Raw genomic sequence first — 57,671 nt, 5'->3', positions numbered from 1 at the left:
ACCACTGAGGTGCGTCACCATCAGCCCGATTCGCTCCGCGGATCGGGCTGATTTATTTTGGCAAGAACCGGGGATTGAAGCGCCTTAGTGTTGTGTGTACACTATGTTGGCCTGATTTGATTAACATTCGCTTCACATTGCTCATTGGCGATGGCCCCTGGCACCTGCGCTTGCGCCCGAAACACCGCATAAACATTAGGCTCCAGCCGAAATCAAACTTAACCTTTTGATAAACTCGGGGGCAATTCACCCACGGGGAATCCCCCCGACCTTTGCGGCATCTAGTGCAAACCCTCCTTTAAATCATATTGGAATATGCTCAACCGCATTTTACTCACTGCCATTACGTTGCTAATTGCGGCAACAACCTACGCCCAACAGGGTGCGGTTTCTGGCACCATCCTCGATAAAGACGGCGAAGTGCTTTACGGTGCTAACGTCGTAATCGAAGGGACCACCATTGGTGGACAGGCGGATTACATCGATGGAAAGTACCAGTTTAAAGCGGATCCTGGTGTCTACACCCTCATTGCCACCTTCATTGGTTACGCCGACCAAAAAGTAGAGGGCGTAGAAGTAAAGGCCAACGAGACGACTTTACTCGACATCGTTTTTGACCCCGATGCCGACGGTGGTATCGACCTGACCGAAGTCGTGGTAACCGAGAAGGCCCTCGAACGCGGTACCGCTGCGGTTATGCGCCTGCGTCGTAACGACGTTAACGCCAAGGACTTCATCAGTCAGCAGGAAATCTCCTCCCTCGGAGCGGGGACGGTCTCTGCGGCGCTGACGAAGGTGACCGGAACGACGGTCGTTGACGGAAAGTACGTGTACGTACGGGGCCTGGGTGACCGTTACTCGGCCACGACCATCAACGGCCTGCGGTTGCCGAGTATCGATCCCTACCGGAACAGTGCTCAGCTTGACCTGATTCCCACCAGCATCCTCGACAATATCTCCGCCTCCAAGACCTTTACCCCCGATCTGCCCGGTGACTTCACCGGAGGTAGTGTGGACGTGAAGATCAAAGCGCTGCCCGAGCGTTTTACCTGGGGCCTTTCCTTCGGAACTTCCGTCAATACCCAATCCAACTTTCAGGACGACTTCCTGACTTACGAGGGTAACGACGCCAATTCCTTTGGCTACCCCGACGAGCGCCTCTCCCTTCCCGTGGACCTTGATGCCGCTCGCTTTCAGGAGCTGGGTACCTTCTCCCGCGGTGCCGTGCGCCGGGGCCGCAGGGACGATGAGCTTGCTCAGTCACTGGAAGAAGTGACGGATGCTTTCGGTCCCGGATTCGGTATCCAGGAGGCCAACTCCCCCATGAACTACAGCTTCAGCGCCAATATCGGTAACCAGTTCAAGCTGGGTACGATGCCACTCGGTGTCTTCGCCACCGTGTCGGCCAGCAAGGATTACTTTGCCTACGACAACGGTATTACCGGTCAGTTCCTGACTCCCGGACTGGGCGCTACGGCCCTGCAGGAAGTCTTCGACCTGCGCCGTGACCTGAGCCAGGAAAGCTCCGACGTGGGCGGTATGGTGGGCCTGAACCTGCGGGTGAGCCCCTCCAGCAACATCTCCTTCTACACCCTCTACAGCCACCAGGGTACGGCCACCGTCAAAATCTCCCAGGGTAGTAACGAATCCAAGGGAGCCAGTGGCGAGCCGGACAACAACTTCGTTGGCCGGGAATCTGCCTTTCTGGAGCGGGAGCTTACCGACTATGTGCTCCAGGGTGAGCACACCGTGGTAGGGCTGAACAAACTGAAAATTAACTGGACGGCTAACTACGTGACCAGTAACCAGAACGAGCCGGACTTCCGCTACATGGAGTACATCGAGCAGGCCACCAGCTTCCTCAATGACCCCTCCCAGTTCCGCCAGCCGAGCCGTTTCTTCCGTGACCTGACGGACGAATCCTACGAAGGTAAACTGGATTTTACCCTGCCCTTCCTGACGGAAAAATCCAGCGCCAATCTTATCAAGTTCGGCGGACAGTACCGCACCAAGGAGCGGGACTTCAACGAGCGTCAGATCGAATACTACCAGCGCTCCGGCAACGGCCTGACCTTCAGCCAGCTCGACGGCGACTTTGACCTGTTCTTTGGCGACGATAACACCGGCATTATTGGCGGTGAGCCGGGGTCCAACGATATTGGTTTGTCCATCATCAACACGACCTCCGAAGGAAACAGCTACGTGGGCACCGACGAAGTGGCGGCGGGTTACCTGATGGCCACCTACGGCTTCGGAGAACGCCTCAAGATTACCGGTGGGGTCCGCGCCGAGCGGACCATGATCGACATCGCCAGCGATATCGCCGACATCGTTGATCCCAGCAACCGGGACCTGCAAGTAGCCAACATTGACACCACCAACTTCATGCCGGCCATCAACTTCGTCTATAACACGAAGCCGAACCACAACCTGCGGGGTTCTTACTCCCGCACCGTGGCCCGGCCCAACATGCGGGAACTGGCGCCCTTCGCTTCCTTCAACGGGGTGGACCCGGACGTGGTGGGTAACGTGAACCTGACGCTGTCAACCATCGACAACTTTGACCTGCGCTACGAGATTTTCCCCGAGCAGGGCAACGGTGAGATCGTCAGCTTTAGCGCGTTCTACAAGGAGTTCACCAACCCCATCGTAGTAACCTTCCTACCCGGTGGTGGTGGTAACCAGCAGTTTACCTGGACCAACACGGAATCGGCTAACCTTTACGGAATTGAATTTGAAATCCGTAAGTCCCTGGGCTTCCTGAGCCCCGCGCTGAGCAACTTTACGCTGAGCAATAACCTGGCGGTCATTCAGTCCAACCAGGACATTGCCGACCGGGAATGTGAGCAGGGACTCGCCCTGAACGAGAACTTCGTCTGTGAGCGCCCCTTCAACGGCCAGTCGGACTTCGTGATCAACACCAACCTGGCTTACCGTACCACGGGAGATAACCCTTGGGATGCCATCATTGCATACAACTACTTCAGTGATCGCCTGCAGTCCATCGGCCGCCCCGGTACGCCCGACATTTTTGAGCAGGGACGTAGTCAGCTGGACCTGTCCGTTTCCAAAGCATTCAACAACCTCAAGGTGAGCCTGCGGGCCCGGAACCTCATTGACCCCGACTTCCGCAGCTTCTCTACCTTCCTGGGCCAGGAGTACGACTTCACCCGTTACCAGCGGGGACGCACCTTCAGCGTCAGCCTGAGCTACGGTATCTAAGACTTTGCACTAGATTACTTCGTAATCGTTTGGCGCCTCCCAGTGATGGGGGGCGCTTTTTTGATGATGGAGGGATTGAAGGATGGAGGGATTGAAGGATTGAGGGATGGAATGACGGAGGGAGTGAAGGATTGAATGACGGAGACACTTCGCCCGGGGACTTTGGGGTTGTGGTAAAAATGACTTTAGCCGTTGAATCAGACTTTTCGCCGGATAAATCCGGCGCTACTGGAAAATTCAGGTGATGGATGGCCAATTGATTAACTAAAGGGGCAAGGGGCGCTAGCTTACCTAAAACTCAAACAACGTCCCCGCTGCTCCGGGAGGTGTGGCCCCGATGTGGTGGTAGGCTTTTTCTGTGGCCTGGCGGCCACGTGGGGTCCGCTGCAGGTAGCCCTCCATGATGAGGAAGGGCTCATGGACTTCTTCGATGGTGCCGGCGTCTTCGCCCACGGCCGTAGCGATGGTCGTGAGTCCGACCGGACCGCCCTTGAATTTATTGATGATGGCGTCCAGGATTTTGTTGTCCATCTCGTCGAGTCCGCCCTCGTCTACGTTCAGGGCCGCGAGGCCGAAGTCGGCGATTTTCTTATCGATGGTACCGCTGCCCTTTACCTGGGCGAAGTCGCGGATGCGCCGCAGCAGGGCGTTGGCGATCCGGGGGGTGCCCCGGCTGCGCCGGGCAATTTCCACGGCGCCGTCCTCGGTGATGGGGACGTCCATGATGGAGCAGCTGCGCTTGATGATCTTCACCAGGGTAGGGAGGTCGTAGTAATCGAGCAGGCAGTTGATGCCGAAGCGGGCCCGCATGGGGGCGGTCAGAAGTCCCATCCGGGTGGTGGCGCCCACGAGTGTAAAGGGCTCCAGGCTGATTTGCACCGAGCGGGCGTTGGGCCCGCTGTCGATCATGATGTCGATCCGGTAATCTTCCATGGCGGAATAGAGGTATTCCTCCACTACGTTGTTGAGCCGATGGATTTCGTCGATGAACAGGACGTCCCCTTCGCTGAGGTTGGTCAGTAGTCCGGCGAGGTCTCCGGGTTTTTCGAGCACGGGGCCGCTGGTGAGCTTGAGTTCGGCCCCCAGTTCGTTGGCGATGATGTGGCTCAGGGTGGTTTTCCCTAGCCCGGGAGGGCCATGGAGGAGCACGTGGTCGAGGCTGTCGCCGCGCATGAGGGCCGCCTGGATGAAGACCTTCAGGTTGTCGACGATCTTGGGTTGGCCGCTGAAGTCATCCAGGGAGTCCGGGCGCAGGGCCCGTTCCATGGCGGTGTCTTCCGCCCCTAAGCGATTGGCGTGGGGATCGAGATGCTCATTCATGTGCGGACAAGGTACGGCAAATGGTAGGAATTGTCGGAATGGGGGAACATTTTGTTGGTAAGTTTGTCGACGCCCCGAATTGCCCGGTGCCGACATTCTTGCCAAATGATCCGGTGGGGGCCGGAGGGTAGTGCCGATATTTAGGAATGCATCCTTTCAGGAAAAAAAATCCGCCATCGCGCAGCCTTTTGGAATTAGCTATGGTAAGGGGGAATACAGGATGCTCATAACCTAACGAATGTCCCAACTAACGGATCAACACTTACCGGGTATACTGGCCGGCTGTCGGAAGCAGCGACGGGAAAGCCAGCATGCGCTCTATAAGCTCTACTACGCTTACGGGATGAGTGTAGCGATTCGGTACGTTGAGGAGGAGCCGGCGGCCATTTCGGTCGTCAATGACGCCTTCCTCAAGGTGTTTAAAAACGTTCGGCGATTTGACGAGAGCCGTCCGTTCAAACCCTGGTTCCGGACCATCTTGGTCAATACCGCCATCAACCACATCAAGCAGCAGCATAAATACCGCAAGGAAACAGCTATGGAAAACGCAAAGGACATTGCTGCCCGGGAAGAAATTCTCAGCCAGATCAGCTATCAGGAACTCATAAAACTGGTACAGTCTTTAACAACTTCCTACCGTACGGTATTTAATATGTACGTTATCGATGGTTTCCGCCACGAAGAAATCGCCCGCACGCTGGGGATTTCGGAAAGCACGTCAAAATCTAACCTGGTGAGGGCCCGGAGGAAACTCCAGGATCTCCTGCAACAACAACTGGACATAAAGAATGCCTAATCTCGAGGACCATAATATGGACAAGATGTTCCAGGTCGGGGCGGAGCGGCATGACTTCAGCTACAACCCCGAAGCCTGGGAACAGATGACCATCTTGTTGGACGAAGACAAGAAGCGTCGCCGTCGTGCTCTGTGGTGGTGGCTCGGCCTAGGGATGCTGTTGCTGTTGGGGGGGCTTTCCTACCTCATGCTCCAGCAACCGGTCGCCGGGGCAAAACAAGCCGCAGACGCAACGGTCACCGAGCATTCTGACGAACGGGCGGGCTCCGAAATTCCTGCTCCGAAAGTGACGGAACCTGCCGGGCCTTCCGTTGAGCGGGACGAAATTCAGATGGAGACCCCTCAGCTTTCCCCGGTGGTAAGTCAGGAAAACAGCTCGTCCACACCGAACAGTCTGCCCACCCCCACCGGCAGCTTATCACAAAAGACCGACCGCAACCTAATCGCCGAAACTCCCCTCGGTGGCGCGGAAGAACCCGCGGGAGCTCCGGTACCCCCAACGGAAGCATTGAGGGCGGAGAGCATCGCCCAGGAGGAGATATCCCAGGCCCCTTTGGCAGCGATCGGTCCGCTGTCGCCAATGCCTACGGTCACCCTGATGGTTGAGACCACCATCCCCGAACGCTCCGTTCACCCGCAAACCTTACCGGACCCTGACGCGAAGGAAAAAGTAGCTTCCGGATTTGCGGCCGGAATCGGTGGCGGACTTGTTTTCGGGGCCGTAGCCGATGACGGATTTGCCATGGCCCAGCCGCGCTACGGCGGCAAGGTGGAATACCGGCTACACGATAAGTGGGCCTTCGGAACAGGAGCCTACCTCAACGACGTATGTTATCAGACGACTACGGAAAATTACACGGCCAAGGCCGGATTCTGGACGGACGGAATTCTGCCCAGCACCATCACCGGTCAGTGCCGGGTGCTGGAAGTGCCGCTGCTGGCTACCTACTATTTCCGGGGTAGCCGTGCTTCCGGTCCCTACGTATCCGGCGGCCTGACCACCTACTTTATGCTTCGGGAAGACTACGATTTCACCTACGATTTTGAATACCCCAACGTCATTAAGTCCTGGCGCGAAGAAAACGAATACCAGCACTTCCTGGGGATGGGGCAGTTCAGCATCGGATACCAGCAGGCCATGAAGCGGAAATCGGCCTTCCAGTTAGAGTCCTTCGTGCAACTGCCGCTGACCGGAATCGGCCACGGCGAGGTTCGACTCATGACCATCGGTGCATCCCTCAGTTATACCTTCGATTTCCGGAAGCGCTAGGACGGCCCGTCGCCAAAAATATCTGTGCATCATCAAACTATCACGAGCTGATCTCTTTGCGGAGGGGTCGGCTCTTAGTTTATTGGTCATCAAGGAAAAATAATTTTAAAAAATTATCAACTCACGCAGCCTTTTTACCTGGAGACCAGTAAGGGGAAGCGAAACATGGGAGAAAAAACGACGGGTTTCGCAGCCGTGAACCCCAGCGCCAGTTCTCTTTAATTATCATCCGGAAGGTTCGCTCTTCCACTGAACAATTTACGGGACAAAACCCATCCTGCACCTCGGTGCGGGGCGTCATCGTCATGTCCCGATAACACCAATTGATCTATGCAATTCCCAAAACTTTACCCACAAATTCGTCCCTACTGGAGGGCGAAAATTCAGCTTGGTCTCAGTCTGATAATTTTATTGCTCATCGGTTCCACGGCCCGAGCCCAGGTTGACTGCCCCACGGGCTTTTTGCCCGGCCCGGTCCTGAGTGAAGTGACCGTCAACGGAGAAATTGAAATTTATAACGGTGGTGGTTCGACGGTCAATCTGACGACCTACTGGCTATGCAATTTTCCGTCCTACCAGATGTTGGGCGACCTTACCCTGGAGTGCGGTAGCCTGATGCTGGCCCCCAACGAAACCGTGGTGGTGAGTGGCTTTAATGCGCTCAACGTCACGGACGGAGAACTCGGACTTTACCGCACCGGTTCCTTCGGCAGTTCGGATGCCATCGTCTCCTACCTGGAATGGGGAAGTTCGGCACACCGGCGGAGCAGCGTTGCCGTAGGCGCGGGCATCTGGACGGACGGATTCCGGGTGGATGCCCCTCTTGCCGGCGCTTCCGTGCAAACCATCTACGCCAATAATGCGATCGACTGGACCACCGGGACGGAAAACACCTGTGCCGCTGACGCGAGCCTGTTGACGGCGTTCGCCGAGGCTTCGCAGAGCGCGGACGCAGGTGCCATCGCCCTGGCGAGCGGCAGTGTGGATACGACCATCTGCGTCGACGGGGTAGCTGACCCCCTGGAGGTCGTAAGGGACGGGGACACCAGCGGTGAACAATTCACCTTCCTCATCACCGATGCGGCCACTAATGAGATCCTGGCGATCCCCGGCAAAAACGGTCCCTTTGATCTGGATGGCGCCGGCCCCGGCATCTGTCAGATTTGGTATCTGGCCTATTTCGACGGCCTGAACGGACTGGCGGTCGGTAACCTCCTTAGCGACCTCAATGGCTGCTTCGATATATCCAATCCCATCGACGTGGACCGGCAGGAAAATAACGGTGGCGGCATTACGCTGGAAGACGGCTCCACGGCGGCCACGATCTGCGTCGACGGCGTAGCCGACCCCCTGACGGTCATCCGTGACGGCAGCGCCACGGGCGCTAACCGCACCTTCCTCATCACCGATGCGGCCACCAACGAGATACTGGCGATCCCCGGCAACGACGGTCCCTTCGACCTGGACGGCGCCGGTGGCGGGGTCTGTGACATCTGGTACTTGGCCTACTCCGATGGTCTGGAAGGCCTGATGGTCGGCAACAACGTCAGCGATCTGAGTGGTTGCTTTGACCTGTCCAATCCCATTGCCGTTACGCGGGAAGCAAACGACGGCGGCGGCATCACCCTGGAAGACGGTTCCACGGCGGCCACGATCTGCGTCGACGGCGTAGCCGACCCCCTGACGGTCATCCGTGACGGCAGCGCCACGGGCGCTAATCGCACCTTCCTCATCACCGATGCGGCCACCAACGAAATCCTGGCGATCCCCGGCAACGATGGCCCCTTCGATCTGGACGGCGCCGGCGGCGGTGTCTGTGACATCTGGTACCTGGCTTACTCCGACGATCTGGAGGGGCTGATGGTCGGCAACAACGTCAGCGACCTGAGTGGTTGCTTTGACCTGTCCAACCCCATTGCCGTTACGCGGGAAGAAAACAATGGCGGTGGCATCACCCTGGAAGACGGTTCCACGGCGGCCACGATCTGCGTCGACGGCGTAGCCGACCCCCTGACGGTCATCCGCGACGGCAGCGCCACGGGCGCTAACCGCACCTTCCTCATCACCGATGCGGCCACCAACGAAATCCTGGCGATCCCCGGTAACGACGGTCCCTTTGACCTGGACGGCGCCGGTGGTGGGGTCTGTGACATCTGGTACCTGGCCTATTCCGATGGCCTGGAGGGGCTGATGGTCGGCAACAACGTCAGCGATCTGAGTGGTTGCTTTGACCTGTCCAACCCCATTGCCGTTACGCGGGAAGAAAACAATGGCGGCGGCATTACGCTGGCCGATGGGTCGACTAGTACGTCGATCTGCGTGGATGGTGTGGCGGATCCGCTGGAGGTCATCCGCGACGGCAGCGCCATGGGCGCTAACCGCACCTTCCTCATAACCGATGCGGCCACCAACGAAATCCTCGCCATTCCGGATAATAACGGTCCCTTTGACCTGGACGGTGCCGGTGACGGCATCTGTGACATCTGGTATCTGGCCTACTCCGATGGCCTGGAGGGGCTGATGGTCGGCAACAACGTCAGCGATCTGAGCGGTTGCTTTGACCTGTCCAATCCGATTTCCGTGAACCGGCAGTCGCCCGACGGCGGCATGGTCATGACTACGGAAGGCGCCACCATCCTGACCGCAACCGCCGGTGACGTCGTCGTAGAGGTGAGTCATACCACTACGGCCGATGCGCTGAGCTACTGGTACATCATCACCGACGATAATAACGGTATTCTTGCGTTCGCCAACAGTGCTCAGACCAGTGTGTTGGACCTCTCCGGTGCACCGGCGGGTACCTGCCGGATTTGGGGTTGGAGCTACCGTGGCGAGGGGGACCCCGTCCTTGGTGAAGATATCTCTACGCTGGCCGATGGGGATTGTGAGGCCATCTCCAGTAACTTCATTACCGTTGTCCGTCAGGCAACGGACTGCATGGCAAGTGGCGGCGGCATCATGTTGGAAGACGGCTCCACGGCGGCCACGATCTGCGTGGACGGTGTAGCCGATCCACTGACCGTCATCCGTGATGGTAACGGCATGGGCGCTAATCGCACCTTCGTCATTACCGACGCGGCGACGAACGAAATTCTGGCGATCCCGGGAGATAATGGTCCCTTCGACCTGGACGGTGCCGGTGGCGGAGTCTGCGACATCTGGTACCTGGGCTACGAAGATGGCCTGACCGGCCTGGCGGTTGGCAATAGCCTGACCGACCTGGAGGGGTGCTTCGGCCTGTCCAACCCCATTGCGGTCACGCGGGAAGAAAACAACGGTGGTGGCATCACCCTGGCGGATGGTTCCACGGCAACGTCGATCTGCGTGGACGGCGTAGCCGACCCGCTGGAAGTCATCCGCGACGGTAACGCCATGGGCGCCAACCGTACCTTCCTCATCACCGATGCGGCCACCAACGAAATCCTCGCTATCCCGGGCAGCAATGGCCCCTTCGACCTGGACGGCGCCGGTGACGGTATCTGCGACATCTGGTACCTCGCCTACTCCGACGGACTGGAGGGCCTGATGGTCGGCAACAACGTCAGTGACCTGATGGGCTGCTTTGACCTGTCCAACCCGATTTCCGTGGACCGGCAGTCGCCCGACGGCGGCATGGTCATGACCGTCGGTGGAGAAACCACCGTAACGGCCACGGCCGGTGACGTCATCGTGGAGGTGAGCCACACCACCACGGCGGATGCCCTCAGTTACTGGTACATCATCACCGACGATAACGATGCCATCCTTGCCTTTGCGAACAGCGCCGAAACGAATACGCTGGACCTTTCCGGTGCGCCGGCCGGTACCTGTCGGATTTGGGGCTGGAGCTACCGCGGCGAAGGAGACCCCGTAGTTGGGGAGGACATCTCCACGCTGGCCGACGGCGATTGTGAGGCCATTTCCAGCAACTTCATCACGGTGATCCGGGAGGCGGCTGGATTCGATTTCACCGATGTCATCATCAATGAAGTGACGGCCACCGGCCAGGTGGAGCTGTTCAACGGAACGGACGCGGCGATCGACGTTTCCGATTACTGGCTGTGTAACCGTCCGACCTACCAACAGCTCAGCCAAATGACCGTGGAGTGTGGTAGCCTGATGATTCAACCCGGTGAATACCTCGTCGTATCCGGCTTCACTGGCTTCAATGCCGTGGATGCGGAACTGGGCCTGTATACCACCAACGAATTCAGCAACAGCGACGCCATCGTTTCCTACCTCGAGTGGGGATCGGCGGGACACGGTCGCTCGGCTACGGCCATTGCGGCCGGCATCTGGATGGCCGATTTCTTCGTTACGGCACCCACCGAAACGCAAAGCATCCAGACCTTCGTCAGTGACGACAACGAGCTGACCTGGTCGCTGGCCGACGAGACGGTGTGTGCGCCCAACGATAATTCTACCTCCACGAACGATCTGGACCTGACGGCGGATATCCGCCTGTTCCCCAATCCCACTTCGGGAGCCGTAACCCTCAACATCAGCGGATTGCCCCGTGACCGGGCCGACTTCCAGCTGTTCGATCAAACGGGACGGATGCTGCTGGAACAGCGGGTAGATTTTGGCAACGGCCGTCACCAGATTTCCCTCGACCAGTTTCCCGCTGGTACCTACTTCTTACGCATATTGAATGGCCCCTCGGCGGCCATTCGTCGGGTAACCAAGTTCTAAACAAGGGTTACCCAGGTTCTCTGAGCAGGTGGCTCTCCCGACTAAGGGGGAGCCACTTTTTTAGGTACTGGATTTCCGGTTGGCTCCCGTTCAGGAACGGGGAAAAAGATGAGGGAACTTGAGTTGAAGTGGGGGGCGGAAGTTTTTGTCGCACGCGCCGGTGCCGTGAATATTCCGGAGAAGCCAGGCACCTGCGCTCTTGCGCCCACGCATGCTACCGGCCCGATGCAGGACCCAATTAGCGTCCCCCATTGCGGGGCAGAAGAATCAATTCCATCACCCACCTAACAAGTTATTGTCGTACCTTTTCCAGCACATTCTAAAGGGTTCAAAAAATATGCTCACTCGTTTTTTTCTTGTGCTCCTGGTGCTGGGGCCAGTGTTTTGTTCCGCCCAGACGGAGCGCCTGTTTGTTTTCGGCCATAGTCTCATTGATCACCGACCACCCGCCATTGCCACCCCCAGTGACGAAACGACCGTCCCGCACTGGATGTACCTGCTGGCGCTGGCGTCCGGAAAGGACTTTTCGGCTGGCGGGCAGTATGGTTTTCTGACTACCCACCGCAACCTCCCCCCAACTTCCCAGTGGGGCTACGACCTGGTACCCGGTGTGTGGGAGTCGGATACGGAAGCCTTCAGCGAGGCGGACGTTACTTCCGTGCTCCTGACGGCAGCCAACTTCATCCAGAACGACATCCTGCCCGGCCAGGATTACGCCGGGCAGCCCGGCGTCAGTCCCGTATCCGCCACCGAGGAAATCTTTGACTGGGTGAGCCTGCAGGAACCCGGCACCCGACTCTACATTTACGAAAACTGGCCGGAGACCAACCTGGCCATTCCCAATCCTACTTACCCGCTCAACGATGCGGAATTCACGGCCTACAACCTGCATACCCTGGGGTCCTTTCACACCTGGTGGGTGGATTACCATGACCTGGTGCGGGCATCCCGTCCGAATCTGCAGGTAAAGATGATTCCCGTAGGCCCCATTCTGGCGGACCTTTTCGAGGGTAACCTGGGTAACCAGATTCCCTACACCGAACTGTACGAAGACCTGGACCCCCACGGTCGTGCCACCCTGTATTTCCTGGCCGCCATGGTCACCTACTCAGCTATTTTTCAGGAGCGCGTACCCCAGGGGTACGTGGTGCCCGACATCGTGCACGAAGAGGTGCGGAACAACTACGTGGCCATCTCGGACTTCATCTGGAATGAGCTGCGCAGCTTCAATACTCCGGACGGACAGAGCAGGGTGTTCTTCGGGGCGCTACCGGTAGAACTCGTTGCCTTCCGCGGAACGACGGACGGCAAAACGGTACAATTGGACTGGGGTACGTCCGCAGAAATTGGTACGGACCGGTTCATCGTGGAGCGGAGAGGCCCTGCGGGGGGGAGCTTTAGCCCCCTCGGCGCCGTGGCGGCCGAGGGCCGCCCGGCGGACTACCGGTTCCGGGACCCCCAACCCCAGGCCGGCAACAACACCTACCGCCTGCGGATCGAGGACGCCGACGGCAGCATGGAATACAGTCCGCTGGTAGCGGTATTCGTGCCGGAGGGCGCCGAAGAACTACGGGTTGTCCGCCATAGTGACCTGGAATATCGGGTGTATGGCCTGGCGGAAGGCAGCCGGATTCAGCTGTTGGACGTCAACGGCAAAGTATTGCTGGAGCGGAAGGAACTGTTCAACGGAAATCTGCTGCAACTCCCCCAAAGATTAGCGGCCGGAATGTATTTCTTACGGGCCAGTACCCGACCGGGTACCGTGCAGACTGCCCGGGTGCTCGTGCCCCGGTAAGCCCGTTATTGTTCCCGCAAGTGATCGGACGCCGTTATCCTCGGCAAAGCCTTCGGAAAACAGGCTTCCGACCACGGATCTTGCTTGGGCAAAGACTGGTAGCTGCTGAAAGCAAACGGGTGGAGCTATCTGCTACCGGCGAGCTCCTTCGGTGAAGAGGCCTTTGACTTGGAGCCATTTGCTACTCCGCAAGTGATCGGACGCCGTTATCCTCGGCAAAGCCTTCGGAAAACAGGCTTCCGACCACGGATCTTGCTTGGGCAAAGACCGGTAGCTGCTGAAAGCAAACGGGTGGAGCTATCTGCTACCGGCGAGCTCCTTCGGTGAAGAGGCTTTCCTTCAGCCCGGGAATGATTCGGAGGGCGTTCTTGTAGTAGAGTTTTTCGAGGATGTGGTCCGGTAGGTCGAGGCCATACATCCGCCAGAAGGCGTGGTATTTTTTGTAGTAGGGGAAGTATTCGTCGTCGGTTTCCAGTACCCGGAAGTAAGTAGCGTATTCTCCGGGATTATAGGCATCCTTACCGAACAGCACCCGGTCCTGATACTTTTCGAAAAAGCGATTGGCGGCGCGGGGCTGCCGCCCCAGTTCGGCGATGACGGCGCCAATTTCCACCATGACGTTGGGATTTTCGTCGAGAAATTTGCCCAGTTTGGTGAGGTCATTGGCGTACCAGGCCATGTGGGCGGCAATGAAGGTCGTCTTGGGGTGTTGCTTGAAGAGGTCGTGGGCCTCGGCGGCGATTGTTTCCCAGGAGGCGGGATTGTCGGGACCGCGTTTGCGGTTGGGGCGCAGCTTGAGTTCCAGCCACCGTTCGTTTTTCTCGTCGTGGGGCTCCCAGAAGGGTTTGGGGTCGGCGTAGTGAATGAGCACCGGCATGCCCAACTCACCGACTTTGTCGAAGATGGGTGCCAGCCGCGGGTCATTGATCCTGATGCGGTTACCGGCCTGATCGGTATTGGTCATGCCCTGGGATTTGTAGATTTTCAGTCCGCGGGCACCGATACTGTGGTCGAATTCAAGCTGGGCGAGGGTGGATTCCAGATAGTCTGGGTCATCGATGCTCCGGATGTTGATGTTGGTGAAGCAAACGATGCGGTCCTGGTATCCCTTCTCGTTAACGTTGTCGAGCATGGCCTTGAGCGCTTCACCCCCACGACCACTCAGGTTCACGACGACCTTCATGTTCAGCTCGTCCATTTCCCGGATGAGCTTATCCAGGTCCTGGGTGGCCATCCGCCAGTGATGGCTGTGGACGTCCACGAAGGGAATGGAAGCGCTGGTGGGGTGATGCTCGGGAACCACCAGAGTAGAGACGGGATCGTATTTTTCAAAATCCATCACCAGCGTGGAATCGATTTGTCGACGTTGCTGGGCGTTTAGCGTCAGGCAGGCGGAGAGGAAAATGAGGAGGATTAGTGAGCGCATATCAATTATTTGGGGCCCCTCAAGGTCGGAAATAATGTGCAAAGGGTTGAGGCCACCCGCCTTTTGGTCGGTGAGCGACTTTAGGGAACCGACATCCGGCCCCAGGAAGTGGGTAAGTGAATGGGGTGGGGTAGGGAAAAACCGGGGTTGGCGGTTGTAGAGATAGCCCTTACCCGATTTAAACCTTCTTACCTTGACCGGGTCAGATGATGCAATAGCTCACCACTTGATGTAATTACCCATGTTGAAAAGACTCCCTCTGTTTTTATGCGTTTCGTTTATTTCTATTGCATCCTTCGCCCAGGAACAGACGCCCAACGTACTACTGATTATTGCCGATGACCTTGGCGTCGACGTCATGGAGGGCTTTGGCGTCGATGGGGATAAACCCGTCACCCCAACGCTTGACTCGCTGCGCGCCAGCGGTATTGCGTTCACCAACTGCTGGGCCACGCCCCAGTGTACCCCAACGCGTGCCGCCATCATGAGTGGTAAGTATGGGATAAAGACCGGGGTCATGCGGCCCCCGGGTTTACTGGAACCGGAGTTGCATACCTCGATCTTCAATCAAATCCGTAACCAAAGCCAGCTGGACTATAGCATGGCGGCCATCGGCAAATGGCATATTGCCGGGAATAACGGCGATCTCGATCATCCCGCGGAAACGGGAGTAGATCACTACGAAGGCGTCTTTAATTCGGGGGTCGATGATTACTACGACTGGACGAAGGTCATTAACGGCGCTACGGAACAAGTGGAGGAGTACGCCACGACCCACTTCACGGATGCGGCCATCGACTGGGTGGCGGAGCAAGATAAGCCCTGGTTCCTCTGGTTGGCGCACATTGCCCCTCACGGTCCGTTTCACGAACCTCCCGCAGAGCTGTACACCTCGACGCCGGTGAATGATAACCGTAGTCGGTATTTTGCCATGATTGAGGCCATGGACCACGAAATCGGTCGGCTGCTCCGTAGCATGGATGCTGCCACCCGTCAAAACACCCTGATCGTGTTCGTTGGCGATAACGGTACGCCAGGAGGAGTGAATGAATTCTACCCTCCGGGGCATTCCAAAGGAACAATTTATGAGGGAGGCTTACGGGTTCCCCTAATCATTACGGGGAAGGACGTTGGCCGGGTAGGCGAAGTAGAACCAAGTCTGGTGCAGGCCACCGACCTATACGCTACCCTAATGGAGGTACTCGACCTCCAATTACCTGGCGGAATTAATAACAGCCTTAGCCTTACGCCACTGCTTTCCTGTGGTGACCGTGAACTCAGGGAGATCAATTATAGTGATTACGACGACGACGGTACCCTGGTATGGGCTACCCGAACGGGACGCTATAAATTGATCGAGGATGAGTTTGGTAATCAGGAGTTTTACGACGTCGTCGAAGATATACTGGAAGAAAATAATCTTATTGATGATTTGAGTCCCGAGGAAGAAGTCGTCCGTGACCGCCTGGCGGCCGAGGCCGCCATCATCCGTAGCGGTTGGTCCTGTAATGATGGCATCCGCAATGGAGACGAATTGGTCATTGACGATTGTGATAACGATTGTGCGGAAGTTGATATCCTCAGTACCGAGAACATCGGTTGTTGTGAGGTGCCCGAAGAGCCCAGTGTGCTGTATGAATTCGTGGAAGATGGGGCGCGGAAAATCTACAGCAATAACTATCCCAACCACGATTTCTGCCATGCGGCGACCTTCCCCGAGCCACGGTATCGCCTGTATGAGCTGGATCTTAACCCCCAGTTCAGTGGTGAAACCACACCACTGGTGCAGGATAATGGACGTCCTGCCCGCTTCTTTGGGGTAGCCATGAACGGCGTGATTTTGATGCCAGCTCCTGGTTTACCTTTTGTTTTTGAAAATCCGAATACGGGAGAGTACAACTGGGACTGGGTCTTTGAGGCCTCCAATAACCAGGGAGACGGCATGGGGCGGGTAGGGCTCGATTGCGCTTCGGCCCACGCCAATAACCAGGGGTATCATTATCATGGCAATATGTTCGAGTACCTCGAAACCATTGAGCCCGGGAGTTCGACCACGCGGGAAATTCCCGAGGAACCGATACACATTGGTTGGGGGGCTGACGGATTCCCGATTCTCTACCGGTTTGGTCCGGATGAGGACGGGAACATGAAGGAAATGCTACCGAGTTTCCAGTTACGGAGCGGACTACGTCCGGGCGACGGAATCGAGGAGCCCTGCGGCCCCTACACCGGTAAGTACACCCGGGATTACGAATACATCTGCGGCAAGGGTGACCTGAACGAGTGTAATGGCATCGAAGCTACGGTGACGTTGCCGACCAGTCAGGGAGAGGAAACCTTCGAGTACTACTACGTGATTACCTCCACTTTTCCCCAAATCCCCCGCTGCCTGCTCGGGAACGTAAGTGAAGATTTCGACAATAGTGCCCCAACCCTGACGGGACTGGACCGGGACGGTGATGGTTTTCTGAGTGACTTTGATTGTGACGATACGGACCCGAATGTCAATCCGCTGGCTCCGGAAATAGAGGGCAATGATATCGACGAAAACTGTGACGGACAGCTCACCAGCGTGTACGATCTTACGGTTGCCGGGATCACCATCGGCCCCAACCCTAATGCGGGAACCTTCTGGATCAAAACACCCAGGGACCAAACCTTCGACCTGCGGTTAACCACGGTGAACGGGCAAGTGATCAAGGAACGGAGCGGTAATGGTTTGCTGTCCTTTCACGGAGCACCCCGGGGTGTTCATATTCTGACCGTTTGGTCTGCGGGAAAGCTCGTGGGCACCCGTAAAATTGTGGTGCAATGAAATTGATGATCCTCCTTATCCTGACGTTATTTGCTTTTGAGAGCACCGAAATGCACGACGTGGCCATGGCCACCTTCCGGGTGTCGCAAACCGAAAACGGTCTGGCCCTTGAGCTCACCTTTGATCAGCATGATTATTTAAAGGTGCTTGACTTGACTCCTAAGGACGTCACCCCTCAGCAAGTGCAGGACTATTTAGACCTAAGCACGACCTGGGTTATCAACGGCGAAGAACGAGAACTATTGATCGATAAGCTTACCACTCAGGACCATCATATTGTTGCCTACGGAAAATTTGACCAAAGCAAGGAGAATATTTGCGATTTTCTGGTAAGAAACGAATTCCTGCTTGAGGTAGAAGATCAAACTAACGTGCTGGTTTTGGCCCTGCCAGAGAAAACCCGGGGCTTTCGGATGCACGAAGGGCGGCGGGAGATTGCGGTGTCTTATTAGGGGGCAGCAGGCTGTACGCTAAGAAGGCCCTGAAAGGGACTTCCTCCCGTGAGCGTGGTCTGCGGTCAGTTCGCGGATCTGGCCAGGGCCACGCGGGGTAGGATAGCACCAACCCCTTTTGTCAATAAAGATTATCGTTTAGATGACCTGGATGAGCTGTCGCTGATCCAGATTGGGGGGGAGGCCTCAAGTTCAGAAAGGCCACCCCTGGGGGGTGGCCTTTTTGCGTTGGTCGGGATGACAGGAAGAGCTCCCGATTGCTCAGGGGTTAGGTAGACCCCAAGTTCAGCATGAAGGCCCTGAAAGGGACTTCCTCCCACGAGCGTGGTCTGCGGTCAGTTCGCAGAACTGGCCAGGGCCACGCGGGGTAGGATCGCACCAACCCTTTTTGTCAATAAAGATTATCGTTTAGATGACCTGGATGAGCTGCCGCTGATCCAGATTGGGGGAGGCCTCAAGTTCAGAAAGGCCACCCCTGCGGGGTTTGGCCTTTTTGCGTTGGTCGGGATGACAGGAAGAGCTCCCGATTGCTCAGGGGTTAGGTAGACCCCAAGTTCAGCAATAAGGCCCTGAAAGGGACTTCCTCCCGCGAGCGTGGTCTGCGGTCAGTTCGCAGAACTGGCCAGGGCCACGCGGGGTAGGATAGCACCCACCCTTTTTGTCAATAAAGATTATCGTTTAGATGACCTGAATGAGCTGTCGCTGATCCAGATTGGGGGAGGCCTCAAGTTCAGAAAGGCCACCCCTGCGGGGTTTGGCCTTTTTGCGTTGATCCCTTACGAAAGGTCGCTTTGCTCCCTTCCGACGGTACCAACGCAAAAAGGCCAACTCGCAAGCGAGTTGACCTTTCTGAACTTGGTCGGGATGGCTGGATTACTCCCTTTGGTCGTGTGCTGCGCGCTCGAACCGACACGGCCCTGGTAAAAGAAGAATGGCCACTCTGCAGAGCAGAGCGGCCATTAACTTGGTCGGGATGACTGGATTACTCCCTTTGGTCGTGTGCTGCGCGCTCGAACCGATACGGCCCTGGTAAAAGAAGAATGGCCACTCTGCAGAGCAGAGCGGCCATTAACTTGGTCGGGATGACTGGATTACTCCCTTTGGTCGTGTGCTACGCGCTCGAACCGATACGGCCCTGGTAAAAGAAGAATGGCCACTCTGCAGAGCAGAGCGGCCATTAACTTGGTCGGGATGACTGGATTCGAACCAGCGGCCCCACGCCCCCCAGGCGTGTGCGCTACCGGGCTGCGCTACATCCCGAGTGATGTTGGTTGCCGGCCAGCGGCCGGCGAATAAGGGGGTGATGGTGGTCGATACTGGGCTCGAACCAGTGACCTCTGCAATGTCAATGCAACGCTCTAAACCAACTGAGCTAATCGACCATCCTGCTGCCAGGTTGCTGCTCAAAACAACGTCATCCATCGATGAGAAGTTGCCGTGAGGAACTGCCTCCGGGGGAGGTAGTGACCTAAGCGGCTGCAAATATACAACGGTCGGGAAAATCCCAAAGCGTTCCGGCAGAAATTTCTTTGCTTTTCTTAGGGGAACTTTGCACCCTGCGCGCCGTCGCACGCTAACCGCACCAATGATCCCCACGAGGGACCGATCAATGGGCTCCTCCGAAGAAAGCTAAGCAAAACGCTGACGAATCAGGCCTGGGCCGTGGGCGTAAAGCTCATCGGCGGGAACTGCGGCCCGGAATTCCCCTGGTTATTGTCCCCGATGGGGCCAAACTGCTTTTCGTACTTCTGGACGTTATCGGCCAGGGCGGACAGCAGTCGCTTCGCGTGCTGGGGCGTCAGGATCACACGGCTCTTGACCTTAGCCTTCGGGGCATTTGGGACGATGCGTACAAAATCCACCACGAACTCGCTGTTGCTGTGGGCAATGATGGCCAGGTTGCTGTACACACCTTCGGCAATTTCTTCGGGAAGCTCAATGTTGAGCTTATTCTGGGGTTGCTTTTTTTCTTCTGCCATGGAATGGTTCTTTGGACTGTTAGTCAGTTGGACTTTAGTCTTTTCGTCTGTTGGGCCGTTAGCTCCTCCACTTGGACAAAGGGTCTGAATTTCCAAATGACCAACAGACTAACAGACTAACAGACTAACTTACTAAAACACCAACCGACTAATTATTTTTTCTTCCGCTTGGTCGCGGCTTTTTTCTTGGTTTTAAAGGCGCCGGGAATTTCCAACTCAATGTACTTTTTAACCTGGTCCAGGCTAAGTTCGGCGGCTTCTTCGCGGGTGATCCGTTCTCCCTTGTCGTTTTTGGGAATCTTGACGGATTTCTTCTTGAACCGAATGAAGGGCCCCCAGCGTCCCTGTTCCACGTCGATCTTTTCGTCGGGGAAGCGCTGAATGTAGCGGTTGGCTTCTTTTTCCTCCTTGGCCTGAATGAGCTCAGTCATTTCGTCCTTGGTGAGGTTTTCCGGGTCGTACCGCTTCGGGATGTTGATGAACATGCCGTTCCACTTCAGGAAGGGGCCAAAGCGGCCCTTGCCGCGGGTCACGTCCAGTCCCTTGTAGGTCATCACGGGCGCATCCGCCTTTTTCTTTGCGGCGATGAGTTCTTTTGCCCGCTCCATGGTGACGGAGTGGGGGTCTTCCCCCTTGTCGAGGCTGACGAAGGTCTCTCCCCAGCGTACGTAGGGGCCAAAGCGGCCGATCCCCACGGCGGTTTCCCGGCCCTCCACTTCACCCAGTACTTTCGGGAGCGCGAAGAGGGGCAGAGCCGTTTCCAGATCCACGGCCTCCATACTCATTCCCTGTGGCAGGTTGGCGTATTTGGGTTTCTCGTCGGGGAGAAGCTCATCGGGAGCGCCGAGTTGCAGCACCGGACCGTTGCGGCTCAGCCGCACCAGGATGGTCCGTCCCGTTTCCGGATCGTTACCCAAAATGCGCTCAGCCGAAACCCGGCCCGCATTTTCCGTGGTGTCCTCCACCTGTTCGTGGAAGGGATGGTAGAAGTCCTCCAACATCTGGGTCCAGGTGATCTGCCCTTCGGCGATGTTGTCAAACAGGTCTTCAATATCCGCCGTAAAGCGGTAGTTCATCACGTCCTCGAAGTGTTCGTCGAGGAAGTCAGATACCGCCATGCCGATATCGCTGGCGAAAAGGCGGTTTTTGACCGCGCCGGTAATTTCGGTTTTGGTCTCCGTGGTGATGTCCCCGCCCTTCAGGGTTAGTACATCATACTGTCGTTCTTCGCCTTCGCGGGTTTCGCTGGTCACGTAGCCCCGTTTGGGGTCCATGATCTTGGATACGGTCGGTGCGTAAGTAGAGGGACGCCCGATGCCGAGTTCCTCCAGCTTTTTTACCAGACTGGCCTGGGTGTAGCGACTTGGCGGACGGGTAAACCGCTGGGTGGCGGTCATCTCGGCCAGCGGAAGGATTTGCCCCTTGGTCAGGGGAGGCAGGATGCCCTCTTCCGGTTCGTCACTATCGTCGTCGTCCTTTCCTTCGAGATACACTTTGAGGAACCCGTCAAATTTCAAGACTTCTCCCTGGGCCCGCAGGCGGGCATCGGGAACGGTGGATACTCCAATGTTGACGGTAGTCTTCTCCAGCTGGGCGTCCGCCATCTGACTGGCGATCGTCCGTTTCCAGATCAACTCATAGAGGCGCTGTTCGTCCCGGTCGCCAATGTTGATGGTGTGGCGATCAATGTAGGAGGGGCGGATGGCCTCGTGGGCCTCCTGGGCATCTTTTTTCTTGCTCTTGTAGCGCCGGACCTGACTGTACTGATCGCCAAAGGCCGACTTCACCTCCTTCTCGATGGCCGCCAGGGCGGTTTCGGAAAGGTTGACGCTGTCGGTACGCATATAGGTAATCAAACCCGCTTCGTACAGGCGCTGGGCCACCCGCATGGTCCGCTCTACGTTCATGTAGAGCTTCCGGCTGGCCTCCTGCTGCAGGGTGGAGGTCGTAAAGGGGGGAGCGGGGCGACGCTTGGTGGGCTTTACTTCGATGTCCGTGATGCTGAACTCCGCTCCGATGCACTTCTTCAGGAAGGCTTCGGCTCCGGCCTTGTCGTCGAAGCGGTCCGGACTTTCCGCCTTCAGCAGCACGGTCCTTCCCTGTTCGTTCCGGACGGAGAAGATGGCGTTTACCCGGAAAAAGGGCTTAGCCTCAAAGTTCATGATTTCCCGCTCGCGTTCTACGACGAGCTTTACCGTAACGGACTGCACCCGCCCGGCGCTCAAGCCGAACTTGACCTTTTTCCAGAGGACGTTGGAGAGTTCGTAGCCGACCAGTCGGTCCAGTACCCGGCGGGCCTGCTGGGCGTTGACCAGATTGACGTCCACGCGACGGGGGTTGTTGATGGCCGCCTTGATGGCCGGCGGGGTGATTTCCCGGAAAACGATTCGCTTGGTGGAGTCGACGGGGAGCTTGAGGACTTCGCAAAGGTGCCAGCTGATGGCCTCTCCTTCGCGGTCTTCGTCCGTGGCCAGCCAAACCTCGTCGGCCTTACTCATGGCGGCCTTCAGCTCCTTGACCACTTTACGTTTTTCGGGAGAGACGACGTATTTGGGCTTGAAATTTTTCTCAACGTCCACGGCACCGTCTCCCTTGTCAAGGTCACGAACGTGCCCAAAGGAGGATTTTACGGTGTAATCCTTCCCCAGTATTTTTTCAATTGTTTTGGCCTTTGCGGGAGACTCAACGATAAGTAAATTCTTAGACATGGAGGGGGATTATGACAAGGTGCTATGCAGAAATATCGGTGGCGATGAGTTGATTGGCGTGTTTATCCAGAACCGAAATGGTGTCAGCGTCCACCAATCTGTCCTGATCGTCCAGAAGTTGTTCAACGCTGCTCAGGGGCAGTTTGTTGGGCAGCACCCAACCACCCATGTGGGCAATGGTGTCGCCCAGGTGATCCATCCCGCGAAGATTTCCGGCTCTGCCGGAAGCAACTCCAATCAGGGCTACTGCCTTGTTTTTAAAGTTCTTGGGGTATTCATTTACGGAGATTCCGTCAATGAATAACTTCAGGACACCGGGATAACTTCCATTGTATTCGGGCACGAATATAGCTAGTTTTTGTGCACCGAGAACGTAGCGCTCCTGAATAGACTTCAATTCGGGGGCGATGAATTTGCTGCTGTACATCTCCGGAATGAAGTCGCCCAGGGGCAGTTTGGTGAGGTCCAGCAACTGACTCTCCACGCCCTTACTGATCAACAACTCGTGAAAGTAATTGGCGAAAAGGAGCGTACGACTGCCGGATCGGTTGGTGCCGGAAATGACGGTAATCATAAATCTGATTCAGGATTGCGGGTGGCAAACCTACGACAAAGCCGGAAAGTTGAGCCCTCCTCCTCCTTTTTTGGTAAAGAGTCTTTTGCGGTAGAAGATTTGGGCGAGGGGCCGCAGGTGCCGGGGGAGTGGGTAGAGGCGCAATGCGCTTGGTAGTGCGCGCTTCGCGCTTGGTAGCAAATGGTAGGATTGGTTAGGGAATGGATTCTGCCATACCGCGACGCCTCGGAGCAGCTCGTTGCACTCGACGGCTACGAGGAGCGCTCGGCGTACGGGTTTACTGCGCAGTCCTTCGAGCACGTCGAACAATCGGAAAAAAATAAGGAGTAGCCGCTTTTCCGTGATATCTACCCACTACCCACTACCCATTACCCATTACCCTAACTCCGCTTATCCAAAATCCTGATTTCCACCCGTCGGTTGGCGCGCTTTTCCTGGGGGGAGTTCGGCCGGGGGAACACCATTTCGTAATTCGAGTAGCCGCGGTACCGGAGGCGATCGGGGGAAATGCCCCGCTTGATGAGGTAATCGTGGATGAGTTTGGCGCGATTTTCGGCCAGGGTAAATTGCCAACTGCCGGGACCCTTCCGGCTCCCGGGGCTGTTGACGTGCCCGGCAAGCTCGATGGACAGCTCCGGACTGGTTCGCATAAACTGCAACAGACGGGGCAGGGTAGGGAAGGAGGCTTCCAGTAGATCCGTGCGATTACTGACGAAATAGAGGTCGGGAACGTCCATGCTGCTGCCGGGGGCAGCGGCGGCCAGCCGGGTGACCAGGGGCTCCGGTGTTGAGGCCTCCTTTAACGTCAGTTCGTGGCTCTTGAAGAAGTGATTTTCGGCGTAGACGTCCAGTCGGACCGCCTCGTCCACGGGCAGCCAGATCTCGTAGCTGCCGTCGTTGCCGGCGCGGACGGTATCCTCCAGATACCTGCCGTGGGCAACGACCCCGCCCGGGAGGGGCAGGCCCCGCTCGTCGGCGACCAGACCCCGGAAGCGGGCGTAGCGTCGGGGGAGCCCCGACCGAAGGAGAACCCGGCGGTTGCGCCACTCCCGTTCGTTGGTCCGGATGACCGGTCGCCGCTCTCCGAAGTGACGAATTTCCACCGACCCGGCCGGCCATCCTTCCTGGAGGGCGGCGGAGAGGGTGTTCTGGCTCCGGGCCATGGCCAGTTTGTCGTTGGCGCCGTAGGAGCCCACGGCATCGGTATGACCTTCCAGGTAGAGCTCGAGGGTATCGGGGCGATCCTGGACCAACTGCCGTACTACGCTGAGGGCTGCGGGCGATATTTCAGCACTCCCAAACGCAAAGTAGATGGTGTCAATCCGGTGAACTTCCACACTGTCCTTATAGCCCATGATCTGAGCCAACAGGCTCAGGCCGGGAAGCAGGAGCAGGAAGAATATGGAGAAGAAACGTTTGATCGGGTTCAGCTTTTACCCAATATAAAGGTTTTGGTGGGGGCTACGGGTGCCCAAAGCCCGGATTTTAACGTACTCCCTGGTCACGGCCCCCCGGGAAATAAAGTTGGCATCCTGCACTTGTTGCCCAAAAATTGATTTTCGTAAAGGAGGCCACAAAACGCAAGCACCCCACCTCCGCGAACGGAAGTGGGGTGCGTTGAACCGATAGAATCGATTAGGCCGGATTAGTATCCGGGGTTCTGTACGAGCTGGTCGTTGGCGTCGATTTCCCGCTGGGGGATGGGGAACACCAGTACGTCAGCGTCCCAGGAAACGCCACGAACGTCGCGCTGCAGGCGGCGCAAATCGTGAATGCGGTTGCCCTCGAAGGCCAGCTCTACGCGGCGCTCGAGGATGATGGCCTCGATCAGTTCGTCGGCGTCAGCAAAATCATCGGCTTCGTAAGAAACGATGTCGCTGGCGTCACCCTGTACACCATCAGCGTCAACCCGGCGGATTGCCCGGTTGCGGATGGTGTTCAGCAGATCGATGCTTTCCTGGTTAATGCCGTCGGTACGGGCCAGTGCTTCGGCCCGCATCAGGTAGTAAGTAGCCAGACGCACCAGGACGTTATCGTCCGCGTTATTGGTGAAGTCTTCATACTTCTCTACGTTGAAGATGCCGTTGGACGTCAGCAGGGCCGCCCGCAGGTCGATGAGCGTATCACCGGCTGCTTCGGCTTCCATCATCTGTTCGTCGGTGATGATGGCCAGGTACCCGTTGTTTCGCAGGTCTTCGGAAACGACCACGTCACCACCACGACCGTTGATGTGGTGGAAGGTGGCCAGAGAGCCATTCACGCCGGGGTTGTCCTGAGCCGTATTGATGATGGCGAAGATTTCCTCGGAAGTTCCCTCGCTGAAGAACGGTTCTTCGGGAGAAGCCGTCAGGGTGTATCCGGCATCAATTACCTGCTGTGCCAGGGTGGCGGCACGGGGGTAGTCACGTTGCTGGAAGGCAATTTCGGCCAGGTAGGCAGTAGCGGCGGTGCTGTTAGCCCGGCCAGCGTCGTTGGTGGCGGGCAGCAGGTTAGCCGCTTCGGTGAAGTCCGCAATCACCTGGTTGTACACCTCCTCTACCGTGTTACGGGCGGGGAAGGTAATGTCCGGCGTATTGGCCACGGGCGTCAGCATGATGGGGACCCCCAGGTCGCTGGCACTGCTGCTGCTCCAGGGCTTGCCGAAGTAGCGTACGAGTTCGAAGTGCGCCAGTGCGCGGAGGAAGAGGGCCTCGCCGCGCAGTTGGTTAGCGACATCAGCCGTCAGGGCGGGGTCATCGATGGTGGCAACACCGTTCAGCACCAGGTTGGTGTGGTTGATGGACAGGTAGGCGTTAGACCACATGCCACCGGCTTCGCCGTTGAAGGCCGTCATTTCCCGGTTGAACATGTCGATGTAGCTCGGGAAAGATCCCCGCCACTCGGCGTTATCGGAAAGTACGTTGGCGTTGATGGACGTGCCCGTGGCACCGTAGTCAGACCGCTGAACGGCTTCGTAGGCACCGATCAGGGCAGTTTGCAGACCGGCTACGTCAGAGAAGGCAGCGGAAGAAGGTAGAGATTGTGCCGGTTGGGGCGTCTCCAGGTAATCCGTACAGGCGGAGGCGAGGCAAATTACCAGGCCGGCCAGTAGGTATAATTTCAGTTTTTGCATGGTTGCAAATCTTTTTTCAATTAAAGGTTGAGGTTGAATCCGAAGGAAAGGATGCGGGTTTGCGGACGGCTGAAGAAAATTTCACCCTGGCGGAAACCATTTACGTCCTGGCCGCTGGCTTCGGGGTCAAGACCGGCAAAGTCGGTGAAGGTGAGCAGGTTAGCACCGCTCACGTACAGGCGCAGGTTGGTGTTGCCCTGACCGATGTTCCGGAAAGTGTACCCCAACTGAACGTTACGCAGACGCAGGTAGTCGGCGTCGGAGAGGTAACGCGTAGAGTGCTGGCCACCGTTGTTACGACGACGAGCCTCGGGCACGTTGGTGTTAGTGTTGTCGGGCGTCCAGGCGTTCAACTGGGTCGTACGCTGGTTCCAGGTCGCACCGAGGTTGTTCTCCACGAAGCGGCCTTCGCTCAGGTAGAGCTGGTGACCAACGGCACCCTGGAACTGGAAGCTGAAGTCCAGATCCTTGAAGCGCAGGTTACTGCCGAATCCGTAAGTCAGGTCGGGCAGCGGGTTGCCGGCAACGATGCGAGAGTCACCTCCGGGGAAAACATTGGTGGTATTGCCTTCCGCGTCAATGAACAGGGCGTCACCGTTGGCGGGGTCGACACCAGCGTACTGGGTCAGGAAGAAAGAGCCAATGGCCTCTCCTTCACGTACCAGGGCACGACCTTCCGTAATGTCGTCGGCTTCGCCATCACCGTTGTTGTCAATCAGGCGGAGCACTTCGTTGTCCAGGGTAGCACCATTAACGTTGAAAGTCCACTGGAAGTCCGGGCGGTCAACCAGGTTAAAGTCCAGCAGGAATTCAAGACCCTGGTTGCGAATTTCGCCGGCGTTCACCGTCAGGGAAGAAATACCGTTCGTTTGGGGCTGGGGTACGTCAAGCAGCAGGTCCGTGCTGGTCTTGATGAAGTAACCAATGCTACCGCTGAGGAAACCGTTGGTGGTCTCGAAGTCCACCGCAGCGTCTACCGTACGGGCCGTTTCCCAGGTCAGTTCGGTGTTTTCCAGCTGAGAAAGGAGGAAGCCGGGAATGAAGTTGTAGTCGTTGCCGAAGGACACCAGACCACGGGAGTCGAAGTTGCCGATACCGGCGTTACCCGTTACCCCGTAGCTACCACGAATCTTCAACTGCTTGAAGGGACCACCGTCCATATCACGGGCCAGGTCATAGGCCGCAGACACGGCGGGGAATACCCCGTAGTAGTTGTCGGAACCGAAGCGAGAGCTACCGTCCAGACGTACGCTGGCGTTCACGAAGAACTTATCGTTGAGCGAGTACACACCGCGCAGGAAGTAGCCCACGAAGCGGAACTGGGTGTTGAAGCCACCACCACCGGTGATTTCGGCGGCACTGTTCAGCGTCAGCAGGCGGTCGTCGGCGAAGGTGTTACCGTTTACGCCCAGGGTGTTGGTCTCCTCGTTCTGCACGGAAAAACCAGCGGTAAGGTCAAGCTCAGAGTTGCCAAATGCGAACAGATAAGATGCCGTGTTGTCCCAGGTGTAGTTCAGTACTTCCTGGAAGTTGGCCGAACCCGTACCTCCGGAACCGAATCCGTCAGTGGTCAGGGAGCTGGACTTCTGGTTGTCGCGGAGCGTCAGGTACTGCGTACCAAAAGAAGAGTTCAGTTTCAGGCCGGGGATGGGCTCAAAACCAACGAAAGCTTTGGCGATCACCTGGTTAGACGTCAGCGAGATGTCCTGTCCTTCGATGTTGATTAGTGGAGAACCGGCAAACTGGGCGCGTCCCGTGCTCGTGCGGAGGATACCACCGCGAGTATTACCGTTCTCGTCAAAGGGGTCGAGGTTGGGGAAAGCCAGCGCAGCGTAGGTCTGCGGAGAAGCTACGTTGTTGTCCTCATTCTGGCGGGTGTTGACCGTACGGGAGGGGTTGATGTTCAGGCCAACGCGCCATTTATCACCCAACTTCTGCTCGAGGTTGATGCGGATGTTGTAGCGCTCCAGACCAGTACCTTCTACCCAGCCCTCTTCGTTGCGGTAAGTACCGCCGATGAAGTAAGCCAGGTCGTTAGTACCTCCGGAAACGTTAGCACTGGTCTCGTTCAGCAGACCGGTACGGGTCACGCGGTCCAACCACTGGGCGTCGGGCTCAGAAGCGGGGTCAGCGTAGAGGTCAGAGGAGTTAGGGTCGCCACCGCCAGCGAGGAAAGCGCGGTTCCAGAGCTCAGCGTACTGAGGGCCGGAAAGCAGTTCGTACTGGTTGGTAGGGTCGGTGAAACCCGTCTGGTGGTTTACGGACACCTGGGCGGGACGGTTGAAGTTACCGGACTTGGTGGTAATGATCACTACACCGTTAGAGCCACGCGAACCGTAGATGGCCGCAGAGGCGGCATCCTTCAGTACGTCGATGCTCTGGATGTCGGCGGGGTTAATGTTTACCAGGGGGTTGGTACCCGGGCCACCCAACTGGGAACCCTCGATGTTGGAGTTGATGATTACCCCGTCCACTACGTACAGCGGCTGGTTGTCACTGTTGATGGAGCCGACACCGCGCACGCGTACGGAGGTCTGGGCACCCAGCGTACCGGAGTTGGAGTTGATCGTTACCCCGGGGAGTCGACCCTGCAGGGCATTCTCAAAGTTGGTGATGGGTACGTTCTCAAAGGCTTCCGTCCCCACCGAGGCGATGGAGGTCGTCAGGCGGCGGCGCGTCTGCGTACCGTAACCCGTGACTACCACCTGCTCGAGGGTGGTGGAGCTTTCGGCCAGCACAATATCGTAGGAAGTGGCGCCGGTGAGCATAACCTCCTTGGTGTCAAAACCAGTGTAGGTCACAATCAGTTGCTCGGCGTTCGCGGGAAGATTGAGCGTGAAGTTACCGTCAAGGTCACTGACGGTACCCGTGGTGGTACCAGCAACCAGTACGGAAGCACCAATCAATCCTTCCCCGGATTCATCGGTGATGGTACCGGTAATGGTTTGGGCGTGCAGCGTGGCAATACCACAAAGCAACAGCACCCAACTAAGGAGTTTAATTCGTCGCATATAATTATGGATTTAAGAAATAAAGGTGTGCAACAGCGGAGAATCCGCCATGCCCCCAAAGACCATGCGGGTCAAATGTTGCCCCGGCAAATGTTGTCTCAAAATGGTTTTATGTGGGCACTCGGAAGAACGTAGCACCAATGAAAGAAGCTGCTTGGTGGTTGCGGGATTTTGGCGTCAACTGTCGCTCGGAAAACAGACTTATCCAATTTGAGATTTAAATGACGGAGGCCAATGAACAGAAAAGCATTGTTGTACGTTTTACGGCTTTTTTAATACTGTCGATACAGTTGCAATTAATTCTGGTGTAGAGAATTTTGCATCGAATTCGCATATCCTGCTCCGCTCCATGAAGGGGAAGATGGATTATTGCTTTGTCTATTTGGGGGTGTTTGATTGTCAGGGAATTAGGTCATAATTCTTGTTCCTCCCCCAACATCTCTATTGCTTAATTACCCTAATGGGGGAGCATCGCTCGTATTCCAGCAGGCCGCTTTCGTCAGTCCCCCCTTCCGGGCGGCCAACACGCCAAACCGGATATCATCAATTCCGCCCATAGCGTGGGCGTCGGGATTGATACTGATGGGTACCCCCCGTTCCATGGCGTAGGGAATCCAGGTCCAGTCCAGGTCCAGCCGATAGGGGTTGGCGTTCAGTTCAATCACCACCCCGTGTTCGGCACAGGCATCAATAATCCGGGTATGATCAATGGGGTATCCGGCGCGGCTGAGCAGGAGTCTTCCGGTAGGGTGGCCCAAAATGGTCGTGTGGGGATTCGCAATTGCCCTCAGTAGTCGCTCGGTGGCCGATTCTTCCGTCATGTTCAGGTTACTGTGAACCGAAGCGATGACCACTTCAAAGCCCGCAAGCACCTCGTCGGGGTAATCCAGGCTACCGTCGGCCAGGATGTCACTCTCAATGCCTTTATAAATTCTGAAGGGAGCAAGCTCTTCGTTCAGTTGGTCCACTTCCGCCCACTGTTCGCGTACCCGGCCTTCGTCAAGTCCGTTGGCGTAAAATGCGGCTTTGGAATGGTCCGTGATGACCAGGTAGGCGTACCCCCGATCACGGGCCGCCTCCGCCATTTCCCGCAGCGAATGAATGCCGTCGCTCCAGGTGGAATGACTGTGGACCACTCCGCGGATGTCCGTGACTTCCAGGAGCTCCGGAACGCGATCGGTGGTGGACAGATTCAGCCCCCAGTCCGATTCCCGGAGTTCGGGGGGGAGATAGGTGGCGCCGACCTTGTCGAAAACCGCCCGCTCTTCGGTTAGTCCCGTAAAGTCGGTTTCCGGAAAGGCCGCAATGAAGGCCCGCAGGAACTCCCCGGAGCCGGTGAACCGAAACTGCTTTGAGCCGAAGTTCTCGGCCGCACAGTGATGGATGGTCACGGGATAGTCCTGATAGGATCCCCGGGTGAGGTGCTCTTCTTGCCCCGAAACGACAAGATTGTCCAGTTGGGCGATCGCCGCGGGTGCCGCGGTGGTCAGTACGGCCAGGTGGGTCAGGGTGGGGCAGGCCCTCCGCAGGGCACCGGTCAGTTCGTGACGGGCGTCGGGAAAAGCTTCCTTTAGGGCAGCGAGAAGTTCGCGGGCGGGCTTTTCCAGGGTGCGGTAGTGGTACTGTCCCTGACTACGCTGATGAAATTCCAGTTTCTCCTTCAGGGAGGCCTGAGTTTTGGCCCCGAAACCCTTCAGTTCGACCAGCCGGTTTTCGTTGATGGCGTAGAGTAATTGCCCGATGGAAGTCACGCCCAGTCCGTCCCAGACGGCCTTGACCTTCTTGGGACCGAAACCGGAGATGTTCAGCATTTCCCGGACGCCCTCCGGCGTTTGCTCGCGCCACTTCTCCAGCGTTGCCATGGCACCCGTAGTGGCCAGCTCGTGAATCTTTCCGGCGATGGCCTTCCCCACGCCGTCCAGTTGCTGAAGCTCCTCCTCGGTCATGCTGGCCAGCGGCCGGTCGTCTTTACGCAGTTTATTGTAGGCATTGTTGTAGGACCGGATCTTGAACGGATTATCCTGATGTAATTCCATCAGGCGGGCAAGTTCACGGAAGTGGCGGGCAATGTCAACGTTGGTCATGCGGCGAAGATAGGTGTTCTGGCTAAGGCTGAGGAGAAGGCTAAAGCTAAGAAGGAGGCCCCCGGAAAAGGCTTGCTCCGCAAGCCGGTCGCAAAACTGAGGAGAAGGCTAAGGCTAAGACTAAGAAGGAGTCCCCCGGAAAAGGCTTGCTCCGCAAGCCGGTCGTAAAACTGAGGAGAAGGCTAAGACTAAGAAGGAGCCCCCCGGAAAAGACTTGCTCCGCAAGCCGGTCGTAATGGTTTTGCTTTCCAGTTCTCCGTTCCCCGCGTCAACTGCCGGGTACCCCGGCTGCTCAAGCGAACTACCCTGCACCTGCGCTCCGTCGCCCGCTAATGGCATCGACGCCCCCGAAAGCCGAGGAACTCTGAATGGACGCCCAAAATGTTGTACCCGCCTCCATGATCTCTCGCCGCTCCGGCCAAGTGAGGGGACTTCCGTAGCTTTGGAGCCTACCCGTCGATACCAAAATGAATGATCCAAGATTTCTTGCTCTACTGCTGGTGCTACTCTTTTCCGCCTGTAGTGGAAATGCCCCCGAAGACGAAGCCATGGATACCTTAATTACGGACAACGTCTTGCGCGAACCCGACAAGCTGGAAAAGATTGCGGTGTATCAGGTATTCACCCGTCTGTTCGGAAACCAGAATACGTCGAACGTTGTCTACGGAACGGCGGAACAAAATGGCGTCGGCAAATTTGCGGACTTTACCCCACGGGCCCTGGAGGCCCTGCGCGATATGGGCTACACTCACGTGTGGTATACCGGCGTACTGGAGCACGCCGTCGTTCGCGATTACCGGGAATACGGTATCCGATTGGATGACGCCGACGTCGTCAAGGGGCGGGCGGGCTCTCCCTACGCCATCAAGGATTACTACGACGTCAATCCCGATCTGGCCGTTGACGTGGACCGCCGGCTAGAAGAGTTTGACGAACTGGTGGAGCGGACCCACGCGGCGGATATGAAGGTGATCATCGACTTTGTCCCCAACCACGTTGCCCGCGACTATTATTCGGACAAGAAGCCGGCGGGAGTGGTGGATCTGGGGGCAGAAGACGACACCTCCGTGCGGTTCTCCCCCAACAATAACTTCTACTATCTGCCCGGGGAGTCCTTCCGGGTTCCCGAAGGGTACGTCCCCCTCGGCGACTATTCCTTCCCGACCAAGGACGGAAGCTTCGCGGAAAATCCGGCCAAGGTTTCTGGCAACAACGCCATGACCCCGCAGCCTAGCGTAAACGACTGGTTTGAGACCGTCAAGCTGAATTATGGCCTGGACCTGGATAATGACGAGGCCAAGCACTTTGAGCCCATTCCCCGAACCTGGCACCAAATGTTGGAAATCCTCACCTACTGGGCCGAACGCGGGGTGGATGGGTTTCGCTGTGACTTTGTGCAGTTTACGCCTTACGAATTTTGGGGCTGGGCCATCCCTCAGGTAAAGGCCGTCAATCCGGACATCATTTTTCTGGCGGAGATCTACGTGCCGGAATGGTACGATGATTACCTCACGCAGGGAAAATTTGATTACCTGTACGATAAGGTGCAGCTATACGATACGCTGCGCCACCTGATGACGGGCTCGGGCAGTACGGATAACCTTCCCGGAGTGTGGAAGGCCCTCGAGGGGCAGAACAAGCACCTGCTCCGATTCCTGGAGAACCACGACGAACAACGCATCGCCTCCCGCTTCTTTTCCGGAGACCCGCGCTACGCCATCCCGGCCATGGCCGTCAGCGCGCTTTGGTATACCGGTCCGGTCATGGTCTACTTTGGCCAGGAAGACGGGGAGCCCGCCCTCGGGGCGAGTGGCTTCGGCGGGGATGACGGCCGAACGACGATGTTCGACTACTGGAGCGTGCCCGAACACCTCAAGTGGGTAAACGGTGGTGCTTTCGACGGAGGTGGCCTGAGTGAAGAGCAGCGGCAACTCCGTGCCTTCTACCGGACGCTCCTGCGTCTGTCCACGGAACTGCCCTCCGTGGCCCGGGGAGACTTTCTGGATTTACATCCCTACAACCGGGCGGTGAACAGTGCGGGATATACCGATAAGCAGTATGCTTTTCTCCGGTACACCGAGGGAGAGGTCGTCCTGGTGGTGACCAACTTTGCCGACGATGCTCCTCAGTCGCTGGAGCTGGCCGTACCGCCCAGTGCCCTGGAGGTCGTGGGATTGGATCCGGCCAAACCATATACGTTTACGGATTTACTGGGGGACGCTGCCGACGCCAATTTAGTGGAGGGAACGGTTTCCCTGACGCTTGCTCCGCTTTCCGCCCACGTCTTTCGTTTTACTCCCTAAAGGGTATCCCGCCAACCGTTATGTCGATAACTGGAATTCTTCCTCCACTACTTTTCTGCCTTTTATTTGCCATACCTACCTGGTGGTTGTGGCGCATCGGCCGACGGCCATGGGCCTTCGTTCCCGGAGCGATCGGTTTACTGCTGGTGTTTTTCACCCTTACGGTGTTTTTCCAGGACCGCCTTCGGGTGCAACAGGACCGGGCAATTGTCCAGCTTTTGGAGGAACTGAACCGGGAGGACCTCTTTGAGCTCAACGACTTAGCGGAAGTGGAGGACCGCCTGTTCCTGGCCAGTTCCGCGAGCCAGGCCCTGTACCGTGCCCGCACCCAACTCCCCGAGCGGGCGCCGGCCATTGACAGCACCCTGGGGGTGCTGGCTTCCTGGGTAGCCGACCGGGACAACCTCCGACAGTGGGGCCGGGGCGTCAACCGTGACCGGGAGGTGTTTTTCCTGGCTCACGCCGGCATCACCCTGGGCCATTATCAATTGGCTACCGGGAACGACTCCTACGGTGAGTCCTTCCGCCTCGTCGGGGAACACATCGGTAAACGACTACAGCGGGGGCGGTACAAGCATCTGGGGAGCCGGGCCGGTGAGGACTTTTTCCGCCCCGCCGACAACGCCGCGGCCACCTACGCCCTCCGCCTGTACGACCAATACGCCGGCACCGACTACTCCCGGGCCACCCTGGCCGACTGGACTTCCTACATTCGCGATGAACTGCATTACCAGGAATCCCGCTTGCCCTGTGCGGCCTTCAGTTCTACCAACCGATGTCGCCTGGAACCCACGGCTACGGCTACGGGACTGTACATCTGCTACCGGGCCGCGGCTATCCCCGAAGAAACCCAGACCGACATTCCCTGGCAAGAGTGGAAGCACTACTTCAAACAGGGTAGTGGCAGCCCCTTCTCGGTGGGGGTGAGGCCCAATATGCGCGACGGTGAAACGGCCCGCTTCTGCGACCTGGGCGCCATGCCCCTGGCCTGTAACCAGTACGAAAATGAAATCGGACTCTGGGCCGCCGCCGAATACGGAGGCTGGTATACCTACTTCCGGATGTTTTCCGTCCGGGTACTACAGGACTGGTTCGGCCGGGAGGCCGACCTGGGCACCCTGCGGCCCGTCCGGAGGATACCCTATCTCACCGAACTTAGTCTGAGCGCCCTGGGGATGGGTCATCCCTAGTATTTTCCCTCGGGTAGATTCCGCAAATCGTTGGGGGGCAATTTTTTCTTGCCTGGTGACCTTCCCACCCTGCTTTAGCGTGGGCGTGGGGGTAAATCCCCGAATGAATAGGTAGAAATACCTGCTTAGCGGTGATGTATTTGGATTAAGGGGAGGGAAATCACTTGTTTGTGGTCAAATGCTACTTCACTCTGGGAAAGATGAAGCTTTCCTACGGATGAAGTAGTGTATGGGTCCAGAATTAATCACCTGAAAACAAGCATTTAAACCTCGAATGCGGTAGTTTGGCACCACCGTTACGGATTCAACACAAAAGGAATGAAGAAGAAAAAAAAGAAGGAGTTGTCGCTTGACTCCAATGACTTCAAGGGTTTCTCAAAACGCTGGCAGCGCTGTCGCTCGGAAGACTTGCCGGGCCTGTTCTACGCCTACGACCAAGCAGAGAACCAAACCGAACGTATCGTTAGCTTTTTCCTGGACCACAAGCAGGTTAAGGAACTCAAGCGCCGGACAAAATCTCTGAAGGGTACGCCCTACTACCTGGTATATCTGGGTCTGGAAAAGGGATACGACGGGGAGTTTGCTCCCGAAGATCCCCACTTCAAACCCATCTTACAGGTCCGGGACCAGGATTCCGATCAGTATACCAACGGCTTCTTACTCCAATGGGACGCTGACCCTTCCTTTCCCACCAATCCGAACGAGTCCATCGAGAGCGGGCCAGACGCCATCTCCGGAGCGGCGGCCTTCCTGTTTGCTCACCACTGGCTGGAAACGAGACACGAGGACCTGGGCGTACCGTTTGAGTCCAATGCCTACATGCTGGGGCGGCGGGTGAAGGCCTACCGGTTCTCCAACCAGGAGAGCCAGGAGATCACCAAGTCCATCGCGAATTTTGGGGACAACCCCGTCCGGGTCTACGTTCACCTGGGGCGCGGTATCAGCGTCAGCACCCACCCCTTCAGCTTCCGTCCGGTGCTGCAGGTAAAGCCTGACGTGGGGGATGATCCCCGCAAGAAACGCTTGGCGGACGAGGACGACGATACGAGTTACTACGACTTCAGCCAACCCATTCCTCCGCAAAACCCCTAACGCTTGTGCTCCCCGGGCACAAGTCAACCCTAGATGGCCAGCTTATGGAACCCTGGATGGACTGGTTTAGAAATGCTTCCTCTTACTCCGTCATTATCCCGTTCCTGCTGGGGTGGTTCACCTTCCGTCGGCACGACTGGAGTCAGCGCATGGTGTTTTATCTGGTGGCGCTGTCTTTGGTAACCGAGTTGGTGCTGGTTATCTATCGGTTAATCATTGAACAGTTGGAGATCACCGGGAACAACCTGCCCCTGCTGCATCTCTTTACCTGGGCGCAAACCGTCTTGCTGTTGCTGGCCTACCGCTCGGTGTTTCGGGAGGCGGGGAAGTTGAGCTGGTTGAAGTGGATTCTGGGGGGATTCACTGGGCTGGTGATCATCAATGCGCTCTTCATTGATGGGGTATTTAACTTCAATACCACGGTGAGAACCACCCAGAGTGTACTGATGCTCAGCGTGATATTTTACTACTTCTATCAGTTGCTCCAAAAGCTGCAGATAGATCGGCTTGAACGCGAGCCGCTGTTCTGGATCAGTGCGGTGTTGACCATCTATTTTTCCGGCAACTTCATCGTATTTCTGATGACGGACGTGCTCAAAAATGACGCCCTGACATTTTGGTCAGTGTACTCCGTTCATTCCATTCTCAACATCATCGTGAATCTGGTCTACGGCGTCGCATTCTGGGTCCGGTCAGGAAAAAAACTCCAAGCCAATGTCGGATAGATTACTTACTTTGTCACTAGTATTGGAATCAGGAACGGGCTTACCTTTTCCCGAGTTACTCGAGATAGCACCTCTTCCCCCATTTGCGAATTGGCCGTGGTGAATATTGCCTTAGCATTATGGGAGAGATTGAGAACATAGCGTTTCCACTGACCACCGTATTGGGCAGTATCATTGGCATGCTTTTACTAGCGGTTGCCCTGGTCGTCTTTTTTGTGGTGTATCAGCGAAGGCTCCTGGCCCAACATCGGCAGATGCAGCAGGAGGAAATCCGCCACCAGCAGGCCTTGCTGGCGGCTGCGGTGGACGTGCAGGAAGCCGAGCGCCGGCGCATTGCCCGTGACCTTCACGACGATATCGGCAGCCTCCTCACCGCCGCGCGATTGTATCTGCGGCAGATGAAGGCGGGGGGTGATGCCGGGAGAAACGAAGAGATCCGACAGGAATCACTGAATATTCTTGATGAAATCATCCAGAATACCCGCCGGATAACCCACGATTTGTTACCGGCTGAATTGGAAAAATTCGGCTTCATCGCGGCCGCAGAGGATCTCTGTGACCGACTCAATAATAGCGGAGGAGTTTCCGTCGACTTCACCGCCACGGTGAACAAACGGCTGCCCGAGCAAAAGGAAATTGCCCTCTATCGGGTACTGCAGGAACTACTAAACAATACCATCAAACACGCGGAGGCGAAGCGGATCGAAGTCCACGCTGATTGGCTGCGGGACCGGTTCCGGTTTGCCTATCAGGACAACGGCAGAGGGTTTGAAATGCCCGAGCGTGGAACCTCCACGGGAGGACTAGGACTGAAAAACATTGAAAGCAGAATCTCTCTGGTGGGGGGCTCGGTAGACTACCGTGCCGCTCCGGGCCAGGGCGTTTCCGTGAATATTGATTTACCGATTACTCAGGAAAGCACTTCGAACTAAATAGAACCCAAGTATGAGCCTTAAAAATGTAAGAATTGCCATCGTTGATGATCAGAAGCTGTTCCGTGGAGGACTGAAAATGATCCTCTCGGGAGTAGCTGACTTCCGGGTTGTTTTTGAAGCTGGCAACGGCAAACAATTCTTTGACCGCCTGGCCTTTGAGCCGGTGGATATCGTCATCCTTGACGTGGAAATGCCCGTTATGGACGGCATTTCTACGCTCCAGCAAATTCGGAAATCTCACCCGGACGTCAAAGTCATCATGCTGACCATGCACGAGAGTGAGCGCCTGATCAATCACCTGATGCAACAGGGGGCCAACGGATTTCTCCTCAAGGATGAAGACCCCGAAGTTGTGATCCAGGCCGTACGCCGGGTTGCTCAGGATGGGGTGTATTTCCGAGACTACGTTTCCCAGGCGTTGCTAAAAAGTAACCGGGCGCGCAACGGTCAGGGGGGCACGCGAACCATGCTCAAAGCCCGCCTGAGTGACCGGGAACTGGAGGTGCTCACCCTGATTTGCCAGGAATATACCAGTAAGGAAATTGCCGATCAGCTGTACATCAGTGTCCGTACGGTGGAGGGGCACCGCCGAAGCCTGCAGGAAAAAACGGGCTCACGCAATCTGGCGGGACTCGTGCTCTACGCCGTCAACAACGGCATTGTCTAGGGGCTCGGGACGAATTATCTGGGCGCTGCGCGCAGGTGCCAAGCAACCCTGGTATTCAGCCGGGATGCCGGGAAACGAAACCTCGTCTTTACAGGCGGGTTCTGGCCACAATGCTCCGGCCCAGGGTAACCTCATCGGCGTATTCCAGCTCACCGCCAAAGGATACGCCGCGCGCAATGTTGCTGACGGATACGTCCACGTCCTGCAGTTGGCGATTGATGTAGAAGATGGTGGTGTCGCCCTCAATGGTGGGACTGATGGCCATGATGATCTCCTGCACGTCCGGATGCTTGGCTCTTTCCAGTAGGGTATCGATGTTGAGGTCCGCCGGGCCGATGCCCTCGATGGGGGCAATGACGCCTCCGAGCACGTGGTAGCGCCCCCGGTATTGTTGGGTATCCTCGATGGCCATGACGTCCCGGATGGATTCCACGACGCAGATCAGGCTCGGATCCCGCCGCTCGTCCCGGCAGATGGTGCAAATGTGTTGATCGCTCAGGTTGCCGCACACCGTACAGTGCTGAATGTTCTCCCGCATGGTGGCAATTGCCCGGGCGAAGGCCACACTGTCTACGGTGGGTTGCTGGACTAAATGGAGGACTAAACGGAGCGCGGTTTTCTTGCCAATTCCGGGTAATCCGGCAAAAGCATTCACGGCATCCTCGATGAGCTTGGAAGAGAATTGCATAACGGCTAAAACAATGGTCGGGGCATACTGTTTCCCTAGCGTCTTGTAATTACGATAAATTGGTGGCAAATTTGCCGCCCCAAATCACCCAAGAATTTGCGGCGGCTGCCGCACACCCAAAAATACAATTATGGCCGAGGTAATTCGCATGCCCCGCATGAGCGACACGATGGAAGAGGGAAATATTGTTGACTGGCTCGTTGAAGAAGGCGATGCCGTCGAACCCGGCCAGACGCTTGCGGAGGTGGAAACGGATAAGGCGACCATGGAGCTGGACTCCTACTTTGAGGGCGTCCTGCTGCATATTGCCGTGAAGGAAGGCGCAGTACCCATTGACGGGATAATTGCCGTCATCGGAGAGGAAGGTGAAGACTGGAAGGCCGCCCTGGCCGCGGCCGAAGGTGGCAGCAATGGTGCCGCCGCTGCGGAAGAAGCCCCCGCCGCCGAGACCGCTTCCGAACCCGCCAAAGCCTCCGAGGCCGCGGCACCTGCCCCGGCACCTGCCGCCGCTGCTCCGGCTACGGACGATCGGGTAAAGGCCAGTCCGCTGGCCCGCGCGATGGCCAAAGAAGCCGGTCTTGACCTGAGCTCCATCAGCGGAAGCGGAGAAGGTGGCCGCATCATTAAGCGCGACGTCGAACAGGCCAGTACCGCTGCTCCTCAGCCTGCGGCCCCGGCACCTGCGGCCACGCCAGCTCCGGCCCCCGCCGCTGCCCCCGCGGAAGCTCCCGCAGCCCCCAACGTGCCGGCCTTTGCCTTCAACGCCGGTGAGGCGAATTACGAGGATACGCCCGTCAGCCAGATGCGGAAGGTGATCGCCCGTCGCCTCGGAGAATCGAAATTCTCGGCTCCCCACTTCTACGTTACCGTGGAAATTGCCATGGACAAAGTCTGGGAATTCCGTAAGCGCCTCAACGAAGTGGCTCCCGTGAAGATCAGCTTTAATGACCTCGTGGTCAAGGCCTGTGCGGTTAACCTGCCCAAGCACCCCGCCATCAACTCCAGCTGGATGGAGGATAAAATCCGGGCCAACAAAGACGTCAACATCGGCGTGGCGGTAGCCATTCCGGACGGGTTGCTCGTTCCCGTGATCCGTTATGCGAACATGAAATCCCTCAGCCAGATCAACACCGAGGTGAAGGAACTGGCCGGACGGGCGAAGAACAAAAAACTCAGCCCCGAGGAGATGAGCGGTAATACGTTCACCATCTCCAACCTCGGCATGTTTGGGGTCGAAGAATTTACGGCCATCATCAATCCGCCCGACGCCTGCATCCTGGCCGTGGGCGGCATCCAGGACAAAGCCGTGATCCGCGACGGACAGGTGGTTCCCGGTAAAACGATGAAGGTGACCCTGAGTAGCGACCACCGTGTCGTTGATGGTGCCAGCGCCGCCGCCTTCCTCAACGACGTGAAGGCCACGCTGGAAGACCCCATCCGTCTGATGGTGTAATTCCCCGACGGGAAAAGAATTGTTACTGGTGATCGGGCGAGCTGGACTCGCCCGATCCTGTTTGTGGTGCTGTCCTTCCCGCTTCGGTAAGGATATGGCTTCCTATTTTCCGTCTTGACCCCGTGCTTTTTAAGTAAAATGCCCATCAGTTTTCTACCTTAGGCCGTAAATTTTGCCACATGATCAAGTATTGCTATTCCCTTATTCTTCTCTTTTTTGCCGCTGGCCTTCAGGGGCAGATCACGGACCCCAAGGCTACCGAATACTATACGCCCGTCCCCCCGAAGGTTCAGGCCGGGGAGCACGTGAATACTCCCCCCAGTGATGCCATCATTCTGCTCGGCGAAGACGCTGATCCGGCCGAATGGGTGAGTGCCAACGGTGGTGGTCCCGTGGAGTGGACCCGGGAGGGTAATACGCTGACGGTCAAGCCCGGTGCGGGAGCCATCAAAACCCGCCGGGTATTCGGCTCCGTACAGTTGCACATTGAGTGGCGCAGCCCCAACGAACCCGATAAGGAAGGACAGGGACGCGGTAACAGTGGGGTTTTCCTACAGGAACGGTACGAGGTTCAGGTGCTGGAAAGTCACGGCAGTGATACCTATACCAACGGGCAGGCGGGCTCCCTCTATAAGCAAAGTCCACCGCTGGTTAACGCAACCCGTCCGATGGGAGAATGGAACAGCTACGACATCATCTTTAATGCTCCGGTCTTCGATACAAACGGCATGGTCGTTCGGCCGGCCTACGTTACGGTACTGCACAATGGCGTGCTGGTACAGAACCATTTTGAGCTCAAAGGCCCCACCGAATATATCGGCTTGCCCCACTACCGGGCGCACGATGATGGGAGCATCGTGCTGCAGGATCATTCCAATAAGGTTTCCTACCGAAACATCTGGATCCGGGAACTCTAGGGCCCACAAAGAATTCCGCCATGAAGGTGGTCATCGCTCCGGATAAGTTTAAGGGTAGCCTGAGCGGCCGGGAGGTCGCCCGCGCCATCGGGCGCGGGGTGCGACGGGTGTACCCCGATGCGGAAATCATCGAGCAGCCTCTTGCCGACGGAGGCGATGGCTCCCTGAGCCTGTTAAAAGATTTGCTGGGATTGCAGCGCCGACGGGTAACCGTTACCGGGCCGTTGCGCACGCCCGTCGAGGCCCATTATTTGCTGGGAGACGGGATGGCCTTTATCGAAATCGCGGAGGCCTGTGGACTGGTGCAGGTCCCGGAGGAACTCCGGAACCCCCGAAACACCACGACCATCGGGGTGGGCATGCTCATTGAGGATGCGCTGGCCCGGGGTGTCCGCCAGGTCCATCTTTTTCTGGGCGGAAGCGCCACCAACGACGGAGGTGCCGGGATGGCCGCCGCGGTCGGTTACCGGTTTTTCGGGGATAAGGAGCACGACTTCGTGCCCATGGGAGATTCGCTGGAATGGATCGTGCGGATCGACCAGAAGGACGTAAACCCCCTGGTCCGGGAGGTGGAATTTACCGCCGTTTGTGACGTGGATAACCCACTTTTGGGTCCCGAAGGCGCTACCTATACCTACGCTCCCCAGAAGGGGGCAAGTCCTGAGGATCTTCCGGAACTGGAGCGGAACATGCGGCATTTCGCCAGTCGGATCAACCACTGGTTGGACGTTGCGGTGGCCGATTTACCCGGGGCCGGGGCGGCCGGCGGACTGGGGGCCGGCATCGTGGCTTTTCTGGGTGGTCGGTTGGTGCCGGGCATTGACCTGATGATGGACTTGCTGGGGCTGGAAGAGCAGCTTCGGGGTGCGGATCTGGTCATTACCGGAGAGGGCCGCATTGATCATCAGACGGTACGCGGTAAGGTGATAAGCGGCGTTACCCGACGGGCCCGCACGGCGGGGGTAGAGCGGGTGATTGCGCTGGGAGGGGGCAGCTCCCTGACGGAGTCGGAGCGCCAGGAACTGGGGCTGGACCGCGTGGCCGCCCTCCTGGAGATGCCGGGCGTAGATCTCCGGCGGGCCATGCAGGAGACGAGCCAATTGCTCGAAGAGCTTACCGTCAACACGCTTCGCGGGGAATAACTTACCTTCCGGAGGTTTTTACTCCGAGAGAATTCCCCCGAATGGACACCAAACGTATCGGCCTGGTCCTGGGCCCCCTGCTCTTTGCCCTGATTCTCGCCTTCGTTCGACCGGAAGGCCTGCCGGCCGCCGGTACCGCCGTTCTGGCCGTTACGGCCTGGATGGCCGTCTGGTGGATTACCGAAGCTATTCCCATTGCCGTTACGGCGCTGCTGCCCATCGTTTTGTTCCCCCTGACGGGGGCCATGGAAACGGCGGAGGCCACGGCTCCCTACGGACACTACCTGGTCTTTCTGTTCTTGGGGGGCTTCATCATTGCCATGTCCATCGAGAAGTGGAACCTTCACCGCCGCATTGCGCTTGGGGTGATTTACCTCATTGGCTCCAACCTGCGGTTGATCATTCTCGGGGCCATGCTGGCAACGGCACTTTTGTCGATGTGGATTTCCAATACGGCCACCTCCGTGATGATGCTGCCCATTGCCATGGCCATTGCGGCTCAGTTGAAGGATGACCCCAACACCGAAGAAAACGAGAACGCCATTTTTGGCAAGGCCCTGATGCTGGCCGTCGCCTACAGCGCCTCCATTGGCGGGATGGCCAGCCTGATCGGTACCCCCGTCAATATGGTTTTCGTCGGACAACTTGAAACCGTGTACGGCGTGGACATCGGGTTCATGGAATGGTTCAAGTTGGGGTTCCCCATTTCTCTGGTCCTGTTATTCATTTGTTGGGTATACCTGACCCGGGTGGCCTTCAAGTTTCGGTCAACGGGCTTTTCTGGTGGTCGTCAGGAAATCCGCCGATTACAGCGAGAGTTGGGGCCCATTACCACCGAAGAGATCAAGGTGCTCGTCGTTTTCGTGCTGACGGCCCTGGGGTGGATCTTCCGGAAATCCATCCTGGCCCCCCTCATTCCGGGAATTAGCGATACGGTCATCGGTATGACCGGTGCTTTTGCCCTGTTTCTGTTACCGGGCAAGGATAATGGGAGCCCCTTGCTGAGTTGGAAGGAAGCGGTCAAGCTGCCCTGGGGAATCGTACTCCTGTTGGGGGGAGGCTTTGCGCTGGCGGCGGGTTTTGCCGCCAGTGGACTGGCGGACTACATCGCCGCTTCCCTCACGGTGCCCGACGGGGTAGGGCTTTTCGTGGTAACGCTGGTGGTCGTTGCCGCGGTAAACTTCATGACCGAAGTGACCAGTAACGTGGCTACCACCTCCATGCTGATGCCCGTGCTGGCCGCCGCGGCTATCCCCCTGGGGATTCATCCCTACACCCTGATGGTGCCCGCCACGCTGGCCGCCACCTGTGCCTTTATGCTGCCGGTAGCTACGCCCCCCAATGCCGTCGTTTTCGGTTCGGGGTACCTGACCATTCCGGATATGGTGCGGGCCGGGTTACGGCTGAACCTGATCTCTATCCTCATCATCGCCCTCGTGGGGTATTTCATCTTACCCTTGCTCTGGAATTTTCAGCCGGGCGTCTTGCCGGGGTGGGTCGAATAGTGGAGGCGCAATAGCCGCGGCGAGCCTAGCGAGGTCGAAAAGGGCAACGGCCCCGAAGATTTCGGGGACCGGCGTCAGGTTTGGCCGATTGGCCGAGGGCCCCAATTGCACACCAGGGTAACCGGAGCACCAGCATGGGTTGTACGCATCTACTCATCATCAAACGGTAAAACCCTCCCGTTGCCATTGTTTATTCCGGGTCTTCGATCAGTACGAAACTTCGTACGAAGCGGTCTACCTGGCCCCCAAATTCGCTGGAGGTAGCGGAAATGGATGCCTTCAGGGTGAATTCATTGTAGAGGAGGTAGCCATCCAGGTCGAGGATGGTTGGAACGCAGCTTACGGTCTTCAAATCCTGAAAAGTAAGGTCGCCGATGCTGTAGGCGGGCACCATCGCTACGTAGTCTCCGGTAAACTTCTCGGCTCCGTCAAAGAACACACAATCCTTCTGGCTGAGGGTGGCCGTGGGGGGAGCATCAAGGCGGATGCTGTCGGAGCCGTAAAAGAAAAACAGTTCCGTGGCCCGGCGATCCTCCGCGCTGATGAGCAGATTGCCGGGGCGTCTTTCGGCGGTGAACACTACGGGGTCGGCGTTGCCAAAAGTTTCGGTAAATTCAATTTCCGTGTCGCTGACCCCCGTTACCGTTAACCGAAGTTCCGGCCGGTCATTGGGAAGTGCTTCCCCGCACGAATAACTGATGGTCTGGTAGGCGTTCACCTGGCCGACTTCGGGGTCCTGGAAGTTGATCAGTCCTTCAGTAGGTGGGGTGGGCGTAGGGGTGACGATCGCTTGATCGTCGTCGCAGCCCGTCATAATGAGGAGGCTGGCCCCTAAGAGCAGGGGTAGGAACAGGTTCTTGGTCATAATCCGGAAAGATGGTCTGCCGGAGTAGACGGGGGGAAATGACCGGACGTTGGCCGCCGGGAGAAAAAATCCGGAAAACAAACACCCCCGCTGATAATGGCTATCAGCAGGGGCGTAAAATCACTCAAAATAGTTTGTAGTGACCAGCGTCAATGGGGTCCTGGGTGGACAGTGGAGGCTACTTAGCGTACCACCAATCTGCCGGTGTGTCTTTCTCCTTCGGTACCGACCCACGACAGGAGATACAGTCCGGGATTAAGGTTCAACAGGTCCACGCGGAAGCGCTCCGTTCCGGCGGGTACGTTAAGTTGTTGAACCTGGCGGCCGTCGGCAGAGAAGATGGACAGCCGGGTAGTTACGGACTGTACGGGCAGCTCCAGGGTCGTCTGGCCCGCGGCGGGGTTGGGGTAGACCTTCAGTCGTTTCGCGGTTACGAAATTGTTCCGAACCGGAACGAGACGGTCGATGTCGTGCTTACGAATGTGTCCGCCATCTCCTCCGGTGAAGAAGAACTTTCCGTCGGGGGTCAAACCGCCGCCGCGCAGGGCGGCGCAGCTGTAGTCCAGTACCTCAAAGGTTTGTCCGCCGTCGGTAGACCGCCGGAAGGTGCCGTTATTGCCGCTCTCGTAGCGGGCGGCGTAGATGGCCGTTCCGTCGGGAGAAACCCGGTAGTTGCTGCCCCCGGCATCCCGATTCATCGTCCAGGTTTGCCCACCGTCGGTGGTGCGGTACTGGGTGGTGGAGGTAGCCACGTAGCCCTCGTCGGCGGAGGTGAAATAGAGGGAGGTAATGTCCGAGGAGCTGGTACTGGGTTTGGTCAGGTCCGTCCAGGTCAAGCCACCGTCCAGGGTCCGGCTCATCTGCCCCTGGAGTCCGCCGGCAAAGCCGACCTGATCGCTGATGAAGGCCATGGAGGCGGCCGCAAAGGTGGATGCCCCATTGGTGAGGGTCCAGGATTCACCTTCATCGTCGGAATAGGCCCCGGTTTCGAAGCCGTGGAGGTAAAGCCTTCCACTCGGTAGCCTTTCCATCTGGGTGTAGTTCTGGCGGTTGTTCGAGGGGTCTACCTCGAGGGTAGAGAACGTATTACCTCCGTCGCGGCTGATGCGGGGATCGGCGTTGGAATACAGAATAACGAAGGTGTCATCGGAGAGGAAGAAAATGTCTGATGCACGGGGAATACCGCCCACGTCATCGAGTTCCTCCCAGGTGTCTCCGCCGTCCCGGGTGATGACGGAAAATCCGGTGAAACCTACGGCTACTCCCAGCTCGTTCGTGCCAAATTCGATGTTGGTGACGCTACCACGATTGCCGCCAAAGGTGGTCTCCCAGTCCGTAAAGCCTGCCGGAGAATAAAAGACTTCACCCGCATCACTGGGGATGAAAAACTCGTCGCCCCGACGGTGGTAATTGTAGAAGCCGGGGCGCGTTCCCTGGGGAGTTGGGAAGTCTCCCCGCGTCCAGGTCGCGCCGCCATCCATGCTCGTCCACAGGTCGTTGACCAGCGCCAGGCAAACCAGGTGGGTTTCGGAGAAAGATTCCAGGTAGAGCGCCGCCCGGGGACCGTCGGTTACTTCCAGGTCGGTCCAGGTCACGCCGCCATCGGTCGTTCTCCAGAAACTGCGGCTGCTGCCCTCCTGGAACCACCCGTTGTCGGCGTCCCGGAAGTACATCGTACGAACACTTCCTCCCGGTAGGGTAAACCCGGTGGTGGACCAGGTAAGTCCGGCATCAGTGGTTTTCCTCAGGGCCTGTTCGTTATCCATGTAGTACCCGGTATTATTGTCCCCAAAGGCCATTTCATTGCCTTGCAGTACGTCTAGCGGGATGACCGTCCAACTGCTTCCTCCGTCGGTGGTGCGGAGGTATTGATCCCTCTGTCCGTCGCCAATGATGGTACCGCCGGCCAGCTGATGGAAGTAATCTACCATGTAGTCGTCGCCGCTACCAACCAGGGAAAAACTACCGTTGCTTTGTCGCTTGAAGATGGCGCCCTCTCCACCAATGACGGCCTGACTGCAGTCATCATTGGGACAGGTGACGGCGTAGAAATCGTATTCGCCCTCCAGGGCGGGCAGGACGGTCCAGCTTACCCCGGCATCCTGCGTTTGCGCCACCACGCCACAGGTGCCGACGGCGTACCCGAAGTCGTTGCCGTCAACGTAAACGTCCTGGAATTTGGTGTCGAAGTTTTTGGGATAGACGACGCCGTCCAGCTGGGCCAGCAGCAAGAAGGGCGTAAGGAGGAATACGGGAAGGATTATTCGTTTCATAATGAGTGATTTTAGAGCGAAGCGATTAGTGAGGTGTTGTTCATACCAAAAGTCTTCCTTTATCACTCACGCAACCTCCCCCTTATCAAGGATTCAAAAAAACTACCGGAATTCATAGAGAAGGCCATTTCTAACGGAAGAGAGCTCTCCGACGGGGAAGGGCACCTGGGCGCTTCCCTTCGCCGGAGAGCTCTGCGTCATGCGGGAGAACTGGCCTTACTGCCGTACGATCCTTGCCGACCGCACCGATCCGTTGTCGCCGGACCACCGCACCAGGTACATACCCTTCGGTAGCAGACCTACGTCCATCCGGTGAACCGGCTGGCCGGGCGCCACCCGATCTTCCTGGACCAACCTTCCGTCGGCGGAGAATACACTCACCGTAGCGGCCCGGGTTCCGGGCGGGACTTCGAGGGTAAGCAAGGTGCTTACAGGATTGGGAAAGACACGCAGGGGCTCCGCAACCGTCCGTTCCCGGACGGGGTTAACCACGTCGATGTCTACCTTGACGATGATGCCCCCGTCGCCGATGCCGTAGAAAAACTTACCGCTTGGCGTCAGCGTGCCTCCCCGGAAGGGGGCACATACGTAGGCGATTTCTTCCCAACTCTGGCCCTGATCGTAGCTCCGGTTGACGGTGCCGTTATTTCCCGTGGAGAAGGAGGCCACGTAAATCCCACCGTCGTCGGCGTTCAGCCGGAAATCGTAGCCCCCCGGACTGGCGCCCGTGTCCCAGGTGTCCCCTCCGTCGGTGGTGAGGTATACCCGACTACCGGTGGAAGTCATGCCATTGTTGGCGTCGAAAAAGTACAGACTCTCCAGGGGCTGGGTGGTCGGCAGGGTGATTTCCTGCCAGCTGAGTCCACCATCACGGGTGCGGTAAATGAACCGCGTACCCGCAACCCAGCCGTTGTTATCGTCGGCGAAGAACATGGCATCCGGGGTGCGGGGCAGGGAGACCGGAACGCTGGTGTAGGTGGTGCCATCGTCGGTATACAGGGCATTCTCCTGCCCCAGAAGGTATTGCCGCCCTCCGGGTAAGCGCTGGTAGTGGAAAACCTGCTGGTCTTCGCTGGGGACGGAAGCGGGGAGCCAGTCGGTGAAAGTAGCTCCCCCGTCGGTGGTCACCTGTGGGGAGAGGCCATTGGAGAAGAAGACGACCTCGTTTTCACTGAAGACTTCAATGTTGTAGTAAATGCCCGAACTATTGGGTCGGACTTCAATGGGGATCCAGCTGTCACCACCATCTTCGGTTTTCAGGGCCCGGCCGAAATTTCCGGCCGCATAACCCACCTCGTCGTTCGCAAAGGCAATGGCGAGCAGGCGGGCGTCGCGCTCTCCCGGAATTTGGGAGACAAAGTCTTCAAAGCCACTTGCGGAGTAATACACGGCCGAAATGGCGCCCAGGATCCAGACGTTATCTCCCCGCTTATGGTATTTGCCCCGTATCCCGGTGGCAATTTCTCCGGAAGCGGGCCGTACCCAGGTGGCGCCTGCATCAGCACTCAGGTAGGTGGTGTTGAAGCCGGTGGCCACCCCGATGGTGTCGGGGGAAAAGGCGATGAAGTAATCCGCGGTTCTGACGTTGACGTCCGGGGTGACGGTGGTGAAGGTCTGGCCGCCGTCCAGGCTGCGACTGATGTCGTAAGCTGCATCCATGAAAAAGATGACGTCGTCGTCAAAGGTGAAAATTTTGCGGAAGGTGGTGTCGTGGGTGTAACCGGTTTCCTGCCAGGAAACGCCCTGGTCTTTGGTGTTGTAGATTTTCTGGTCATCTCCGAGGAAGTAGCCATTGGCGGCCGTGGGGAAAGACATATCGTCCCGCAAGTTAACGGGCAGGGTCAGGGCACTCCAACTCTGGCCACCGTCGGTGGACCGGTAGTATTCATCCTGACCGAGGTCCGCGATCACCACCTGGTCGGTGAGCCAGTGAATATTCTCTACGCCAAAGGGCGTGCCAAATTCCTGGGTGACGGTCCAGTTGCCGTTCCCCTGGCGGAGGGCCAGGTAGCCGGTTCCCCCGACCACCACTCCGGCGGCACAGCCGGCGGGGGAGCACCCCACGGCACCGTAGTTATCGTCCGTCAGCGGACCGTCGATCAGGGACCAGTTGGCCCCATCGTCTTCGGTGTACACGATGGCCCCGCAGGTGCCGACGGCGTAGCCGGTTCCGGCGTCATCGACATAGATGTCCTGAAATTGGGTAATGAAATCGATCGGATCCTGAACGGTGATGCGTTGTCCGAAAAGACCTGCTCCGAGCAAGCTGAAGAATAGGGGTAAAAGAACGCGCATAGTCTTGGGTTTTCCTAAGGGACGACCCGGGCGAGAAAATTCCACAAGGCAACGAAAGAAATTTGGGGCTTATGACTGGCGATGACGTAAATATCCTACCCGCTCACCTCTTGACTGCCGCGCCTTTCGGCTTAGCTAAGGGCGGCCTGAGGAGTAGCCTTTCCGCCGGAAAATCCGGCGCTACCAAAACCAAACGTTTCCCTGGTTTGGCGGACTAAACACCCACCATTAATCATCTCCCGCCCGCGTGGAAAACTCCACCAGGTAGGGCTGGAGGGGAATTCCGTCGGGACTGCGGTAGCCGGGTTCTAGGGTGAACTGGTAGTCGCGGCCCGGAGCCAACTGCACCTGATAGGTAACGCTCAGGGAGTCGGTGCCGAAGGAAATGGCCTCAATGACCGGAACGCCCTCCCGACCCAGCGGGCCGAAGCCGGTGGATCGGTAGCGGACGTCGAGTGGTTTGGAGACCTCCAGGGTGATGCTCGTCAGGCTGGGGTCCACGGCATTGGAGCCGTTGGCGAATTCCGAAATCGTAACCACTTTGGGTTGTCGGCTCCGGTAGTCGGCGGCCAGCTCGGCCAGGGGGCGGTCGAAGTAGCCGAGGTCGTCCACGAATCGTTCGACGGTGGCCGTATCCCGGTAATCCATCTCGATGAGGGTTTTGATGGCCGCCATCTTATCGTCGGCGCGCTCGTAGTACCGTTCGGCCAGGGTGAAGCCGACGTAGTAGCCCAGGTCACGCATCCCAAACTGGTTGTCGGTATTGTTGTACAGCCAGTTGTAGTTCAGAGGCGAGGCCACCTCGCGGGCCATCACGTCACGGATGCGGTTTTCGTTGGCCCGCCCGAAGGCGATGGCCGGCGTAGTCGACGCTTGGTCCAGCGCCACCGTGGCCACGAATTCGGGAACGCCCTCGTAGATACACTGACTGAGCAGATCGTACCCGCTTTTGGTGGGCTGCTGGGTGTGCACAAATTCGTGGACGTTCAGGAAAACGAGGTTCTCAATCGGGGAACTTTCCATGTAGGGCCGCAGGGCATCCATCCGCTCCGGCCACTCACTCAGGTCAACCTGCGGGCCGGCCATGGCCAGTTCGGAGCCGATCAGGACAATGCTGTCCAGGGTGGTGCCGTTGGTGCGAAAGCACCCGACGGTAAAGTAGAGGTCTGCGGGGACCAGGTGGGGGTAATGTTTGCCCAGTTTGGCGATACCCTCCTCAATGGCGGTGGCCATTTCCGGAGCCCGCAGCATATTTTCCCGCATTGAGGTCCAGAATTTCGGGTAGGCCAGGATCGATTGCCGGTATTCTTCGGGGGTGTAGTTCCGGACCCGCATGATGGCCTCCAGCCCCGGGGTGCCGGGGGTGAAGAATTCCCGCTGCAGAATGTCGGCCTGTTCGGCGCTGTCGGGGGTGGCGACCACCTGATCGTAGGCGGTCCAGAAGTGGGTGATGTCGTCGGAAACGAAACGTTGCTGGTTCGTAGAAGCTTCCTCGGTGCAGGCGAAAGCGAGCAGCAGAAGGGGGAAAAGGCTAAGGTATCTCATCGTGCTAGGCTATTCTGTGAATTAATCAATTGGCAATCAAACCCTTGAAATTTCTAGTAGCGGCAGGTAATTACCTGCCGCTACGGTGCTCCCCTCTGAACTGCCGCGATTCCGTGAGAATCGCTGATGAATTCTCACGGAACAGCCTACTTATCGTGCTATCGGGTGAAAAGTAAGTAAAGCGTGCGAATGATCATTTTGTGTATGGCCGGTGGCGGGTGCCGGGGTGGTGGGTGTGGCCGGGGGCGTGGGTTGGTGAGATTATATCCCGAATCTCGGGAATATCTTACCTGGCCCTAAGGTAAATCATTGCACCTGCGCACCGTCGCAATTAATTAAAGTCGACGATCCCGACGAGTTGCGGACCTCGGAACCGGCGCTCCGTTCTTCAAACTTTCCTTCATTACGCTTACTCCGACCCTTTCTCCCGTTCCCGGCGTACCTTCCAGCGCTGGTTGCGGCGCGCAACGTAGTCTTTGCTTCCACCGGCAAGGTATTCGACCAGGATGAAGGTGAGGGAGTAGGTGACGACGTTGCCCCAGAACTCGCCGTCCCAGTGAAAGCCGTCAAAGCTGCCCCAGGGAATGAATTGCAGTACGAGGGCGAAAATCACCCCCAGCACCAGACCCCCCACGATTTTTTCCCAATGTTTTTTCATGCTTTCTGCGAAACAAATGGCGGGCCCCTAGGGTTTGAGCATTAGTTTTTTGTAAAAATGTTAGATTAGTCTAACTTTGTGTCGATGTCGGAACTATTCTCCATCCTTTCGGAAGTCTGGGCCATTCGGGCCATCGTTGCCAGCAGCATGGTGGGCCTCATGTGTGGCGTACTGGGCTGCTTCATTGTTCTGCGTAATATGTCCCTGGTGGGGGATGCCCTGGCGCATGCCATCCTCCCCGGCGTAGTGGTGGCCTACATGCTCGTGGGCTACAGCGCGATGGCCTTCTTTACCGGAGCGGTCGTGGCCGGACTGGCCACCGCGGTCGGGATCACCTGGATCCAGCAGCGCGTGAAAACGAAGAACGACGCGGCGGTAGGCATCGTGTTCACCTCCATGTTCTCCCTGGGGGTGATCCTCATCAGCCGGATCAGCCGACAGGACGGCGTGCACCTGGATCTGAAAGACTTCCTCTTCGGCTACGCTCTGGGTGTTTCGGATACCGACTTACTGCTCACCGGTTTGGTGATGGTTTACGTGCTCGTGTCGGTGGTGGTCTTTTACCGCTACCTGTTCACCTCCACCTTTCAGTCGGTAGTGGCCGAAACGATGGGCATCAGTGTGCAGTTGCTGCACTATTTCCTGATGCTCCTCCTCAGCTTTGCGGTGGTGGCCAGCCTGCAGACGGTGGGCGTGATTCTGGTCGTGGCGATGTTGATCACGCCGGCGGCAACGGCGCTGCTGCTTTCCCAGCGATTGCAACGGGTGATCGTCCTGGCCGGCCTCATCGGCATGCTCTCGGCCATCCTCGGGATGGTCGTGGCGGTGTGGCTCAATACGCCTCCCGGACCGGCCATGGCCCTAGTGGCGACCTTCCTGTACCTGCTGACGGTCGTCTTCGCCCCGAAGCGCGGCATGATGGCGCGGGCCATTTACCGCCGCCAGCGGCGGCAACTCACCGAACGGGAAGACATTCTGAAGCGCATCTTCCGGCAGTCGCAGGGCGGGCAGCAGCCCCGTCCCGCTCTGATCCGGGAGCAACTCGACCTTAGCCTGGCGGCCTGGAACCGTCAACTGAGAACCCTGCGGAGCAAGGGCCTCGTCGTGGCCGAGGAGCTGAAACTCACCGATTCCGGCCAGCTGATGGCCCTCCGGCTGGTCCGTGCCCACCGGCTCTGGGAAACTTACCTCAACCAGGAGGCCGGCCTGAGTGCCGATCAGATTCACGAAGAAGCCGAACGCCTCGAACATTTGCTCACCGACGAAATGTTGGAACGGGTAGACCGGGAACTCGGCTATCCGACCCAGGACCCCCACGGCAGTCTGATTCCCCGCACGAGGGACAAAAAAGCCGGTCTGGAGCGATAGCGTTGGGTTCCCTACCTTTGTTGGCGTTCCGTCCGTTGGACCTTTGAGAAAAATTACCCATTCTATGAAAAAAATCGGCATTCTTTACGGTAGAGAGCGCTCCTTCCCCCCTGCGCTCATTGATCGCATCAACGCCATGGGCGTGGACGGCATTACCGCCGAGCCCGTGAAAATTGATAAGGTAGGTCAGGGGCTGAACCCCGGCTACGCGGTCATCATTGACCGCATCAGTCAGGACGTCCCCTTCTACCGGGCCATGCTCAAGAATGCCGCCGCTACCGGAACCGCGGTGATCAACAACCCCTTCTGGTGGAGTGCCGACGAGAAGTTCTTCAACAACGTCCTCTCCGTAGGCCCCGCCGGTGTTCCGGTACCCAAAACGGTGCTGCTGCCCAGCCACCAACTCCCCGACGACACCTCGGACGAGAGCTTCACCAACCTGGCCCATCCGCTGGACTGGCAAAGCATGTTCAACTACATCGGCTGGCCGGCCTTCATGAAGCCCCACGCGGGTGGCGGCTGGAAGAGCGTCTACAAGTTGCACAATCCGGACGAGCTCTGGAAAGCCCACGCCGAAACCGGTCAGCTGGTGATGATGCTCCAGGAGGCCATTGACTTCACCGCCTACTTCCGCTGCTACTGCATCGGCCGTAAGTACGTGAAGATCATGCACTACGAGCCCCGCAACGAATTCCTGGACCGCTACCGGTGCCACCACGACGTGAGTGACGAACTCCTGGCCACCATCCACGACTACGTCCTGCGGCTCAACAACTGGCTGGGCTACGACTTCAATACCGTGGAATTTGCCATCCGGGACGGCGTCCCCTACGCCATCGACTTCTGTAACCCCGCCCCCGACGCCGATAAATTCAGCGTAGGCGAGGAGAACTTCGAATGGGTGATCGAGCACGCCGCCAAGTACGCCATCGAGCGCGCCCAGGCGCAGGAACCCGGTAAGGACAATCTCACCTGGGGAGAATACATCCGCAAAGCCGTGGACGGCTCCTACGTGTTTGGGAAGTAAGTAAGACCGCAATTTTTGATCAGGGCTTTGGCCGAAACGCAAGGCGCGAACGGGTAGTTCGTCGGCCGGCGGTTTGCGATTTCCCACTCGCACAGGCTTGCCAGTGACGTCCGCGATTTCTAGAGAATCGACGTTTAGTGTAGTGGACAGGAAAAGTATCTGCGCCTACTAGATCAAGGTGACGGTTTCCGTACGCGATACCTCCGAGCAACTCGCTTCACTCGATGGCCAGGAGGAGCACTGGGTGACTAGCTCCCGGGAATTTTCTTGCCCTGCTGCGCCAGCATGGCGGCTTTTTCTATCCGGCGTTTTCGGGTAGCTTCCGTTTTGGCCAGCTTGATCCAGCGGAGAATGAAGCGCTGGGTGGAGGGGGCAAAGGCCGTGAAGGATTCCCGTGCGGGCGGCCGTTGGTCGAGCGCCTCCCCGAAATCTTCGGGGATGATGCGGGCATCCACGTCGTCCATAAAGCTCCACATACCATTCGTTTTGGAGCGCTCGATGGCCGCCAAACCGGAGGGATGCATCCGGTCTTCGGCGATGAGCTTCGCCGCACGGTCCTTGTAGGTTTTTGCCCAGTGCTGCGCCCGGCGGGGCGCGATGAGTTGCATGGTCTGCCGATCGTTGAGTTTGCGGCGGATGCCGTCGATCCAGCCGAAGCACAGCAGCTCGTCGAGCACTTCCTGGACGCTGACGTACTTGTCCAGCACCTGCTTCTTGTAGGTCACCAGCCACACACTTTCCTCCTGTGCGTGGTGCTCCCGCAGCCACGCCCGGAGTTCGTCGGCCGAGGCGACGACGACCTGCGCGAAGTTTTCGGTCTTGATCATGCCAGTCTTTTCCACTTAATCGGAAAAGACGGCAATGGTTCACCAAGTCCGGGTTGCTTAACGCATCAGCGTGAGTTCCTTGATCCACAAGCCAGGTTGGTCGGGACCGGAAATCGTCAGGGCCGTGGCACCGGCCTTGATGCGCAGGTCCTTGAGGGTGGCCGTGGCCCAGGAGCGGGGGTAGACTTCCTTGCGGGGTACCCGGTCGGCGACGGGCAGCTCCTCCGTCACGGCGGGTTGCAGGCGGAGGGTTCGGGCGTTGCCACTCGCATCGCTGAGCACCACGGTGCGGGCTTCGTCTCCGGCCAGGTGGTAGGCAATCTGTACGTCGAAGAGGACGTCCCGTGGGTTGCGGATGGGCCATAGGGCGCCGTCCTGTCCCAGGTCCACGAAAAAGTCGTTGGCCCACCCATTGGTTTCCCGAAAGCGGGTTTTGCCGCGGGGCTCGCCCTCGTGGGCGAGCAGCCGGATGGGGCCCGGTGCGGCCCCCAGGTCAATGGGCGGGGCTACGAGGTCGGGGCGGGCCACGGTAGCCGCAAAGGCGGCGTAGCGGTCGGCCATCTCCCGTCCGAGGCCGTCCCGTTGCCCGAAGAGGTTCTTTTGCTGCCCTTCGTCTTCGTGCAGGTCGTACAGCTCGTGCTCGTCGGCGCCGCGCCGGACGTACAGGTATTCCTGGTTACGCATCGAGCCGGGGTAGGGACTGAAGTTATAGCCCTGGAGGAAGGTGTAGATGTAGCGGTCGTCAAAGCCCGAGGGATCGCCTTCCAGCAGTGGGACCAGGCTTTTACCGTCCAGGTTTTTCGGTGTGCGGGCTCCCTGGCCCGCCAGGTCCAGCAGGGTAGGGAGGAGGTCGATGTGAGCCGCCGGTGTCTCCAGCAGCTTACCGTTGGCCGGGTGATCGCCCGGTAGGCGAATCCCGAAGGGGACCCGCACACCCCCCTCGTCGATCTGGCCCTTGCGGCCACGGAGGTTGCGGTTGTAGCGGTCGCCGTTGGGACCGTTGTCCGTGGAAAAGACGACCACCGTATTGTCGAGGACGCCCGCGGCCTCCAGGCTGTCCAGCAGCCGACCGAACTGGGCGTCGACGTTCTCGATCATGGCGTAAATCCCGGCATTGTAGTCGCTCAGGCCGCGTTGTTGGTACTTCCGCCAGAGACTGTCCGGCGCCTGCACGGGAGTGTGGGGTGCCTGGTAGGTCAGCATGCAGAAGAAGGGCTGCTCCGTTTCCCGGAGCATGAAGTGGGCGGCGGTGTCCGTCAGGATTTTGGTCAGGTCTCCGGAGAAGGGGACCAACTGGTCCCACTCATTTTGGAGCTCACCCCGGTAGTAATCGTTGAAGTGGCCGAGGGTGAAGCCGAGGAAATCGGAGAAGCCCTGTCCGGTCGGATGGTAGGGGAAGGTGGCGCCGTTGTGCCATTTTCCGAAGAGGCCCGTCCGGTAGCCCGCGTCCCGGAGGAGCTCGGCGACGGTCTGGATGGAGTCGCTCATGGTTTCCCTCCGCCGCGTGACGAAGATGGCCCCCGTACGCGGCGCGTACTGCCCACTCAGGAAGCTGGCCCGGGTGGGCGCGCAGACCGGACTGACGTAAAAGCGGTCGAAGCGGGCCGCAGAGCGCAGGAAGGCGTCCATGTTGGGGGTGTCGAGGCTGTCGTTACCGTGCAGCGAAAGGTCACCGTAGCCCTGGTCGTCCGTTAAAACGAACAGGATATTGGGGGGCGTAGTCGTAGTCGCGGCCGTGGTGCCGGGGGGAGTGGACTCCGTGGTGCAGGCCAGGGTGGCGAGGAAAAGGGCGAGCACCAAAAAACGGTAGGTAGACATCTTGGGAATACGGTTGAGAGAATTTACGCGGACAAGATCGGCACTTTTCTTCATCTTCGGAAGGGTAGGAGGGCGCCCGCGGGCCTGAACCGATTGGCGGGGGCTAATTGGGCAACGGCGTGCAGGTGCCGGCATTTTGGTCGGGCCGTGTTCCTGCGGCCAACCTTCGCCCCCCCAAAAGCTTTCTTTTTGATGATGCGCCTCACGTTAATCCTTTTGCTGTTGCTTCCCCTGGGCCTGCGGGCCCAGTCGTCCCTGCTGGACCGGGTGTCCCGGGACATCTGCGCCTGCATGCAGGGCGTCCGGTCGGCCGAAGCGGTGGAGAAGGCAGAGAGCTGCCTGGAATCCTCCACGGAGGACCTGCTGCCGGAAATCCTGGCCAAGTACGACCTCAACGTGTCGGTGCCCTCTGATCGCCGCCGCTTCGGTAACCTTCTGGTGGATCGCCTGGCCGAAGATTGCCCCATCCTCCTCACCCTTGAGCTGCCCTCGGACGAGAAGCAGCGTTGGTCCGACGGTAAGTCGGAAGATCATCCCCCCACCTTCCGTAGCAAAAAGGCACCGCCCCCGCCCCCGATGGAGGCTACCACGGGGGAAGTCCCCACGCGCTGGAAGTTCTCCGGCACGATTTCCGTCCGCCCGGTGGGCGGCGTGCTCCGCCTAAAGGACGAAAGCGGGGAGGAGGTCACCTTTGAAGTCCCCCGCGGCCTGCTCAAACCCTACCGGCTCCACGTTGGCGACCGGGTCGACGTCGAATACCGCCGCGAATGGCGGAAGGGGCCGCGGAAGATTGTGCTGGTGGTGACGGAGATTAGTGGGGTGGGAGGAGATTAAGGTTTTGAGACTCGTTGCCTTGAAATAAAGGTCAGATTGACCCTCAAAGGATCATCAAGGCGAACCCATGGTTCACCTCGATAAACACTTCGAGGTCAACTCCTTTGATGGCTTACTTACTTGAAGGGGGATACATCAAGCTTTTGAGATTCCTTGAGGGGCAGCGGAACCCCAACCTCAAGTGTAGCCTTCCCAAACTTTGGACAGTCTCAAATTAGACGTTTTCGGGGTGTTTGCTACCCGTAGACAGCTCCCCTTGGTCCGGGATGCGATCGTGCAAGGCCGCGCCGGCCCTTAAGGGCGGCGCGT

37 protein-coding genes and 2 tRNA genes are annotated in these 57,671 nt (G+C 57.9%); 20 read left to right on the top strand and 19 right to left on the bottom strand.

Features of this window, described 5'->3' with window-relative positions:
• Positions 1 to 315 precede the first annotated feature (315 nt).
• Complete coding sequence (locus E1J53_RS16320; protein WP_134273520.1) at positions 316 to 3,222, top strand: TonB-dependent receptor; 2,907 nt, start codon at positions 316 to 318, stop codon at positions 3,220 to 3,222.
• Positions 3,223 to 3,513: 291 nt separating this feature from the next.
• Here E1J53_RS16320 and ruvB read toward each other — a convergent pair whose 3' ends face one another.
• A complete protein-coding gene (ruvB, locus tag E1J53_RS16315) occupies positions 3,514 to 4,542 on the bottom strand; it encodes a Holliday junction branch migration DNA helicase RuvB (protein ID WP_134273521.1) in 1,029 nt (342 codons plus the stop codon).
• Positions 4,543 to 4,780: 238 nt separating this feature from the next.
• Here ruvB and E1J53_RS16310 point away from each other — a divergent pair, with 238 nt between their 5' ends.
• The 4 genes from E1J53_RS16310 (at position 4,781) to E1J53_RS16295 (ending at position 13,074) form a co-directional block, all read left to right on the top strand.
• Entirely contained in the window at positions 4,781 to 5,338 is a 558-nt protein-coding gene (locus E1J53_RS16310; protein WP_134273522.1) for an RNA polymerase sigma factor, read from the top strand.
• Complete coding sequence (locus tag E1J53_RS16305; protein WP_134273523.1) at positions 5,331 to 6,608, top strand: outer membrane beta-barrel protein; 1,278 nt, start codon at positions 5,331 to 5,333, stop codon at positions 6,606 to 6,608. Before E1J53_RS16310 ends, E1J53_RS16305 begins: the two co-directional genes overlap by 8 nt.
• Before the next feature lie 330 nt (positions 6,609 to 6,938).
• A complete protein-coding gene (locus E1J53_RS16300) occupies positions 6,939 to 11,279 on the top strand; it encodes a T9SS type A sorting domain-containing protein (RefSeq protein ID WP_134273524.1) in 4,341 nt (1,446 codons plus the stop codon).
• A gap of 337 nt (positions 11,280 to 11,616) precedes the next feature.
• Entirely contained in the window at positions 11,617 to 13,074 is a 1,458-nt protein-coding gene (locus E1J53_RS16295) for a hypothetical protein (protein WP_134273525.1), read from the top strand.
• 304 nt (positions 13,075 to 13,378) lie between these two features.
• On the opposite strand, the gene E1J53_RS16290 is transcribed toward E1J53_RS16295, so the two are convergent.
• The gene (locus tag E1J53_RS16290; RefSeq protein WP_134273526.1) at positions 13,379 to 14,500 is read right to left on the bottom strand and encodes an amidohydrolase family protein; all 1,122 of its coding nucleotides are present in this window, start codon (positions 14,498 to 14,500) and stop codon (positions 13,379 to 13,381) included.
• Positions 14,501 to 14,741: 241 nt separating this feature from the next.
• Here E1J53_RS16290 and E1J53_RS16285 point away from each other — a divergent pair, with 241 nt between their 5' ends.
• Both E1J53_RS16285 and E1J53_RS16280 read left to right on the top strand, forming a co-directional pair.
• Positions 14,742 to 17,315, top strand: a complete 2,574-nt coding sequence (locus E1J53_RS16285; RefSeq protein ID WP_134273527.1) for a sulfatase-like hydrolase/transferase — start codon at positions 14,742 to 14,744, stop codon at positions 17,313 to 17,315.
• Positions 17,312 to 17,767, top strand: a complete 456-nt coding sequence (locus E1J53_RS16280; protein ID WP_134273528.1) for a hypothetical protein — start codon at positions 17,312 to 17,314, stop codon at positions 17,765 to 17,767. The genes E1J53_RS16285 and E1J53_RS16280 overlap by 4 nt, the downstream gene beginning before the upstream one ends.
• A gap of 1,183 nt (positions 17,768 to 18,950) precedes the next feature.
• Here E1J53_RS16280 and E1J53_RS16275 read toward each other — a convergent pair.
• From E1J53_RS16275 to E1J53_RS16235, 9 genes are all read right to left on the bottom strand, one after another.
• A tRNA-Pro gene (locus E1J53_RS16275) sits at positions 18,951 to 19,027 on the bottom strand.
• A gap of 44 nt (positions 19,028 to 19,071) precedes the next feature.
• A tRNA-Val gene (locus E1J53_RS16270) sits at positions 19,072 to 19,149 on the bottom strand.
• A gap of 267 nt (positions 19,150 to 19,416) precedes the next feature.
• The gene (locus E1J53_RS16265) at positions 19,417 to 19,746 is read right to left on the bottom strand and encodes a DUF3467 domain-containing protein (RefSeq protein WP_134273529.1); all 330 of its coding nucleotides are present in this window, start codon (positions 19,744 to 19,746) and stop codon (positions 19,417 to 19,419) included.
• A gap of 152 nt (positions 19,747 to 19,898) precedes the next feature.
• A complete protein-coding gene (topA, locus tag E1J53_RS16260; RefSeq protein ID WP_134273530.1) occupies positions 19,899 to 22,454 on the bottom strand; it encodes a type I DNA topoisomerase in 2,556 nt (851 codons plus the stop codon).
• 22 nt (positions 22,455 to 22,476) lie between these two features.
• The gene (locus E1J53_RS16255) at positions 22,477 to 23,028 is read right to left on the bottom strand and encodes an NADPH-dependent FMN reductase (protein WP_134273531.1); all 552 of its coding nucleotides are present in this window, start codon (positions 23,026 to 23,028) and stop codon (positions 22,477 to 22,479) included.
• 380 nt (positions 23,029 to 23,408) lie between these two features.
• Complete coding sequence (locus E1J53_RS16250) at positions 23,409 to 24,383, bottom strand: OmpA family protein (RefSeq protein ID WP_134273532.1); 975 nt, start codon at positions 24,381 to 24,383, stop codon at positions 23,409 to 23,411.
• Between the two features lie 290 nt (positions 24,384 to 24,673).
• Positions 24,674 to 26,140, bottom strand: coding sequence for a RagB/SusD family nutrient uptake outer membrane protein (locus tag E1J53_RS16245; protein WP_134273533.1), 1,467 nt, complete (start codon positions 26,138 to 26,140; stop codon positions 24,674 to 24,676).
• Positions 26,141 to 26,160: 20 nt separating this feature from the next.
• Positions 26,161 to 29,151: a TonB-dependent receptor gene (locus tag E1J53_RS16240; RefSeq protein WP_134273534.1), complete on the bottom strand. Its 2,991-nt coding sequence runs from the start codon at positions 29,149 to 29,151 to the stop codon at positions 26,161 to 26,163.
• 452 nt (positions 29,152 to 29,603) lie between these two features.
• Positions 29,604 to 31,235, bottom strand: coding sequence for a DNA polymerase/3'-5' exonuclease PolX (locus E1J53_RS16235; protein ID WP_134273535.1), 1,632 nt, complete (start codon positions 31,233 to 31,235; stop codon positions 29,604 to 29,606).
• Positions 31,236 to 31,702: 467 nt separating this feature from the next.
• Between E1J53_RS16235 and E1J53_RS16230 the strand changes: the two genes are divergently transcribed.
• From E1J53_RS16230 to E1J53_RS16205, 6 genes are all read left to right on the top strand, one after another.
• Positions 31,703 to 33,538, top strand: coding sequence for an alpha-amylase family glycosyl hydrolase (locus tag E1J53_RS16230; RefSeq protein WP_134273536.1), 1,836 nt, complete (start codon positions 31,703 to 31,705; stop codon positions 33,536 to 33,538).
• A 20-nt stretch (positions 33,539 to 33,558) separates the two neighbouring features.
• The gene (locus E1J53_RS16225) at positions 33,559 to 34,728 is read left to right on the top strand and encodes a hypothetical protein (RefSeq protein WP_134273537.1); all 1,170 of its coding nucleotides are present in this window, start codon (positions 33,559 to 33,561) and stop codon (positions 34,726 to 34,728) included.
• 318 nt (positions 34,729 to 35,046) lie between these two features.
• Positions 35,047 to 35,820 (top strand): hypothetical protein, encoded by a 774-nt coding sequence (locus tag E1J53_RS16220; RefSeq protein ID WP_134273538.1) that lies wholly within the window; start codon positions 35,047 to 35,049, stop codon positions 35,818 to 35,820.
• Between the two features lie 44 nt (positions 35,821 to 35,864).
• Entirely contained in the window at positions 35,865 to 36,545 is a 681-nt protein-coding gene (locus E1J53_RS16215; protein WP_134273539.1) for a hypothetical protein, read from the top strand.
• Positions 36,546 to 36,724: 179 nt separating this feature from the next.
• Positions 36,725 to 37,477, top strand: a complete 753-nt coding sequence (locus E1J53_RS16210) for a sensor histidine kinase (RefSeq protein ID WP_173021525.1) — start codon at positions 36,725 to 36,727, stop codon at positions 37,475 to 37,477.
• 13 nt (positions 37,478 to 37,490) lie between these two features.
• Entirely contained in the window at positions 37,491 to 38,147 is a 657-nt protein-coding gene (locus E1J53_RS16205; RefSeq protein ID WP_134273541.1) for a response regulator transcription factor, read from the top strand.
• An 88-nt stretch (positions 38,148 to 38,235) separates the two neighbouring features.
• Here the strand turns inward: E1J53_RS16205 and recR are convergent, their stop codons facing one another.
• Positions 38,236 to 38,835, bottom strand: coding sequence for a recombination mediator RecR (recR, locus tag E1J53_RS16200; protein WP_134273542.1), 600 nt, complete (start codon positions 38,833 to 38,835; stop codon positions 38,236 to 38,238).
• A gap of 130 nt (positions 38,836 to 38,965) precedes the next feature.
• Between recR and E1J53_RS16195 the strand changes: the two genes are divergently transcribed.
• The 4 genes from E1J53_RS16195 to E1J53_RS16180 all read left to right on the top strand — a co-directional run bounded on the left by E1J53_RS16195 (position 38,966) and on the right by E1J53_RS16180 (position 43,852).
• Positions 38,966 to 40,288, top strand: a complete 1,323-nt coding sequence (locus E1J53_RS16195) for a pyruvate dehydrogenase complex dihydrolipoamide acetyltransferase (RefSeq protein WP_134273543.1) — start codon at positions 38,966 to 38,968, stop codon at positions 40,286 to 40,288.
• A gap of 179 nt (positions 40,289 to 40,467) precedes the next feature.
• The gene (locus tag E1J53_RS16190; RefSeq protein ID WP_134273544.1) at positions 40,468 to 41,205 is read left to right on the top strand and encodes a DUF1080 domain-containing protein; all 738 of its coding nucleotides are present in this window, start codon (positions 40,468 to 40,470) and stop codon (positions 41,203 to 41,205) included.
• A 20-nt stretch (positions 41,206 to 41,225) separates the two neighbouring features.
• Positions 41,226 to 42,347 carry a glycerate kinase gene (locus E1J53_RS16185; RefSeq protein ID WP_134273545.1) on the top strand — a complete coding sequence of 374 codons (1,122 nt, stop codon included), beginning with the start codon at positions 41,226 to 41,228 and terminating at the stop codon, positions 42,345 to 42,347.
• A 41-nt stretch (positions 42,348 to 42,388) separates the two neighbouring features.
• Positions 42,389 to 43,852 (top strand): DASS family sodium-coupled anion symporter, encoded by a 1,464-nt coding sequence (locus E1J53_RS16180; protein ID WP_134273546.1) that lies wholly within the window; start codon positions 42,389 to 42,391, stop codon positions 43,850 to 43,852.
• A gap of 190 nt (positions 43,853 to 44,042) precedes the next feature.
• On the opposite strand, the gene E1J53_RS16175 is transcribed toward E1J53_RS16180, so the two are convergent.
• From E1J53_RS16175 to E1J53_RS16155, 5 genes are all read right to left on the bottom strand, one after another.
• Positions 44,043 to 44,717, bottom strand: coding sequence for a hypothetical protein (locus E1J53_RS16175; RefSeq protein WP_134273547.1), 675 nt, complete (start codon positions 44,715 to 44,717; stop codon positions 44,043 to 44,045).
• 182 nt (positions 44,718 to 44,899) lie between these two features.
• Positions 44,900 to 46,990: a YCF48-related protein gene (locus tag E1J53_RS24545; RefSeq protein ID WP_134273548.1), complete on the bottom strand. Its 2,091-nt coding sequence runs from the start codon at positions 46,988 to 46,990 to the stop codon at positions 44,900 to 44,902.
• Positions 46,991 to 47,206: 216 nt separating this feature from the next.
• Positions 47,207 to 49,285 carry a YCF48-related protein gene (locus tag E1J53_RS16165; RefSeq protein WP_134273549.1) on the bottom strand — a complete coding sequence of 693 codons (2,079 nt, stop codon included), beginning with the start codon at positions 49,283 to 49,285 and terminating at the stop codon, positions 47,207 to 47,209.
• Positions 49,286 to 49,513: 228 nt separating this feature from the next.
• Positions 49,514 to 50,830, bottom strand: a complete 1,317-nt coding sequence (locus tag E1J53_RS16160; protein ID WP_134273550.1) for an Ig-like domain-containing protein — start codon at positions 50,828 to 50,830, stop codon at positions 49,514 to 49,516.
• A 409-nt stretch (positions 50,831 to 51,239) separates the two neighbouring features.
• Entirely contained in the window at positions 51,240 to 51,488 is a 249-nt protein-coding gene (locus E1J53_RS16155; RefSeq protein ID WP_134273551.1) for a hypothetical protein, read from the bottom strand.
• Positions 51,489 to 51,572: 84 nt separating this feature from the next.
• Here E1J53_RS16155 and E1J53_RS16150 point away from each other — a divergent pair, with 84 nt between their 5' ends.
• Both E1J53_RS16150 and E1J53_RS16145 read left to right on the top strand, forming a co-directional pair.
• On the top strand, positions 51,573 to 52,856 hold the full coding sequence (locus tag E1J53_RS16150) for an iron chelate uptake ABC transporter family permease subunit (RefSeq protein WP_154640221.1): 1,284 nt from the start codon (positions 51,573 to 51,575) through the stop codon (positions 52,854 to 52,856).
• A 64-nt stretch (positions 52,857 to 52,920) separates the two neighbouring features.
• Positions 52,921 to 53,883, top strand: a complete 963-nt coding sequence (locus E1J53_RS16145; RefSeq protein WP_134273553.1) for a RimK family alpha-L-glutamate ligase — start codon at positions 52,921 to 52,923, stop codon at positions 53,881 to 53,883.
• A gap of 248 nt (positions 53,884 to 54,131) precedes the next feature.
• On the opposite strand, the gene E1J53_RS16140 is transcribed toward E1J53_RS16145, so the two are convergent.
• Entirely contained in the window at positions 54,132 to 54,710 is a 579-nt protein-coding gene (locus E1J53_RS16140; RefSeq protein ID WP_134273554.1) for a YdeI family protein, read from the bottom strand.
• A gap of 57 nt (positions 54,711 to 54,767) precedes the next feature.
• Positions 54,768 to 56,582 (bottom strand): sulfatase-like hydrolase/transferase, encoded by a 1,815-nt coding sequence (locus E1J53_RS16135; RefSeq protein WP_173021524.1) that lies wholly within the window; start codon positions 56,580 to 56,582, stop codon positions 54,768 to 54,770.
• A 138-nt stretch (positions 56,583 to 56,720) separates the two neighbouring features.
• On the opposite strand from E1J53_RS16135, the gene E1J53_RS16130 reads away from it, so the two are divergent.
• A complete protein-coding gene (locus E1J53_RS16130) occupies positions 56,721 to 57,362 on the top strand; it encodes a hypothetical protein (RefSeq protein ID WP_134273556.1) in 642 nt (213 codons plus the stop codon).
• Positions 57,363 to 57,671 lie beyond the last annotated feature (309 nt).

The sequence above is a fragment of the Lewinella sp. W8 genome (assembly GCF_004375085.3).
Lineage (GTDB): Bacteria > Bacteroidota > Bacteroidia > Chitinophagales > Saprospiraceae > Neolewinella.
This window is presented reverse-complemented; position numbering and strand designations above follow the sequence as displayed.

Excerpts from the sequence above, each read along its gene's own strand:
- E1J53_RS16310 (WP_134273522.1), top strand. The coding sequence starts at position 4,781 with ATGTCCCAACTAACGGATCAACACTTACCGGGTATACTGGCCGGCTGT.
- E1J53_RS16295 (WP_134273525.1), top strand. The coding sequence starts at position 11,617 with ATGCTCACTCGTTTTTTTCTTGTGCTCCTGGTGCTGGGGCCAGTGTTT.
- E1J53_RS16155 (WP_134273551.1), bottom strand. The coding sequence starts at position 51,488 with ATGAAAAAACATTGGGAAAAAATCGTGGGGGGTCTGGTGCTGGGGGTG.
- E1J53_RS16205 (WP_134273541.1), top strand. The coding sequence starts at position 37,491 with ATGAGCCTTAAAAATGTAAGAATTGCCATCGTTGATGATCAGAAGCTG.
- E1J53_RS16255 (WP_134273531.1), bottom strand. The coding sequence starts at position 23,028 with ATGATTACCGTCATTTCCGGCACCAACCGATCCGGCAGTCGTACGCTC.
- E1J53_RS16180 (WP_134273546.1), top strand. The coding sequence starts at position 42,389 with ATGGACACCAAACGTATCGGCCTGGTCCTGGGCCCCCTGCTCTTTGCC.
- E1J53_RS16215 (WP_134273539.1), top strand. The coding sequence starts at position 35,865 with ATGGAACCCTGGATGGACTGGTTTAGAAATGCTTCCTCTTACTCCGTC.
- E1J53_RS16300 (WP_134273524.1), top strand. The coding sequence starts at position 6,939 with ATGCAATTCCCAAAACTTTACCCACAAATTCGTCCCTACTGGAGGGCG.
- E1J53_RS24545 (WP_134273548.1), bottom strand. The coding sequence starts at position 46,990 with ATGAAACGAATAATCCTTCCCGTATTCCTCCTTACGCCCTTCTTGCTG.
- E1J53_RS16145 (WP_134273553.1), top strand. The coding sequence starts at position 52,921 with ATGAAAAAAATCGGCATTCTTTACGGTAGAGAGCGCTCCTTCCCCCCT.
- E1J53_RS16210 (WP_173021525.1), top strand. The coding sequence starts at position 36,725 with ATGCTTTTACTAGCGGTTGCCCTGGTCGTCTTTTTTGTGGTGTATCAG.
- E1J53_RS16235 (WP_134273535.1), bottom strand. The coding sequence starts at position 31,235 with ATGACCAACGTTGACATTGCCCGCCACTTCCGTGAACTTGCCCGCCTG.
- E1J53_RS16175 (WP_134273547.1), bottom strand. The coding sequence starts at position 44,717 with ATGACCAAGAACCTGTTCCTACCCCTGCTCTTAGGGGCCAGCCTCCTC.
- E1J53_RS16165 (WP_134273549.1), bottom strand. The coding sequence starts at position 49,285 with ATGCGCGTTCTTTTACCCCTATTCTTCAGCTTGCTCGGAGCAGGTCTT.
- E1J53_RS16130 (WP_134273556.1), top strand. The coding sequence starts at position 56,721 with ATGATGCGCCTCACGTTAATCCTTTTGCTGTTGCTTCCCCTGGGCCTG.
- E1J53_RS16305 (WP_134273523.1), top strand. The coding sequence starts at position 5,331 with ATGCCTAATCTCGAGGACCATAATATGGACAAGATGTTCCAGGTCGGG.
- E1J53_RS16225 (WP_134273537.1), top strand. The coding sequence starts at position 33,559 with ATGTCGATAACTGGAATTCTTCCTCCACTACTTTTCTGCCTTTTATTT.
- E1J53_RS16185 (WP_134273545.1), top strand. The coding sequence starts at position 41,226 with ATGAAGGTGGTCATCGCTCCGGATAAGTTTAAGGGTAGCCTGAGCGGC.
- topA (WP_134273530.1), bottom strand. The coding sequence starts at position 22,454 with ATGTCTAAGAATTTACTTATCGTTGAGTCTCCCGCAAAGGCCAAAACA.
- E1J53_RS16250 (WP_134273532.1), bottom strand. The coding sequence starts at position 24,383 with ATGGGCTATAAGGACAGTGTGGAAGTTCACCGGATTGACACCATCTAC.
- E1J53_RS16160 (WP_134273550.1), bottom strand. The coding sequence starts at position 50,830 with ATGAGATACCTTAGCCTTTTCCCCCTTCTGCTGCTCGCTTTCGCCTGC.
- ruvB (WP_134273521.1), bottom strand. The coding sequence starts at position 4,542 with ATGAATGAGCATCTCGATCCCCACGCCAATCGCTTAGGGGCGGAAGAC.
- E1J53_RS16290 (WP_134273526.1), bottom strand. The coding sequence starts at position 14,500 with ATGCGCTCACTAATCCTCCTCATTTTCCTCTCCGCCTGCCTGACGCTA.
- E1J53_RS16195 (WP_134273543.1), top strand. The coding sequence starts at position 38,966 with ATGGCCGAGGTAATTCGCATGCCCCGCATGAGCGACACGATGGAAGAG.
- E1J53_RS16150 (WP_154640221.1), top strand. The coding sequence starts at position 51,573 with ATGTCGGAACTATTCTCCATCCTTTCGGAAGTCTGGGCCATTCGGGCC.
- E1J53_RS16190 (WP_134273544.1), top strand. The coding sequence starts at position 40,468 with ATGATCAAGTATTGCTATTCCCTTATTCTTCTCTTTTTTGCCGCTGGC.
- recR (WP_134273542.1), bottom strand. The coding sequence starts at position 38,835 with ATGCAATTCTCTTCCAAGCTCATCGAGGATGCCGTGAATGCTTTTGCC.
- E1J53_RS16230 (WP_134273536.1), top strand. The coding sequence starts at position 31,703 with ATGAATGATCCAAGATTTCTTGCTCTACTGCTGGTGCTACTCTTTTCC.
- E1J53_RS16245 (WP_134273533.1), bottom strand. The coding sequence starts at position 26,140 with ATGCAAAAACTGAAATTATACCTACTGGCCGGCCTGGTAATTTGCCTC.
- E1J53_RS16280 (WP_134273528.1), top strand. The coding sequence starts at position 17,312 with ATGAAATTGATGATCCTCCTTATCCTGACGTTATTTGCTTTTGAGAGC.
- E1J53_RS16135 (WP_173021524.1), bottom strand. The coding sequence starts at position 56,582 with ATGAAGAAAAGTGCCGATCTTGTCCGCGTAAATTCTCTCAACCGTATT.
- E1J53_RS16285 (WP_134273527.1), top strand. The coding sequence starts at position 14,742 with ATGTTGAAAAGACTCCCTCTGTTTTTATGCGTTTCGTTTATTTCTATT.
- E1J53_RS16265 (WP_134273529.1), bottom strand. The coding sequence starts at position 19,746 with ATGGCAGAAGAAAAAAAGCAACCCCAGAATAAGCTCAACATTGAGCTT.
- E1J53_RS16240 (WP_134273534.1), bottom strand. The coding sequence starts at position 29,151 with ATGCGACGAATTAAACTCCTTAGTTGGGTGCTGTTGCTTTGTGGTATT.
- E1J53_RS16220 (WP_134273538.1), top strand. The coding sequence starts at position 35,047 with ATGAAGAAGAAAAAAAAGAAGGAGTTGTCGCTTGACTCCAATGACTTC.
- E1J53_RS16140 (WP_134273554.1), bottom strand. The coding sequence starts at position 54,710 with ATGATCAAGACCGAAAACTTCGCGCAGGTCGTCGTCGCCTCGGCCGAC.
- E1J53_RS16320 (WP_134273520.1), top strand. The coding sequence starts at position 316 with ATGCTCAACCGCATTTTACTCACTGCCATTACGTTGCTAATTGCGGCA.